We start from the raw sequence: 53905 nt of genomic DNA, 5'->3' as shown, positions 1-53905 counted from the left end.
CGGCGAGCAGGCCGGCCGCGTCGTGATCGAGACGACGGACCCGCGAACGGTCCGCGAGGCGTTCGACAGCGTCACGCCGGTGTACGAACTCGGCGACGCCGACGACTCCGGGACCCTCGACGTGGCGCTCGACGACGGGTCGCTCTCCTACGACGCAGCCGAGATCGCCGAGTTGCGCGACGTGATCGACCGGGAAATGGACTGAGGACCGCGCGTTTCGATCGTTCTGAGCGGTTCAGAGAACGGCCGGAACGACTGTCACCGCTCCCTCGCCAGCGCCGCCCGAGAGGACGTAGTAGGGAACGAGTTCTATCGCGGCGCCGTGAGCGGCGTAGACGACGGTCGGCGCCCACACCGACCGGGTGCGCTCGGTAGCGACTGCGGCGGCGCCGACGGCGACGGCGTAGCTGCCCATGACAGGACCCGCGCCGCCCCGGACGAACGCCGCTGTGGCGAGTGTGACGACGACGGCGACTGCGACGCCGGCGCCAGCGGCGACGACTGTCGGTCGGCCGTCGTCTGAGAGCGGGCTTCGCGCGTCCCAGAGCCGTCCGTACGCGACCGCAGCGGCCAGCACGACCACGACGGCGACGACGAGGACCGCGACGACCGCGACCCACCGGGCGGCGGCGGGAACCGGACCGAGAACCGGCGAGACCGCGATCGGAACGACGGCGAGGACCCAGTCCACACCGAACGTGAGCACCGCGACGGCGCCGGCCGCGGCGGCAGACGACCGGTGGCGACGGAGCGCCGTCTGGACGGCGCCGTTGAACAGCAGCGCCGCGCCGAGGCCGGAGAGCGTCACCGGGACCACGGTCGTCAGCACGAACGAGGAGGCGTCGGGCAGCGACCCGTACCCGAACATCACGGTGGGGCGGTCCACCCAGCCGACGGCCCTCGCGCCGGCGATCGCGAGCGCGGCGGCCGCGGCGACGACGGTCGCGGCGAGTCCAGTCACGACCCAGCCGTCGCGGGTCGGTGGACTCACCGGGAGGTCGAGGCCGGCGACGCGGGCGTACCCGACCGCGAGGAGTCCCGCAGCGACGGCGTAGCCGGCGGGGAGGAGCACCGTCGCAGCGGAGGCGTCGGAGGCCGTCGGTCCCAGTGAGACGTAGACGGCGACGAACACGAACGCGGCCACGGCCAGCCCCGCCTCGGCAACCTCGAATCTCTCGAGTCGTTCGTCGCGGCCGGCCGCGTAGACGGCGTAGACTGCGCCGAGACCGGCCAGCGCGACGAGGCTGTACGCGGCGATCACCACCAGCGGCACCGCGAAGAGACCCGTTTCCGCGCGGACCGCCGGAGCGCTCGCGTCGACGCCGAGCCTGACGAGGACGAGTCCCGCCAGCAGGGCGGCGATCGCGCTGTACTCGTGGAGGGCGGGGCCGTCGTCGGGCGACCGCCGGTGGAGGGAACCGCTCATGGCCGAAAGAAGTCAATTGGTAGTAATAAGCTTGGGGGCAGCCGATCGGAACCGCTCGTTGTCTCGCGATTCGAACCCGACCGCAGTGGATCGGTCACGCTCGGACGTTTCGGGGTGCGAGCGGCGCTGGCCGTGCAGCCGGGCGCCGAAACGGGAGGGGAGAGAAACCGAGCGGCGGCCGGTTACACCAGCACGAGCGGCAGGACGAACGCGATGGTGACGCCGACCAGCATGACGGCGAAGCCGACGCCGACGTCGCGGGTCGTGTATTCGCTCTGGGGCGCCGTCGAGCGCAGTGGCGGCTCTCCGGAGGGGAGTTCCTTGTGCGTCGGGTCGTAGTCCGGGCGGTCCGCGTGTCCGTGCGCCGCGTCCTCGTGTTCGTCGACCATGCGTCCGCGTTCGCCCGGGGGGCACCTTAGCGTGTCGGAACTGCGCGGATCCGTGCGGGCCCGTCGGTCGATGGGGACCGGTCGGGCAGTGGGGGCTGGCGGGCTGCTGCGGGACGACGATCCGAGCGCAGGCTGGTCGCGTTGCCGTCGACAGCGGCAGCGTCTCCGTCCGCGAGCGCGTCTACCCGGTCTTCGTACTCGTCGGGCGGTACGACCCGGAGCGTCGCGCGCATTTGCGAGTGGCCGACGCCGCAGAACTCCGCGCAGTAGAGCCGGTAGTCGCCGGGTTCGTACAGCCGGGTGTGGATCAGGTTCCACTGGGCCGGGAACGCGTCCTGTTTGAGGCCCAGGTCGGGAACGTGGACGGAGTGGAGGACGTCCTCGGCGGTGATCTCGAAGTAGACCGGCCGGTCGGTCGGCGCGTAGATCACGTCGGTGTCCTCGACGGACACGTTCGCCTCTGGATACCGCACGCCGTAATCGAACTGTTCGGCGACGATCTCGATCTCGACGGCGTTCGCGGAGCGATCGCGTTCGGGTTCCGGCGTGGCGGTGACGTACGGCGAGGCGAGCACGTGGTAGGAGACGACGGCGACGAACAGGAGCACGACCGCCGTGGCGACCGTCCAGCTGATCTCCAGCGGCGTGTTCTCGGGGGTCGGCAGGGGGCGGTCGGTGCCGTGGAAGCGCCAGACCGCGTAGACGAGGACGACCTCGACGAGCAGCGCCAGCGGGACCGCGACCAGTAGCAGTCGCCGGTTGAGCGTCCGTATCAGCGCCTCGGTCGCCGAGTCGAACCCCGAAAGCGGGAGGAACAGGCGGCCGGCGACGACGAGGAGAGCGATGCCGAGGGTCACCGCGGCGACGAGTCGGATCGGGCCGGTGCCGCCGATCTGCTCGTCGCGCGCCGACCGGTCGACGGCGGGACCGCGGTCGGGTTCGGTCGGCGGCTGACCGTCGGTCCCGGTCTGGCTCTCGTCGGCGTCCGGCGCCCCAGGGTCGACCCCGGGGGCCTTCCGGGTCGGGCGGCCAGAGGGGTGGTGCCACTCGCGGGCCGTCTGGCCGGTCTCGGCGAGGTTCCACACGTCGTCGTCGGTGACGGCGGGCCCGACGCGGTAGGACTGCACCATGTTGAACACCCAGAGGACGGCGGCGAGACCGATCAGGTACGCCCCGGCCGACGAGATCTGGTTGAGGAGTGTGAACACCTCGGGATAGGCGGCGTACCGCCGGGGGAGTCCTTCCATCCCGGTGACGAGCATCGGGAGGAAGGTGAGCGCCGAGCCGACGGACAGCACCACCGCCTGGGCGACGGCGACGGGTCGGTTGTACATCCGCCCCGTTATCAGCGGGAACCAGTAGTAGCACGCCGCGAACATGCTGAACGGGATGATCCCCATGATGATGAGGTGGAAGTGACCGACGACGTAGTAGGTGTCGTGGACGACGAGGTTGAAGGGGATGGCGGCGAGGAAGACGCCGGTGATGCCGCCGAGGACGAACAGGGCGAGCCCGCCGAGACAGAACAGCATCGGTGCCGTGAGCCTGACGCGTCCGTTCCAGATCGTCGCGATCCAGTTGAACGTCTTCACGGCGCTCGGGACGGCGATGGCGACCGAGACGACCATGAAACTGGCGCGAACTCGCGGGTCCATCCCCGTCGCGAACATATGGTGGGCCCAGACGCCGAAGCTCAGGACGCCGATGGCCAGCGTCGAGTAGACGACGAAGCGGAAGCCGAACAGCGCCCGTCCCGCGAACTTCGGGAGGATGTAGCTGACGAGGCCGAACGCCGGGAGCACGAGGATATACACTTCGGGGTGGCCGAAGAACCAGAAGAGGTGCTGCCACAGGATCGGGCCGCCGCCGGCAGCGGTGAAGAAGGTGGTCCCGACGGTCCGGTCGAGGAGCAACATGATCATGGCGCTTCCGAGCAGCGGGAACGCGAACAGGACGATCCCCGACTGGGTGAGGATGTTCCACGAGAACAGGTCGAGGTCGGCCCAGCTCACCCCGTCGCCGCGCTCGGTGACGATGGTCGCGATGAAGTTGATCGCACCGATGGTGGTCGCGACGCCGCTGAGATGCAACCCGAGCAACAGCAGGTTGACCTGCTGGTTGGGGCTCTGGATCGAAAGCGGCGTGTACATCGTCCACCCGATCCCCGGCGGTTCGAGCAGGAAGAGCGGTTCGAGGATACCTTCGAGGCCGCCGACCCGGGCGGTGATACCGGGTGGCACCAGCCCGAGAGCGCCTTCGAGGGTCTTGCCGATGAGTTCGGTGATGATCCCGGCGCGGGCCACGAACAGGGCGGGGGGCAACAGCCAGAACGCGAGCGCGTTGATCCGCGGGAACGCCATGTCGTCCGCGCCGATCAACAGCGGGATGACGTAGTTGGCGATGCCGGCGAACACCGGCGCCGCGAAGAAAAACAGCATCGTGATCCCGTGGGTGGTAAAGAGCGCGTTGTACGTCTCGGCGTCCCAGGTGGACACCGCGGGCGTCAGCAGCTCCGTCCGCATCATCATCGCGTCCATCCCGCCCCAGAGACCGGCGACGGTCCCGAAGGCCAGGTAGAGCAGCCCCACGTCTCGATGGTCGACGGTCGTCAGCCAGCGACGCGGACCGAGCGGTTTCGCGCGGACCGCGTCGTGACCGCCGTCGGTGACCGGCGCGCTGTCGGCCGAGGCGCCACCGGGACCGTCGCGTCCCGCTCGCCGATCGGCGAAGGGTCTCGTCCGGTGCCAGACGACCGCTGCGGGGGCACAGCACACGAGGACGATGGCGATGCTACCGAGGGGGACAGACATGGGACGGGTGGATGGGTATCGGGTGTTGCGAAAGCCGAGGGAAAAGTATACGTCGGGCATCGGACGGTCACGCGAGCCTACTCGCCGCCCCCGGTCGCCGTATCGTGACCTTACGCGTGTTCGTCGGCGAGACTCGCGTACACCGCGCCGAGGACGAACCCGTAGGCGAGGTGCGCAAGCAGCGTGAACCCGACGAAGAGGACGACGATCGCGCCGGTGACGTCGCCGCGACCGACGATGGCGAAGGCGATCCACAGCGGCACTGCGAACAGCATGCCGGCGACGGCGGGGTCGAGATCCAGCGGGACGTAGGGCTTCAGGCTCACGAACAGCAGCGGCCAGGCGACGATGCCGACGAGGGCGTAGACGACGAAGCCGAGGAAGAGGCTGTCCGGCATCCGGACGAACCGGGCGATGGCCCCGAAGATCCCGATGGCGTACCGCGTCTGGACCTCGAAGATCGCGAGCGCCGCGGACATGACCATCGTCCCGACGGCGCCGGCGACGAGCGCGCTGACTGCGCGGTTCATCGTCCGGGCTATCGCCGATCCGACCCAAAAGTATTCCCCCGATACTGCCGGCGGAACCGGCATCCCGTGGTCGGACGGCGCCGCGTCCCATCGACGGCACGGTCCGGAGCAGCGACCGGCCCGCCAGAGAGAGCGGATACCTTTTGCCACTCGCTCCCCGAGTCGTTGGTATCAATGGCTCTGACGAAGCGGATCATCCCCTGTATCGACGTCGACCTCGACGACGAGGGAAACGCGGCGGTCTACACCGGGGTGAACTTCGAGGATCTGGCGTACACGGGCGATCCGGTGGAGATGGCCAGGAAGTACAACGAGGCCGGCGCCGACGAGTTCGTCTTCCTCGACATCACGGCCTCCGCGGAGGGCCGCGAGACGATGCTCGACACGGTCTCGGCCGTCGCCGACGAGGTGTTCATCCCGCTGACGGTGGGCGGCGGGATCCGGACGCGCGAGGACGTCAAAGAGACGCTCCGGGCGGGTGCGGACAAGGTGTCGATCAACACCGGCGCACTGGAGCGCCCTGAACTCATCACCGAGGGCGCCCGCGCGTTCGGCAACCAGTGCATCGTCATCAGCGTCGACGCGAAGCGGCGCTTCGACGAGGGCGGCGAGCACTACGTCGATGTCGACGGGGAGTCCTGCTGGTTCGAGTGCACGGTCAAGGGCGGTCGCGAGGGGACGGGCGTCGACGTGGTCTCGTGGGCCGAAGAGGCCGAGGAACGCGGTGCGGGCGAACTGTTCGTCAACTCCATCGACGCCGACGGGACGAAAGACGGCTACGACATCCCGCTGACGAAGGCCGTCTGCGACGCCGTCTCGACGCCCGTCATCGCGTCGTCGGGCTGTGGCGGCCCGGAAGACGCCTACGAGGTGTTCACCGACGCCGGCGCCGACGCGGCGCTGGCCGCCTCGATCTTCCACTTCGACGAGCACTCGATCGACGAGGTCAAGCGGTACCTGGACGACCGCGACGTACCCGTCCGCCTCTGAGCGATGAGCGACGGCGAGGGTTCGGGCGGCGGGTCGGTCGGGGACGGTCCGGGTAGCGAGGGAGCCGGCTCCGGCGGCGCGTCGTCACGGTCGGCGAAGTGGCGGTGCGCGTGGTGTGACAAGCCCCACGACCGGAACGACCCCCCGTGCGACAACTGCGGCCACCACAAGTTCGAGAAGGCGGTGGTTCCGGTGGCGCCGGAGGACCCCGACCACGAGCGGGAACCGGTGTGGGTCTGCCCGGAGTGCGGTCGCGTCCACCAGAAGAACTCGCCGCCGTGTAGCCGCTGCGGCAACGCGCAACTGGAGCGGCGGATCCCGGACGAGAGCGACTACGACGACGAGCTGGGCGGCACGTCGTACGTCGACCTGCTGAGCGCCCGCTACGTCGCCGGCCTGGCGGTCGCCGTCGTCGCCGGGACGGTGCTGGTCCTCGGGTTGCTGGGGGTGATCACGCTCCCCGGGATGGACGGCGACGTTCCGGGGAGCGCCGAGCGCGTCGGCGACGTCGACCTCGGCGAGACGGAAACGGCGTTCGTCGCAGAGCTGAACGACCGGCGGGCGGCGGCGGGGCTCGACGCGTACGAACGGAACGAGAACCTGGACGACGCCGCGCGGCTCGCGAACCAGGGCCGGGTCGGCGAGTGGTACGACGGGGGGTCGCGCCCCAGCGACGAGCGGCTCCGCGAGGAATTCGACGGCGCATGCGGCGGTGAGCCCGCGGCACTCGTCGAATTCTCGCGGGCGGTCGGCGAGGGCGACCCGGCGCTCGACTCGGCGGACGCGCTCGCGCGGACGCTGGTCGACGGCTACGAGGCCGACGCGGAGAACTTCTACGAGACGACGAACGGACTCGTCGGCGTCGACGTCCACGCCGGTCCGGACGACCGGGTGTTCGCCACCGTCGTCGCCTGTTGATGGCCCGGGCGGTCGCCGCTCACCGCATCCGGCGCGCGACCCGGAGGGCGACCGAGGTAAGCGTCCCCAGTCCGGGGATCCGCGAGGACAGGGCTGCCGCGACGACGAGCAGGAGGCCGCTCTTGCGGCGCCCGCGGGCGAAGGCCACGGCAGCGTCCACGAGCGTCGAGACGATGCTGAGCTTGCCGAAGGTTCCCGCATTCCGTGTTGCCATTGCTATCGGGAAGAGGAGTGCTGGCGTAAAGTGGGTCGGCCTTGCCGTCGCAGGGCCGCGACAGCGTGATCCCGTCGGTAGGCGAACGAGAGCGGAGACGGTGAGGGTGACGGGAGACGGGTGTCAGTCCGAGAGGATAGAGACGTCGCTGGACTGCTCGATGGCGGTCGGTTCGCCGCGCCCCAGGCGGTCGAGGCGGTCCATGATGGTGTGCACCTCCTCGCCCTCGGTGCAAGGGGCGACGTGGCGGAGTTCCTCGCCGTCGTACTCGGCGAGGCCCATCACGGGGAGCACCATCGCCGAGTAGGGCTCGTCGGTGACGTCGTTCTCGACGGTCTGGCGCTGGTAGAACGACTCGAGCGAGACGTTGTTCGAGAGGGCCCACTGCTTGAACTCCGCGACGCGATTGAGGATGTACTCGCCCTCTTCGGTCCGTGCACCGGCGGACTCGCGGGCGATCTGCTTGCCCCAGACGATGACCGAGAAGTCCTCGATCTCGTCTTCGGCGTCCAGTTCCTGCAGGCGTTCGATGACCGCTTCCTGTCGGTTGTGCGCGCCGTCCGGCAGGAGCGACCGGACGTAGAGTTCGATCCGCGGCGTCTGTGTCCCCGTCATCGTACACGTAGACGCGCGCCCATGGATGAAAAAACTTCTGCTGATTTTCCCGTATTATTCATGTTTGTGTTTGTCACACCACTCAAACGGGGGTGTCGTTGAACGTTCGTTAATTTCTATTCCGATCCGGTTTCGACTTTCCCGCAAAACGATGGATTCGATTAAAGTCGTAGTATTATTCGACTACTGTCGAAATCCCCGGTGGGAACCTGGCAGATAGAGGGCCCGTCGGTCGAGATTCGCGTGACCGGAGGTCGGGCGGGGCGGTAGGGGGTTTGTACTGCGGGGAGACGGGGATGGCGTCGCCGTGCAGTCACGGCGATCGGCGCGACGACCCGGGTCGGAGTGAACTCGTCTGGGCCGGTTCGATAGGAGCGGGCGAAAGGCGTCGAACACGTCGCGCGCGGAGGGCGCAGTCTCGGTATGCGGGATTGTTCGCCAAGATTGATTAGCTTCGGCGTGGAATCTTCCGAAATGGGAGATCCAGATGGATATTGCTGATATCGCCACCAGCGAGTACGTGGCCGTCGACGTGGACGAGCGCCTGGGCAAGGTCCGGTCGCTGTTCGAACGCGAGAACCCCAAGGGGCTGATCGTCACCGACGACGACGAGTACGCTGGGCTCATCACGCAGAAGCAGCTGGTGCAGTCTCACATCGAAGACAACACGAAGGCGAGCGCGATGGTGCAGTCGGCACCCAGAGTCGAGCGCACCGACGACGTGCGCGAGGTCGCCCGCGTCCTCGTTGAGGGCGGAACCAAAGTGGCTCCCGTCTTCGAAGCCGGGGACCTCTGGGGGATCGTCACCGAGGACGCGATCCTCCGTGCGGTCCTCGAGAACCTCGACGCGCTCTCCGTCGGGGACATCTACACCGACGACGTGGTCACGGTCAGGGAGGACACCAACGTCGGGCAGGCCATCAACCTCCTCCGCGAGCACGGCATCTCCCGGCTCCCCGTGCTCGACGACCGTGGGCAACTCACGGGCATGGTCACCAGACACGACATCGTCGACATCGTCGTCCGCGACATGGACAAGGCCACGCGTGGCGAGCGCGCGGGCGACATCGAGCGCGTGCTCGACCTGCCGGTCTACGACGAGATGAACAGTCCCGTCGCGACCACGAGCCTCGACGAGTCCGTCCGCGACGCCGTCGAGCGCATGCTCGACAACGACTACGCGGGGCTCGTCGTCACGCCCGAGGATGACGACGACGCCGTCGCGGGCATCATCACCAAGACGGACGTGCTGCGCGCGCTGACGTTCACCGAGGAGGAGCACATGGACGTGCAGATCACCAACATCAAACTCCTCGACACGATCAGCCGGGAGGACATCCGCCAGCGCATCGAGCAGGTCGCGGACAAGTACCAGAAGATGCAGGTCCAGCACTGCCACGTCCGCTTCCACGAGCACAAGGAGAAGCTCCGCGGCACGCCCCTGATCCGCTGTCAGATCCGCCTCCGCACCAACAAGGGCCAGGCCGCCGGCTCCGGCGAGGGCTACGGTGCAGACTCCGCCTTCGGCGTCGCGCTCGACAAACTCGAACGTAACGTCCTCGAACTCAAAGACGTTCAGGCAGACGAGGAGTACCGCGGACAGCTCCTCCGCAAACTCGGCGAACTGTAGCGGACCGCACCGCTCGGTCGGGTCCCCCCGGTGGGACTCCGCCCGACCGCTGTCAGCCCTCTCCGGGGTCGTCGGGCCGCTCGTCCCGCGACGTTATTCCGAGTAGCCTTCCTGGAGGAACGCGCCCTCTGTCTCGTAGACGCTGACGAGTTCTTCGATGAACTCCGCCATCGATTCGTCCTCCTCGAGGTGGCCCTCGATGCGCTCGGCGAGTTCGTCGTCGATCTCGATAGTTGTGGGCATTTGTGATCGTGACATAAAATAGGACGCCGAACGGGAAGAACCTGTGGGCAAACCGACCGGCCGCCAAGTGGTCGGCGCTGTCGAGAGCCAGCCGCGTCTTACTCGGCGGTTTCGTCCTCGCTCGGCCCCGGAACCTCCGTCGGTTCTCGGTCCCGGAACGCGGGGAGACTCGGGTCCCTGTGCGGGTCCCTGCCGAAGACGGCGCCGCGGAGATCCTGGTCGTCGAGCTGGGTCTGGAGCGTCCGGTGCAGGCGGTTGACGCTGGTCACGTCGAGGCCGACCAGATCGAGCAGCGCCCGGTAGTTCGGATCCTCCTTGATCGAGTCGAACCGCTCGTGGAGATCGGCGAGCGACGTCGGCGGCTGCTCGGCGATCCACTCCCGGTCGTGGAGGCCCAGGATGCGCTGGCGCTCGTCGTCGACCACGTGCTGGATGACGACCAGCGCGACCTTCTGGATCGCCCGCTGGCTCCCGAAGACCGTCAGATCCAGGTCCGTCATGATGCCCAGCGCGCGGTCGCGCTCCCACGGCGTCAGCGAGAGCCGATTGCAGAAGGCGTGGGTGATGCGCGCCTTCTCGAGGCGGTGCATCCGTTCGCCGTGGCCCGCCATCGCCGGATGTTGCTCGTCGTGCAACCGCCGGAGGTTCTCGTCGACGTCCTCCCCCGGGTTCTCCGGTCGCCCGATGAGCGTCGCGCTCGGCGTCGTCACGTCCCACCGCCTGAACGCCTCGTCCTTGACCGCGTCGAGGCGCGCCAGTGACCCGTCACCGGGACGGCTACTCACCTCGGGCTCCGCCCGCGGGTCCACCGGTTCGCCGCTCGTCTGTAGTCCGTGGTCGGCCGCGTCGCGTCCCCCGTTCATCTCGTCGGGTTTCGCCCTCGTGACTATAGAAAGCTCCGGCTCGTCGGACGCGCGTCTGACGAAAAGCCCCGCGTCACCTCTCACTTCAAATTTTTGTGACGAGAAGCGTTTAAAGCGCGGCCCGGGGAACGCTTCTGCCGCGCCGACGCGACGCACGGCTGGTGAGTGTCGACCTCACGCAGAACTTCCTCACTACGAACCCTTGTGACGAGAAGCACTTAAAGGAGTGCTGGGGATTCGATCCCGGAGCGGCGCCATCAGTGAGGGGAGCGGTTCAGGGCGTCAGGTTCAGAACCAGCGGGAGACGAACGAGTCCACGGACGCGCGGTGAGCCGTCAGTATCGGCTTCGATTCGGCGTTCCGGGTGACTTCGTCCGTCGTCGACCCGAAGAGGAATCGTCTGAGTTTCCCCTTCTCCGGTGCGCCGAGGATCGTCAGGCTGTGGTATCCGGCGTGTTCGACGATCGCTTCGGCTGTGTCCGGCGCCCGCAGGACGTGGTAATCGACCTCGACGTCGTCGTCGAGTTGATAGCTGTACGCGTCGAGGAGTTTGTCGGCGTCACGTTCGGTCTCCTCGGGCGCGTCCTCCGGCAGGACGTGGAACAGCTCGATCCAGGCGCCATACGCCCGGGCGATCGATTCCGCGATCCTGGTGGCGAGCCCGGAGTGGGGCCCCTTCGCGACCGGCACGAGGATACTCGACGGCGAGTCGAACGCGTCCATGCCGGTCCCGACGACGGTGTGACAGTCCCGCAAGACCGTCTCTTCGGGCCGCCCAGTCGGGAAGAGGCTCGCTTCCTCGCGGTCGACGACGGTCGTCGTGATCGAGTGGGAACTGACGAACGAGTCCAGCATCGACCGCGAATAGTCGTCCGTCTGCTGTACTACGGGGACCCCGAACTCGTCCTGGATCTCGCGTTTCAGTTCCACGTGTTCGCGGATCTCGGCCGGCCTGGAGACGTCGTCCTCGACGGCGTGCAGAATGTAGAGGCTGCCGTCTGTTCCGAAGGTCACGCTCGCCCCGAGGAACCCGGTTTCGGTGACGTTCACTGCCTCGCGGAACGGCACCAGAACCCGCTGTTCCTCGGGCGGCCACTCCATGTCCTCGTGGTCGAGGGTCTGTGGCCACGGACGGTCCCCGGAATTGATACTCATCGGAGAAGGGTCTCTCACGAGCCACAATAAAGGACACCCATCGGTCGGGACCCCTCGCCCCATCGTGACAAATCGGCCCTGACGTCACAGGAAGCGAGCCGCTTGCTCGCCGGGAACTGTTGGGACGGCTCCGTAGAATCTCCTCACTACGAGCCCTTGTGACGAGAACGGCTTAAAGAACTCTCCGAACGTGACTCGCCGCGCCGTTTTCCACCAGCCGATCGGGAACGAAGCATCCGCTGGACGTTGTCGAGCCCCCGGAGAACTCCTCTTACTATAGACCGTTGTGACGAGAACCACTTAAAGGAACGTCGTCAGCGCTCCGGGCTCGTGAGGTGGTACAGCAGTTCGTGCTCGCCCACGTCGTGGCCGTCGACCAGCACCTCCGCCACGATCTGCTTGTGCTCCCGGTCGATGTCGTGGTCCGAGTTCTCGTACTGGTCCCAGACGCGGTCGATGTCCTCAGCTTCCATGTAGTAGACCAGATGTGGTCCGTCCTCAGTGCGTTCGAGGAAGGCCGACTCCGTTTGCATCCCTTCGTCGCGTAGTGTCGTCTCCGCCTCGTCTCGCCGGTCGCGAACCTCGGCCATCCACTCTCTCAGTCGGTCGACTTTGTCCTCCTGCACGCGCTGTTTGATCATCACGACATCCGTCATTCTGTCCGAACGATGTGTTTCACGGTGGCTTATCTGTTGAGAGACCGTGGGACACTGTCTCCCTCTGGAATACACTGTCGAGGCTCCGTGACCGTTCGATACGGATTGCGAACTGACCACTGGCATTCGCGCGAACGGAGCGAGCTCGATTCACTGTCAGAGCTCCGCTCTGACAAGCCCTCGTTCGCTGGCGCTCACGAGGACACCGAATCCGAGCGAAGCGAGGATTCAGCCTTTTTCACCCATGTTTTTCGAGGAGTGGTGCCCGCAGCGAGCGCGAGGCCGAGCGAAGCGAGGCCTCGAATGCGAGCGGGGAACGCAGTGACCCGCGAGCGGAGCGAGCGAGGACACTCGACGATGGAAAAGATGGCTGCACTGAATATACGCCGAGCGAAGCGAGCCGTTTCACCGTCAGAGCGGAGCTCTGACGAGCCTGCGGTCGTTCGCGGTGCTCACTCTCGCAGACACCGGACGCGAGCGACCGAAGGGAGCGAGTCGTCCGGCTTTTTCCCCAAGTTTTTGGCGGAGGGGTGCCCGCAGGGAGTGCGAGGCCGAGCGAAGCGAGGCCTCGAAGGCGAGCGGGGAACGCAGTGACCCGTGAGCGAGCACAGCGACCGAGGACACCCCTCCGCCAAAAAGTGGGTTACTATTGGAAGCCGATGCGGCCGCCGGAGCGGCGCTGCTGACCGCGGTTGCCGCCGCTCTTGAACTCCTCTTCCATCTGCTCGTAGTAGTCGCGGATGTCGTCGGTGATGGTTGGCCGGACGTTGTCCATGGCCTGGCGGAAGTGGCGCATGTCGACGACTTCGGCGTCGTCGTCCTCGCGGAGCGCCTCGATAGCGGCCTCGCGGCCGATCGACTCCAGGTCCGAGCCGACGAACCCCTCGGTGATCTCCGCGAGCTCGCGCAGGCTCACGTCGGGGCTGAGCGGCTGGTCCTCCGTGTGGATGCGGAGGATCTGCTCGCGGCCCTCGGTGTCGGGCTCGCCGATCATGACCAGTCGGTCGAACCGGCCCGAGCGGATGAGCGCGGGGTCGATCATGTCCGGTCGGTTGGTCGCGCCGATGACCATCACGTCCTCCATGTCCTCCAGCCCGTCGAGTTCGGTGAGGAGCTGGTTGACGACGCGCTCGGAGACGTTGCTACCGACGTCGCCGCCGCGGCCGGGCGCCAGCGAGTCCAGTTCGTCGAAGAAGATCACCGTCGGGGCGACCTGCTTCGCTTTCCTGAACGTCTGGCGGATGGCCTTCTCTGATTCACCGACCCACTTCGACAGCAGTTGCGGGCCGCGCACGCTGATGAAGTTGGCGTCGGTCTCGTTGGCGACGGCCTTGGCCATCAGCGTCTTCCCGGTGCCGGGCGGGCCGTAGAGCAGGACGCCCGACGGCGGGTCGATGCCCATGCGCTGGAACTTCTCGGGCTTGTTCAGCGGCCACTCGACGGACTCCTGGACCTTCCCCTTGGCCTCTTCGAGGCCGCCGACGTCGTCCCAGGAGACCTTCGGCAACTCGACGAGGACCTCGCGCATGGCCGACGGGCTCACCTCGTTCAGGGCCCCGCGGAAGTCCTCGCGCTTGATGATCATCCGGTCGATGAGGCTCGGCGGGATGTCCTCCTCGTCCAGGTCGATCTCGGGCAGGTACCGCCGCAGCGCCTTCATCGCGGCCTCCTTGGTGAGGCTCTCGATGTCGGCGCCGACGAAGCCGTGGGTCTCGTCGGCGAGACGGCCGAGGGCCACGTCGTCCGACAGCGGCATGCCGCGGGTGTGGATCTGGAGGATCTCCTCGCGGCCGATCTCGTCGGGGACACCGATCTCGATCTCGCGGTCGAACCGGCCCGGGCGCCGCAGGGCGGGGTCGACGCTGTCGACGCGGTTGGTCGCGGCGATGACGATGACCTGGCCGCGCGATTCGAGGCCGTCCATCATCGTCAGCAGTTGCGCGACGACGCGGCGCTCGACCTCGCCGGTCACGTCCTCGCGCTTGGGCGCGATGGAGTCCAGTTCGTCGATGAAGATGATAGAGGGAGCTTCCTCGCTCGCGTCCTCGAATATCTCTCTCAGTTGCTGCTCGGACTCACCGTAGTACTTCGAGATGATCTCAGGACCGGCGATAGAGAAGAAACTGGCCGACGTCTCGTTGGCCACGGCCTTGGCGAGGAGGGTCTTCCCGGTGCCGGGCGGGCCGTGGAGCAAGACCCCCTGGGGCGGCTCGATGCCCAGTTTCTTGAAGATCTGGGGGTGTTTCATCGGCAGTTCGACCATCTCGCGGACCCGCTGGATCTCGTTTTGCAGGCCGCCGATGTCCTCGTAGGTGATCCCGCCGCCAGTCTTCTCGAACCCGCTGATCGGTTCCTCGCGGAGTTCGACCTCGGTGTCCTCCGTGATGAGGCAGACGCCCTCAGGTTCGGTCTCGACGGCGATCAGGGGGATGGCCTGGCCGGGCGAGCGCATGAACGGGTGGTTCGTCGAGGACATCACCGGGACGATGTCGCGTTCGACGACCGGGCGCTTGAGGATCTGTCGTTTCACCATACCTGCGGCGTCGGAACCGAACTGGACGCTCGCTTCCTCGGGCGGCGCGAGGACGAGCTTGTCGGCCTTCTCGGCCTCCGCCTTGCGGATCTCGACGCGCTCGCCGATCCCCACGTCGGCGTTCTGGCGCGTGAATCCGTCGATACGGACGGTGTCGGTGTTCCAGTCCTGCCGGTCCGCGCGCCACACCTTCGCCGCCGTCACCTCGCTGCCCTCGATCTCGATGATGTCTCCGGGAGAGAGCTTGAGATGGAGCAGCGTGTCGGGGTCCAGCCGGGCGATACCGCGCCCCGAGTCGTTCGGGTACGCTTTCGCCACTTCTAGTTGCACTTCGTTCATAGTCGAGTGGGAGTGTGTCTCACTCGGGTACCACCGCGGATATGCTTTTTGCTCCCGGTGGTTTCGTCGTCGCACCGGCGACGATTCACTCGGTCCGAGTCGGACCCGACCGGAGCGCCTCCCGGCGGTTTTCGACCGGCGTCGGATCGCCCACCGTCGTTCTTCGGCGGCGCGGTCGGCTCGCAATGGTGATCGTGACCGGACAGTTTTTCCCGCCGCCGGGCGCGTGTTGTGATATGCGAACCCTCGCGTTCGACGGTCGAATGGGTGCCAGCGGCGACCTGCTCCTGGGCGCGCTCGTCGCGGCCGGCGCCGCCCCCGCGGCGCTGGACCCCGTCGAAGACGTCCTCCCCGTGCAGTACGACGTTCGCCCGGTCACGAAAAACGGCATCGCGGCCACCGCCGTCGACGTGCGCCACCGGGAGGCCGCCGGCGACAGTGGGACCGGACACGACCACGACGCCGATGACGACGAACACCAGCAGCACGAACACGACCACGAGGGCCACGGTCACGACGACCACGAACACGACCACGAAGACCACGGTCACGACGACCACGATGACCACGGTCACGACGATCACGAAGACCTCCGCCATGACCACCAACACGGCCACGATCACGACGATCACGACGACAGTCACGGCCACCAGCACGGCCACGCCGAGGGCGCCGGGCCGCACCGTACGTACGCGGAAGTCGTGGAACTCGTCGAATCCATGGGGCTGCCCGAGCGCGTCGAACGGGACGCGCTGGCGGTCTTCGAGTTGCTCGGGGAGAGCGAGGCCAGCGTCCACGGGACCGACCTGAGGGAGACGCACTTCCACGAGGTCGGCGCGGACGACGCCATCGCCGACGTGGTCGGCGTCTCACTCCTCCTCGACGACCTGGACGTCGAGCGCGTGGTGACGACCCCGCTGGCGACCGGCGGCGGTGAGGTGTCGATGAGCCACGGCACCTACCCCGTCCCCGCGCCCGCCGTCGTCGAACTCGCCGAGCGGGCCGACTGGTCGCTACGAGGCGGGCCAGTCGAGGCGGAACTGCTCACGCCGACCGGGGCGGCGCTGCTCGCGCACTTCGCCGAGGGCGTCGAAGAACTCCCCGCGCTGGACGTGACGGCCTCCGGCTACGGCGCGGGGGGCTACGACTTCGAGCGGTATCCGAACGTGCTCCGCGCCATCGTCGGCGAGGGGCGGGGCGGGCTCTCGCGGGACGCCATCACGGTCCTGGAGACGAACCTGGACGACGCGACGCCGGAGGTGCTCGGAGGATTGCAGGAGTCGCTCGCCGACGCGGGTGCGCGTGACGTATCGATCGTCCCGGCGACGATGAAGAAGTCGCGACCGGGCCACCTCGTGAAAGTCGTCGTCAAACCCGAGGACGCCCAGCGTGTAGCGCGGCGCCTCGCCGAGGAGACGGGGACGCTGGGGGTCCGCGAACACGGCGCCGGCCACCGCTGGATCGCCGACCGCGAAGTCCGGACAGTCGAAGTCGACGTCGAGGGCAGCACGTACCAGGTCGACGTCAAGATCGGCACGGACGGCGACGGAAGAGTGTTCGACGTGAGCGCCGAGTACGACGACGCGGCGGCAGTCGCCCGCGAGACGGGGGTGGCCGTCCGGGAGATCCTCCGGCGCGCCGAGGCGGCCGCGAACGAATGACCGAGACCGTCCTCGTCGTCGGTGCGAGCGGCTACCTCGGCCGGTCGGTGGCAGAGCGTCTTCACGAAGGGCGCTATCGCGTCGTCGGGACGTACTGTTCGTCGCCGGCGCCGACCGCGAGCGTGCAGTTCGACTTCTGGACCGACGACGTGGGGTCGCTCCTCGCGGAGCACGACGTCGACGCCGTCGTCTACGCCGCCGCGAACGAGTACGGCGGCGAGGTCGACACCGGGGACGCGGACGTAGACGATCCGTTCGACGAACGGGCAGAGCGGTTCGCGGCCGACTGTGCGGGGCGACGCGTCGTCTACGTCTCCAGCGCGGCGGTCTTCGACGGCGCCGGCCGGCAGTACGTCGAATCGGACCCCCGGTCGCCCCCGGACCGGTACGGCCACCGTCTGGCGACGTTCGAGGACGCCTTCGACGAGCACTGCGAGGACGTCGTCGCGCTCCGGTCGAGCTACCTGTTCGGGTTCTCACGCGGACGGCTCGACCATCGACTCGCGCGGACGCGCGAGCACCTCGAACGCGACGAATCGATCGCGTACTTCACGGACATGTACAAGAGCCCCGTGCTCGTGACCGAACTCGCCGAGGCCATTCAGGCCCTCGTCGCTTGCGACGCGACGGGGGTGGTCCACGCGCCCGCACCGCGGATCAGCGTCTACGAGTTCCACTGCGAGGCGATGCGCGCGCTCGGCTACGACCCCGACTCGATCGAGCGCGACGAGATTCCGCCGGAGATGGACGTGGCTCCGGACACTTCCCTCTCCTCCGAGCGCTTCGAGTCCCTCGTGGGGTTCGAACCGTCGGCCGTCGCGCCCGCGCTCCGCTCGCAGCGAGACGAGCGGCCCGACGAGTAAGCCGCCCGTCCGTCGTCGTTCTCACGGGTCGGTCGTCGTTGCCGACGCTCAGTCGTCGGTCCCGCGGTGTTCGGCCAGCGCCTCGGCGATGGTCAGCTCTCCCAGCGCCACGCGACGGGCGAGGGTCTCGTCGATGGCGCGGTTGGTGTCGCTCTGTTCGCGCGAGCGGTCCTTGATCCGCTGGAGCTCGCCCGCGGTCGGTTCGATGGTCCGGGACTCGATCCGTTCGCCGTCAAGCCGGGCGATGTTGACCGCGGCGAGCACGTCGGCCATCCCCCGGGCGCCGGTGCCGAGATACGGCGTCGTCCCCGTCTCGTCGACGAGTTCGATCGGGACCTCCTCGAGGTCGTCGATGATCTTCGCGCCCTGGAGGCGTGCGCCGTCGCCGATCCGGACGAGCGGGTCGACGGCGTCTGCGACCTCCTCGCGGACGACCTCGGCGGCGTCGACGAGCGGCACGTGGAACGTCGCGACGACCATCTCGCCCGAGAGGACGGCGATACCCGGTCGCTCGCCGGGGTCGACGCCGACGACCGTCCGGCCGCTCCCGCCGCGGAGGATGGCGACCACTTCGTCGACGGCCCGGCGCGGGTCGTCGGGGTCGGCGCGCACGACCGGCACGTCGTCGGGGGTCGGCGGCGACTCGTCGGATGCTGTGACGACCACCGTCGTTCGGGCAGGAAGGTCGTCGTCGAGTTCGATGGTCGTGAACGTCACGCCCCGGTCCCGCAGTTCGTTGACCACGCCGTGGTAGACTTCGAAGTCCGCCGTCGCGACGACTATCACAGGCGGAGTTGGCGGGCCACCCACCTAAGTCTTCGACGTGTTCACGGCTGCTCGGGCGATCGGTCGGCGAGGTCGCCCGACGTCGCCGGTCCGAACGGTTCAGGAGCGAGTCGTGGTCGTTTGCGAGCGTTTTTGTCCGGTGGCGCCGAACCCGGGGACGTGAGCGAGCGCATTTCGACCGGCTGCGGGGCCATCGACGACCTGCTCGGCGGCGGGTTCGAGCGCGGCGCGGTCACGCAGGTGTACGGCCCGCCGGCCGCCGGCAAGACGAACATCGTCCTCTCGGCGGCCGTCGAACTGGCCGCCGCCGGCGACTCCGCGCTGATCGTCGACACCGAGGGACTCTCGGTCGATCGGATGGAGCAACTCGCCGGCGGGCCGAACCGGGACGTCGACGACGTCGCCTCGCGGCTCATCATCACCGAGGCCTACACCTTCGAGGAGCAGGAGGAGGCCGTCCGCGACGTCGAGGAGTTCGTCGACGTCGTCGACTTCATCGCGGTCGACAGCGCGACCGGGTTCTATCGCCTCCAGCGCACCGAACAGGAGGAGGGCGAAGCGCTGCGCGCGGTCGGTCGCCAGCTCGCCCATCTGCTCTCGCTGGCCAGGAAACACGACATCGCCGTCGCCTTCACCAACCAGGTGTTCACCGACCTCGACTCCGACCAGGCGCGCGCCCTCGGCGGCCACACGCTCAACCACTGGTCGGCGACCATCGTTCGCGTCGACCGGTTCCGCGGCGGCAACCGCCGGGCGACCCTGGAGAAACACCGCGCGAAGCCCGCCGGCGAGACGGCGCAGTTCAAGATCACCGACACCGGACTGGAGAGCGGGGAACCGCGGTAGCCGGGCCACTCAGTCGTGCTGCCCGTCGAGCGCGTCTCCGACGACCCCCTCGACCTGTCTCAGCGAGACGTAGACGGCGAGGAAGATCGCGGCGAGCGTGACGGGGAGACCGACGATACCGCCGGAGAGGCTCAACACTGCGACGATGTAGAGGACGACCAGTTGAACGAACAGCACCGCTGCCCTGCGGGCGAGCCTTTCGTCGATATACTCCTTCGCCATCGTCATATAGTATGGTCTACATGTATGCCTATAGTTTCTATGTGTCTCGCGTCTCCCCCGACACCTGCACCGAGCATTCGCGCGAACGCAGTGAGCGCGATTCGCCGTCAGAGCTCTGCTCTGACGAGCCTGCGGTCGTTCGCGGTGCTCACTCCCGCAGACACCGAACTCGTGCGAAGCGCGAGTTCGGCCTTTTTCACCCATGTTTTTGGCTAGCGAGGGACCGAAGGTCCCTCGGACCATGCGAACGGGCGGCTTCGCCGCCCGTGAGCAGACGGGGGGTCGCGAGCAACGCGAGCAACCCCCCGGCGAAAAAGATGGCTGTTAGTAGATCAGCGCGTCGTCGTTCTCGACCATGTAGAGGGTGCGGGCGGCGATGTTGACGGCGTGGTCGCCGACGCGTTCGAGGTCGCGGACGGTGAGGAGGAGTCGGGAGACGTCGGCCATGAGCTGTTCGACCTCCTCTTCGCCGGTCTCGTCGTCGACCTCGCGTTCGATGAGGTCGCGGACGATGGTCTCTGAGGCGGCCTCGCAGCGCTCGTCGACGGCGTCGTCCTGGTCGGCGATGGCGACGCAGGCGTTGGGGTCCTCGGCGTCGTAGGCGTCCATCGAGGCCTCGACCATCTCGATGACGAGGGTGCCGATCTCCTGGATGTCGACGTCGGGGTAGAGGTCGCGTTCGGCCTCGTGGGTGTAGTCACCGAGGTTGGTGGCGAGGTCGGCGATGCGTTCGAGGTCGGTGATGATCTTGAACGAGGCGGCGATGAACCGGAGGTCGGAGGCGACGGGCTGCTGGAGGGCGAGCAGGTCGATGCAGTCCTGTTCGAGGTCGAGGTACAGTTGGTTGATCTCGTGGTCGCCGTCGATGACCTCCCAGGCGAGTTCGTCGTCTTTCGTTTCGAGGGCGTCGAGGCCCATTCGGAGCCGTTCGAGGACGACTTCGCTCATGTAGAGGACGTCCTCCCGCAGAGATTCGAGCTTCTCCTGATATCCTTCGCGTGGCATACCTTCAAGAACTGGCGGTAGTGCAATGTAAGTTGTGCCAGCCGCGGGTGTTGCCGGCCGGCGGATCGGTCGGCGTCGGCCGTGTCGGATCGGTCGGCGTCGGCCGTGTCGGATCGGTCGGCGTCGGCCGTGTCGGATCGGCCGGCGTCGACAGCGTCGGATCGGTCGGGTCGACTCCGAGCCGGGTCGGTTGTCGTCGTCGGGACGGCTCACTCGGCGAGCGCGTCGACGAGGGCCGTGAGGGTCTCGACTTCGTAGGTCGGTTCGCGGTCGAGCACGGTGTCGGCGCGGTGGTCGCGGCGGAGGAAGGCGCTGTCGACGCCGGCGCGGTGGGCGACCTCTACGTCTTTGGGGCTGTCGCCGACGTAGAGCGCATCGCGGGTCCCGAGTTCGTCGAGCGCGCGGTCGAGGTAGTGGGTCTCGGGCTTGCGCCGCCGGGCGCCCTCGACGGTGTGTTCGCGACCGACGACGTGCTCGAAGTGCTCGTCGAGGCCGTAGTGCTCGACGATGAACTCGACGGTGCCGTGCTGGTTGTTGCTGACGACGGCCATCTTCTGGGAGAGGTCGGCGAGCGCGGCCACGTCGTCGTAGAGAGGTTTGTCGCCGTTCTCGATGGCCTCACACTGGTGGCGGACCGCGCGCCCCTCTCTCGTGGCCCAGTAGTCCGCGAGTGTGAGACCGAGTTCGTCCTCGACGGCGGCGAGTCCGTCGAGGTCGCCGTCTGCGGCGCATTCGACGAGCGCCTCGGGCGGGTCGTCGATGCCGTGGTCTTCGAACGCTCGGCGAGCGATGCGGCGGAGCAGTTCGGTTTCGGTGAGTTCGACGAGGACGCCGTCGTTGTCGAAGACGACCGCTTCGTACGTCGTCACTGTGGTCGGGAGTCGGCGGCGGAGAATAGTATGCGTATCGGTGCGAAACGACGGAGAGAGGAGAGGCGACTATCCGAATTTGCCGGTGATGTAGTCCTCGACGCGCTGGCTCTCGGGGTTCTCGAAGATCTTGTCGGTGTCGTCGTACTCGACGAGTTCGCCGCCGGTGAGGAAGACGGCGGTCTGGTCGGAGATACGGGCGGCCTGTTGCATGCTGTGGGTGACGACGACGACGGTGTAGTCCTCCGCGAGGTCCTCGATGAGGTCCTCGATCTTCGAGGTGGCGACGGGGTCGAGCGCCGACGCGGGCTCGTCCATGAGGATGACCTCGGGGCCGACGGCGAGGCAGCGAGCGATGCAGAGCCGCTGTTGCTGGCCGCCGGAGAGGCCGAGCGCGTTGTCGTCGAGGCGGTCTTTCACCTCGTCCCACAGGGCCGCCTGCCTGAGCGACTGCTCGACGAGCGCTTCCTCTTCCTCGGTGTCGTCGCGGCCGAGCAGGCGGGCGACGAGACCGGTGTTCAACTCGCCGTGTTTGCGCGGGCCGTAGGCGATGTTGTCGCGGATGGATTTGGGGAACGGGTTGGGCGCCTGGAACACCATGCCGACGCGCTTGCGGAGTTCGACCAGATCGACGCCGTCCTGGTATATCTCCTGGCCGTCGAGTTCGACCGACCCTTCGATCCGCGCGGCGCTGATCCGGTCGTTCATCCGGTTCAGACTGCGCAGGAACGTGGACTTCCCACACCCGGACGGACCGATGAGCGCGGTGACGCTCTCACGGGGGATGTCCATCGAGACGCCCTTCAGCGCGTGGTCGTCGCCGTAGTACACGTTCAGGTCCTCGACGGCGAGCTTCGGCTCACCCTGGAAGGAGAACTGCGTCCACTCCTCGCGGGTCCGCTCGTCGGTCTCGCCCGCCGTGGTGTGGGTCTGGGTCTCTGTGGTGGTTCCCGCGGTCGGTTCGTCGGTTTCGGTCTGAGTCACGTCTGTTTCGCTCATTGGTCGAGTTTCCTCCTGAAGTAGATTCGCGATGCGATGCCGACGGCGTAGAAGCCCATCACCACGAGTAACAGCACCAGCGCCGTGCCCCACGCGAAGTCGAGGTTCTCCCCGAGCCCGGCGCCGATGACCGCGAACAGCTGGTAGGGCAACGCGCTCGACGACTGGACGAGGTTCACGTCGGGCACGGCGACGAAGGGGAACGCCGAGGTGAACCGGAAGCCGCCCTCGATGACGCCCGCTACCTCCGAGGGGAACGGGTCGCTCGTCATGACGAGCAGGATGGGGGCAGTCTCGCCGGCGATGCGGCCGACCCCGAGGATGATCCCGGTGATGACGCCCGGCAAGGAGGCCGGGAGGACGACGCTCTTGATCGTCTCCCACCGCGAGACGCCCAGCGCGGCGCTGGCGTCGCGGTACTCGTCGGGGACGCTCTTGAGCGACTCGCGGCTGGTGATCACGACCAGCGGCAGGAGCATGAACCCGAGTACGATCTGACCGGCGAGGATGGAGTTCGTGTTCCCGAGCCGCGGGACGAAGAAGGCCAGCCCGAACAGGCCGTAGACGATGCTGGGCGTGCTCCAGAGGCCGTTGGTCGAGATCTCGACGAGCGAGGTGAACCGGCCCTGTTCGGCGTATTCGGTCAGGAAGACCGCGGCGCCCACACCGAGCGGGACGGCCAGGAGGACCGCGCCGACGACGAGCCAGACCGTGCCGACGATGGCCGGGAGGATGCCGTTTATCGGCGTGGTCATGCTGTGGCCCTCCATGACGAACGGCCAGTAGAACCAGACGATCGGGCCCTCGACGATGACCCACGTGTCGACCAGCGGCGGGTTGAACCACGTCCAGGGACCCCAGAAGAGGCCGTACTTGATGCCCTCGGTCATCGGGGCGAACCCGCGGACGGCGATGAACCCGACGACCGAGGCCAGCAGGGCGAGCATGCCGGCGGCGTTCGTCCCGACGAGGACGTAGGCGCCGGTCTGTCGACCCTGTGGACCGAAGCCACCGTAGACGCGGGCGGCCGTCCACGCGCCGACGAGGCCGGCGAACAGCGCGATGACCGGGGCGCCGACCGCGCCGGTCACGACGATCGAGAAGTTCTCCGGGTTCCACCGCCAGCCCGGCCCGACCAGCCCCGTGACGACTACGAGACCGGCGAGGAGTACGAACAGCCCCGCAGAGAGGGTGACGCCGAGGTCCTCGCGCGCTGCAAGGGCGACGGCCGCACCGATACCGCCCGCCAGCAGGGCGACGAGTGGCCAGGCGGTCGAGAGTCCGAGCGTCTGCGCGCCGACGAGACCGCCGACCGCGAACCAGAGCGCGCCGACGAAGACCGCGGAGGCGAGCCCGCCCGTGTGACCTGGTTCCGTCTCGAAGAATCCTGCGTACGAGGCGGCACCGAGCGCGACGACGCCGGTCCCGACGACGGTCAGGGCGCCCCCGAGCAGCGTCGCGACGGAGGTACCGCCGACAGCGGTGTCGGCGGGCAGGTACTGGAAGAGGGCGAGCAGGCCGACGGCGAACGAGACGAACGACAGCGCGACCAGACCGCCGCTGACCAGTTCACGCGTCGAGGAATCGCCGGCGACGAGGGCGCCCGCCGCGTCCGAATCGGTGTCGAAACTCATTGCTCACCACCCAGGCGCCGTCGCATCCGCCGCTCGATGAGTTGCGACCCGATGCTGAATCCCATGACGGTGACGAACAGGACCACGCCGGCGGCGAACAGCGCGGAGAACTGGAGGCCGCTCGCGGCGCCGTACTGGCTCGCGATGAGGCTCGTCAGCGTGATCGTGTTGCCGAACACGTCGATGAGGGGGTCGGGCAGGTTCGTGACGTTCCCGAGGATGACAGTCGCGGCCATGGTCTCGCCGACGGCGCGGCCGACGCCGAGCAGGACGGCGGCCGAGATGCCGGAGAACGCCGCCGGGAGCGTCACGCTCGTGGTCGTCTGCCAGTCCGTGGCGCCGAGGGCGCCCGCGCCGTTTTTCATCGAGTCCGGGACGCTCGCGATGGCGTCCTCGGCGACGGAGACGACCGTCGGGAGCGCCATCACGCCGATGACGAGGCCGGTCACGAACAGGCTGCCGTAAGTGGGCAGGCTCAGTTCCTGCTGCATGAACTGGTTGAGCAACGTGTAACCGATGAACCCGTAGACGATCGAGGGGATGCCCGCCAGCATCTCCACGGCGGGTTTGACGATCTCGCGGGCCCAGCCGGGCGCGATCTCGCTGATGAACACGGCGCCGGCGACGCCCAGCGGCGCCGCGACGAGCGCCGCGATGACCGTCGTCAGGAGCGTCCCCCACATCATCGGGACGAGCGAGTAGACGTTGGCGCCGGTGTCCCAGAACGGATCGGAGCCGACGAGCAGGTACAGCCCCATTTCGCGGGCGACCGGGAACGCGTTGATAAGCAGGTAGATCGTGATGAACCCGAGGATGAGGACCGTCGAAGTGGTCGTCACGAAGAGGAGGAACCGGGCCGTGTTCTCCTCGTCGACGACGTAGCTGCCGGCGAGGAAGAGGGCGAACGCGGCCGCGAGATAGCCCGTCAACGCGGGCGTGACGAGAAAGGAGAAGATCGTCACGACGAGGAGGACGGTCCCGACGCCGCCGACCAGTTGCGCGTTCCCGTCCAGCCTCCCGAGTCGCGTCGCCACGCTCATGCTTCGGGCTCCGCCAGCTTCTCGATCTCTTTCCGCTGGCGCTCGTCGGTCAACTTCGAGTAACCCTCCGGTTCGACGAAGTTCTGCTGGCCGAAGTCGCTGAGTATCATCCGGAGGAAGGCGGCCTCCTTCTTCGAGGTCCCCTCCCAGGTGTAACAGTGTAGGTCGCGCGCGAGCGGGTAAGAGGGGTCAGCGAGGTTCTCGCCCGGCGTGTAGGTGGTCCCGTCGAACTCGAGTTCGATGGCGGGGATCGAGTCGTCGACGAACGCGAGCGCCATGTACGCGATGGCGTTGTTGGAGTTCGAGACGGTCGTCTTGACCTGCTGGTTCTGGCCCTTGCGGGCGTCGACGCCTTCCATCGGGGCGTCCGGGCTCCCGAGCATGTTCGACCGGAACGCGGTGTCGGTTCCCGAGCCTTCCGCCCGACCGACCGCCTGGATCTCCTTGTCGGGGCCGTCGTAGCTCTCGATCGCCGACCACTTCGTGATCTCGCCGGTGTAGATACCGCGGACCTGTTCGGCGGTGAGCTTCGTGACGCCAGCGTCGTAAATCTCCCTGCTGACGATGATCGGCTGGGCGTCGACGGCGACGACGTGTTCGGTAAACTTCGAGAGCTCCTCCTCTGAGGCGTCGGGGAACTCCGCGGCCGCGGACGCGCTCGCGTTCCCGATGTCGATCTGCTGGTTGCGGAGTTTCTCCAGGCCGGTCCCGGAGTGGCTGAGGCCGACGTTCACCTCGAACGGCGGCGCGACGTCCCCGTCGGCCTCGAACCCGTACTTGCTGCCCCAGTAGTCCGCCAGTCGCATGTCGGTCTCGATGTCGTACTGGCCCGGTCCCCAGTACTCCCGGTCGGTCGGCTCGTAGTTCGACGCCCAGTACGATGCCGCCCCCTGGACGATCGGGAACAGCGTCGACGACCCGCCCGCCTTGAGTAGTTCGAGTCCCGAGTCACCGCCGCCACCGGCCCCACCCGCGGCCTGTCCCGGCGGTTTCGGACTCGTACTGATGCAGCCACCCAGCGACGCGGCGATGCCCGTCGCGCCGACCAGCAGTTGTCGGCGGGTCACAGGTGATTCCCGCATTACCAGACGAGAGGTTCTAGATTAACTAAATACTCTACTATTATCGCTATATAGACGTACATACTCATGCCTATCCGAGAGCCGCGCGCCTTCTGCGGGTAGGCTGGGCTTACGGGCGATATCGCCTTCTCCTCCCGTATTTCCGCGCGCTATCGGGACGGGAGATCCGTGCTTACCCCGGCGACAGAAGCGTTCGAGAACCGACGACGACCCGGTTCGCGGTCCTCGGGACGCCGGCCGCGAATGCTCGTTGAACTCGCCGCCCGGATCGGGCCACTCAGCGGCACTCGTGGCCAGATCCAACCGTTCCCGGCGAATATATAGTTGCGACCGACCGACTCCGGTCGGTGAAACTGTCCGGCGAATCGTGAGCGAGCGGCCGTGCTCGGTGTCGATATATGCCGCAATATACTGGTATGTAGTCGTAAATATATAGAAAGGGGTTGATTTATTGCGTCGTATCCACACCACCCGGCTATGGAGACCCGCAAGGTCCAGGTGACGGGCGGTTCGACGTACACGGTCTCACTGCCGAAGGACTGGGCGACGGAGAACGACGTGAGCGCGGGTAGCGTGGTGGAGTTTCACTCCGAAGAGGACATCCTCCTGCTCTCGCCGAAGAGCGAGAACGAACGCGAGGAGGGATCGATCGAAATCGACGGGCTGGAGGGCGACCAGCTGACGCGGGCGGTGATGACGATGTACGTCAGCGGGTTCGACGTCATCACCTTCGAGGCTTCACGAGTGACCGCCGGCCAGCGGCGGACGATCCGGGAGGCGACCCAGGGACTCGTCGGCCTCGAGGTCATCGAGGAGACGGGCGAGCGCGTCGTCCTCCAGGACCTGCTCGACTCCTCGGAGCTGTCGGTTCACAACGCGATCACTCGGATGCGGCTGGTCTCGCTGACAATGCTCTCGGACGCGGTGACCGCGCTCCTGGAGAACGACGACGAACTGGCCCAGGACGTGATCGAGCGCGACGACGACGTGGACCGCCTGTGGTACATGGTCTCGCGGGTGTTCCGGACAGTGCTTCGTAACCCGGCGGCGGCGACGGAGATCGGTTTCCCTCGCGAGACCGTCTTCGATTACCAGTCGAGCGCCCGCCAGCTCGAACGCATCGCCGACCACGCGACGAAGATCGCGACGATCTCCCTGGAGATCGGTCCGGTCAACGACTCGGTCGCCTCGACGCTGAGCGAACTCCAGGACGCGGCGGTCACCGTCCCGGAGACGGCGATGGACGCGCTTCTCGAAGACGACTCGGACCGGGCCGTCGAACTCGCGACCGAGGCGCGGGCCGACCTCCCGGACATCGACGACCGCGCTCGGAACGTCGACGACGTCATCCGCGACCTCGCCGACCCCGAACTCGCCCAGTCGCTCGGCCTCGTCGTCGACTCGCTGTCCCGGACCGCGGACTACGGGGGGAACATCGCCGAGAGCGCGCTCCAGAAGGCGGCGCCCAGTCCGTAAAACGGGGTGATGGACCCCGGGGGCGAGGTGGCAGTTCGCAGGTGCGGCGTGCGGCGGGCGCGGCGGTGGGGGTGGGGCGCTCGGTGGCGCGCGCCGTCAGATGGTCTGGTGGCAGCAACACCGCACGCCACTGACGACTCCTGCGGGGTCGCACAAAACGCTCGCTAAGAGTGGTATTGACGACACCCGACGGCCACCGAGCCCACCGGAACGATATATAGACCGACTCGGTGAGCCGTCGGTGTCCGAGCGCGGACCCCGATCGCCGGACCCGAAGGCTGGACCGGTCGCGGACTCGAAGGCTGGACCGGTCGCGGACCCGAAGGCAGGACCGGTCGCGGGCCCAGACGCCGGATCGGCCGCAGACCGGAACGTAGGACCGGCCGCCGGCACTACCGCTCCTCGCGAGCGCAGTAGCGAGGCTCGTCGGCGCGGAGAACGGGAAGAAATCGGAGGATTCTGCGGCGTTACTCGACGAGGACGGCGTTGATCTGGCCGTCCTGACCGGGACGGGAGGTGACCCGGGCGCGCCCTTCGCTGGTCTGGATGATGGCGCCTTTCGTGACGATGTTCCGTCGGACGTAGTTGGGGTTCGAGGGGTTCTCCTCGACGTCCTCGATCTCGGCGGAAACGACGTCGCCGTCGGTGGCGACGCTCGCGGTGTCGGCGGTGATGGCGCGGACCTTCTCGGTGTTGCCGCGGGCGTCGACGGTCTTGATCCGCGACTCGCCGAGGCGGGTCTCTGTCGGCTGGTCGCCGAGTTCGTGCTTTTTCTTCTTGCGGAAGTTCCGGCGCCGGCCGCCGGTGCGCTTGCGAGTGGAGCGTCCCTGGAACTTCATACGTGTGCAGTGTCACAGCGTGTACTTGAACCTCTCGACTCCCGGTCGGCCCGGACGCCCTGCCGAAGGCCCTGCGGCGGAGTCGCGACCGAGCGGTCCTCGACCTGCCGGGGCCGAGCGGCCAGACGGCCCCGCCCGGACGGCAGTGAGCAGCCAGACGCCCTCCACCGGCCCAGCGCCGACCGGCAACGTTACGTGCCGGCGCACACCCATCGAGTGACGATGAGTCTGCGCCGCGCCGTGGCCGTCCCGTTCCGCGCCAAGGGCCGAGAGACCCTCTCGGAGAGCGAGTTCGTCGTCGCGCTCTCGCTCGACCGCGACTGGTTCTCCCCCGAACAGGCCAAGCGGCTGGTCGACGTGGCCGTCACGGAGGGGTTGCTCGACCGCGAGGACGACGACGTCGTCCCGACGTTCACCCCGCGCGAGGTGTCGGTCCCCGACGACTTCGTCCCCGACGACGACGTGTTGCGACAGCGGTCGAACTTCGAGCGAGCGCTCGACGCGCTCGTGGAGGCGGGCGTCGAAAAGCAGACGGCCGTGGCCGACGTCAACAGTCTGCAGGCGGACCTCGGCGTCACCGTGGAGGCCGCGGCGGTCGTCTACGCCCGCCGCGAAGGCGTCGAGATCGGCGATCTGGCCGACCGCGCCGCGACCGAGCTGGGGGGCGAGTGATGGTCGAAGACCGCGTCACCGACGGCAAGCGCATCGCCCAGTTGCTCTCCTCGGAACTGTCGGGTCGCGACCGCGGCACCCTCGGCGACGTGGGCGTCGTCGACGCCGACCCCGACGCCGAGCCGTCGCCCGACGGGACTGTCGCCTACGGCGTGGAATTTCGCGGCGAACGTGTCGGGACCGTCCGGATCTACCCTCACGCCGCGGCGATGACGATGGATCACCGTGCCGAGGCTGTCACGGACGCCGCTGCCGAGACAGTGACGGACGCCGCCCACGATACTGGGCTGTCGATCCCCGAGAGCGGCACCGTCCGCGTCGAGTCCGGCGCGGCCGTCAAGCGGGCGGTCGACGCGCTCGTCGCCGGGCTGTCGGAGAGCGACTGACGCCGCTCCCGGCACTCGCGTCGTCGGGGACGGCCGTCCGGTCGGCAGGGAAGCGACCCGCTTTTGCCGTCGCAGTGGCAACTCCCCGGTAATGACCGGTCCCGTGGAGGCGGTGCTGTTCGACCTGGACGACACCCTCTGTACGTACGAGCGGAGCGCCGACGACATCCTCGAGATCGCGTTCGAGCGAGTCGGCGTCGAGCGTTTCTTCGACGGCGCGGAGTACATCGAGCGACTGGGCGAGTTCTCCGACGCCGGCGACGACATCCGCGACACGCGGCGGGCGGCGTTCGGGACCTTCGCCGCCGAGGCGGGCCACGGCGAGGCCGTCGGCGAGGAGATCGCGGACATCTACACCGACGAGCGCGACCAGACTAACGTCGCCTTCCTCGACGGGGCCGAACGCGCCCTCGACGCGCTGGCCGAGCCGTACCGGATCGGCATGGTCACCAACGGCGATCCCTGGATGCAGTCCCAGAAGCTGGCGGGACTCGGCATCGAAGACCGCTTCGAGGTGATCGTCCACGGGGGCCACGACGCCCCGTACAAGCCCGACCCCGAGCCGTTCCACATCGCACTCGACGAACTCGGCGTCGAGGCCGGCCGAGCAGTCCACGTCGGCAACTCGCTGCCCTCCGACGTCACGGGCGCCCACGCGGCCGGGCTGCGCTCGGTCTGGCTCGCCGACGGCGACGAGACCGACCCCGACCCCGAACCCCATCACGTCGTCGAGTCGCTCCACGACCTGGTCGAAGAACCGTGGGTCTGACTCCAGCGCACCCGTCCCGCAGCCGCGACGAGTAGTGCGTCACCGAGGACGGAAAGCCCTGCAGTCCCCGCGAACAGTGCTCGCCCGGACTCGACGCTCGCGACGTGGTCCGGGCTGTGAACGACGAAGTGCGCGAGGACTTCGAAGACCAGCCCGCCGACGCCACCGACGAAGACGAGCAGCGCGCCCCTGCCGACGGCCCCGCGGGCGGCGAGGACGGCGCCGGCGACGGGGAGGCCCATCAGCACGAGCACGGCGTACGCGATCTGCCAGTCGGGGTTCGGGACCGGGATCGAGACGTGCGCGACGGCGTGGCTCCCCGTGAGAGCGAGGTGGGCACCGACGGCGCCCAGGACCGCGAGTCGCCGCCAGTCGCGTGTCTCGGACGCGTTCGCGGTCACGACGGCGCTCCCGAGGGCGGTGCCGCCGTGGGCTCGGAGTCGCCGCCGTACTCCGCCGCCAGCCACTCCTCCCACGTCGTCATCCCGACTGCACGGTCCGGACAGGTCGCCCGCCCCTCGCGGAACGCGCTCGCCGTCGAGCCCGGGATCGGGAGCCGGACGATCGGCCGTCGGAGGCCGCGAGCTTCCCGATACGCCGTCGCCAGCTCGCCCAGCGACCGCACCTCCGGCCCCCCGACCGGTGGAACGCGCCCCCGTGGCTCCCCAGTCGCGTATTCGACGAGCGCGTCGGCGACCTCGCGGTGGTCGACCGGCTGAACCCGGAACCGCGTCGGGAGCGGCCACACCGGCAGGCGCGAGACCGTCGCGAGGATCTCGTCGACGAACGAGTGGAACTGCGTCGCACGCACGATCGTCGCGGGCACGTCGCTCGATTCGACGGCTCGTTCGGCGGTCAGTTTGTGCTGGTAGTAGGAGTACTGGATCTCGTCGATGCCCACGATCGACACGTAGACGACGTGTTCGACGCCCGCGGAGGCCGCCGCGTCGAGGAGTCGCTCCGTCCCGCGCACGTCGACGGCTTCGGTGTCGCCGGTCGGTGCGCTCGCCGCGTGAACGACGGTATCCACGTCGGCGACCGCCGACTCGATCCCGGTTCCGTCGACCAGGTCCATCTCGACCCATTCGACACGGCCCTCCGTCTCTTCCGTTCGCGTCTGGGCGCCGGCCTCGGCGTCCCCGTCCGGCGGTGATCGACTCGCGGCACGGACGACCACCCCAGCGTCCACCAGTCTCGGGAGCAACGCCCCTCCGAGCGTCCCGGACGCACCAGTCACTAGCGTTTCGCTCATGTGCGTCGCTACGCTCCGGGACGTCGTGGCGTTGCTGCCGGATCAGTCCGGTAGGTTTATCAACAGATCCGGTCGGACTGGCTCGCATGAAGCGCGTTCGCGTGCGGATCACGGCGAACGGGCGGGAGGGGGAGATCCACCCGATGTACGGCGTGATGACGAACGCGCCGTTCGTGGAGCGAGGGACGGCGCTCCAGTGGAACTTCACCGGCGACGCGCTGGGGATCCTCCACTACGTCGAGGGGGACCCGGACGCTTTCGCCGCCGCCGCCGAGGAGTTCGACGTCGTTGTCGGCTACGATATCGAACCCGCCGGCGAGGGGTCGTTCTACGCCTACGTTCGCGACGCGACGACCGAGCCGCTCCGGGACATGTTCGAGCCGATCACCAGCGGCGGGCTGGTCGTCGTCCCACCGATCGTCTACGGCGCCGACGGCGGCGTGACACTCTCGATATTCGGTCCCGAGGCGGAGATACAGGCCGCGGTCGAGCAGGTCCCTGATCCCGTCGACGTGACTGTCGAGGCGGTCGGCGGGCTCGCGGCGAGCCGGGCCGCGCCGACGGTAGGGCTCACAGACCGCCAGCGCGAAGCCGTCGACGCCGCGCTCGACCTCGGGTACTACGACGTGCCCCGGACCGCGAGCCACGAGGCGGTCGCCGACGTCCTCGACTGTGCGCCCAGCACCGCGGCCGAACACCTCCGCAAGGCCGAGTCGACGCTCTTGCACGCGGTCATGCGTACCGGGTGAGCGGGCGGCGCGGGCGGACTCGCGGGCCTTTCCATTGCCGGCAAACGACTCTCGTCCGGCACGGCGAAACTGACGATGATGGCGAGCGCACCGTCGATTCAGGACGTCGAACAGACCGAGAACTACTACCACGTCACGTACCGCGACCCCGACGACTTCGACGAGATCCGCACGCCCGACTGGGCGGAGAACGTCGCTCGTTCCGTCGTCGACGGCGCCGAAGTCCGGACCGGCGACGAGCACGGCAACGAGGACTGGACGGCCCAGAGCGTGCTCGTCCCCGTCGACAGCGTCGCCGACGAGGCCGAGGCGCGCGACGCGGCCACCCAGATCATCCAGAAGATGGAATCCTGAAACGCCGCGACCGCGACGGGGCCCTACTCGGAGGTTGCTTTCGTTCTCCAGAAACCGCCCGCCAGCGGCGCGGCTATCCGGTCATTCGTCAGTGCGAAAAAGGGGTGAGAACGCGAATCAGCGGCGTGACCGCCCAACGGGACGGCCGCCTCGGTCGTCTCGCGTCTACTGCAAGTTCTGCTGCTGGGACCGCTGTCCCTGCTCTTCCTGCTGGCTCCGCTGGGCGTACATCTGTCCGCCGGACTGGCTCTGCAGACCGCCGGAACGCTGCTCGCTCTGGCCCTGCTGGCTCTGCTCGGGCAGGAACTGGCCGGTCTGCGGGTCACGCGGTCGTTGTTCCGCGAGTTCGTGCATGCGCTGGCGGAACTGCGGGGAGTGACGCCGGTCCTGGGGGCCCTGGTCGGCGCCACGACCCGGCTGACCCATCTGCTGGGCCGGCTGCTGGCCGAGCTGCTGTGTCGGCTGCTGGCCCAGCTGCTGAGTTTGGGGCTGTTGGCCCAGCTGCTCAGTCGGCTGCTGTCCTATCTGCTGAGGCTGGGGCTGCTGGCTCATCTGCTGAGGCTGGGGCTGCTGGCTCATCTGCTGAGGCTGGGGCTGCTGGGTGAAGGACGGCTGGCCGCCGGTCTGCTGCTGGGTCTGTGGCTGCTGCTGGAAGGACTGCTGACCCTGCTGGCTGGGCTGCTGCTGAGTTATCTGCTGAGGCTGCGGTTGGTACTGCTGGCTCTGTTGACCGGCCTGCGATCCCATCGGCAGGAACTGGCCGGTCTGCGGATCGCGTGGTCGCTGTTCCGCGAGTTCGTGCATGCGCTGGCGGAACTGCGGGGAGTGACGCCGGTCCTGGGGGCCCTGGTCCGCGCCGCGGCCCTGCTGTCCTCTCTGTTGTGTCGGCTGCTGGATCGGCTGCTGAGTTATCTGCTGGGGCTGTTGACCCGTCTGTTGTGTCGGCTGCTGGCCTGTCTGCTGGTACTGTCCCTGTCGTCCGCGCTTGTTTTGCTGGTTCATTGGTTTACTCGTTCGTTCACACGGGCTGCGCGTCGCGCTCGGTCACGCGCAGTGCGCGTGTGCAGGTCACGGCAGTACCCTCCAAAGTTACCGACCGGCTGTTCGCGCAGTAACGTCGGGGTAGAAACTCGGAGCGTCGTTTGGACGATATTTCCCGGGGTATCGCTTTGATACCGAAGCCGTAGTCGCCCCCTGCGGCGATTAGGCCTGATACTACACCGGCACGGGCGATCGGTCAGTCCTCGACGTCGACGTCGGTGACCTTCCCGACGCCCTTCGACTGACCCTCGCGGAAGACGAACCGCTGGCCCTCCTCTACCATGTAGGGGTGGAACTTGAACCGGACGCGCGTCGTCCCGGAGTCCCCCGGGAGCAGCCGCCCCTCGTCGGGGTAGAAGGCGGCGGCCTCGCTGACGGTTTCGAGGTGGACGACCGGTTCGTAGCCCTCACCGATGCGGGTCGGGTGGTTGAGCACCATCACCTCGGCCTCGAACTCCCGGACGGGCTCGGGGTCCGCATCGTGGGGAAGCAGGGCCATCCCACGCTCGACGTCCGCTTCGCGGACGCCTTTGAGCGCGATGCCGACGATGCGGCCCGCCCTGGCTTTGTCCACCCGGTGGTAGTGCATCTCGATGGATCGGACCTCCACCTCGCGGAAGCTCCCGTCCTGCATCGGCCCGAGGAGGAGTTCGTCGCCGGCTTCGACGCGACCCGAGCGGATAGTGCCCGAGGCCACGGCACCGACGCCGGTCACCTTGTACGAGCGGTCGACGTACATCGTGAACTCGTCGTCCTCGGGGCCGGCGGTCTTGGGGAGTCGCTCCAGGATCTCGTCGAGGTCGTCCATCCCGTCCATCGTGACGGCGCTGGTCGCGAGCACCGGGACGACGGTATCGTCGATCTCCTCGACGGCCGCGCCGACGCCGTGGCGGGCGACCGATAGCGGCGTCTTCCCCACCTCGCGGAGCAGTCGCTCGACCTCGCGTTCGACCTCGTCGAGGCGCTCGTCGCTCACGACGTCGGACTTCGTGACGACGACCATCGTCGGCAGATCCGTCGCCAGCAGGATGCCGAGGTGTTCGCGGGTCGTCTTGGTCGGGCCGTCGTCGGCGGCGACGGTCAGCAGGCCGTAGTCGAGTTTCTGGCCGACGAGGCCACGGATGGTCGTGCGCAGCCACGGCTCGTGGCCGACGGTGTCGACGAAGGAGACGAGCCGGTCGGCCTCCTCGACGACCCGCGCCCTGTCGGACTTGCGGTTGGGGTTGTCCATGCGGACCGGACCGTCGTCGTCGAAGCCGTAGACGCCGTACGAGAGGTCCGCGGAGAGGCCGCGCTCGACCTCGTGGGGCTGGACGTCGAGGTACGAGCGCGTGCCCCCCTCGCCGTCGTCGGGCTGGCCGGTCACGAGCGAGCCGACGAGCGTGGACTTGCCGTGGTCGACGTGGCCCGCCGTCCCGACGACGATGTGCTCGTCGTCTTCGAGGACGGCGCCCTCGCGGACGATAGCGACGCCGACGATCCCCTCGGCGGGCGCGTCGCGGTCGGTACGCTCCGGCGTCTCGGACGGGGCGCCGTTGTCCTTCCGCTTGGCGTGACCCTCGGCGTCGACGCCCCAGGTCTCGACGTTCTCGATGTGGGCGTCGGCTTCCTCGGCCAGCAGGCTCAGCACGTCCATCGACTCGGTGAACTCGTCGGGCGCGATGCCGGCGATACCGCCGTCGTCCGTGACGCCGACGACGTACGTCGCCTCGCCGTCGCCGGAGAGGACCCGGTGGCGCAGTTGCGCCGCCAGGCTCTCGCGACGGCCGTCGGTGAGGTGGAGGTCTTTGGTGAGCCGCTCTTTGAACTCGACGCTGCCGCCCTCGCGCTCACCGCGCTCGATGGCGCGTTCGAGGACGGCCCGGTCGGGGCTCATGGGGGTCGGTAACGGGGGACGGTACAAAAGCCTTCTCCGGGTACGGCGCCGATTCACGTCCGTAGCGCTCCCGAGCGCTCCGTATCTGTCCGGAGTGGTGGTGAGCGTGCCTCCGGCCACGGAGCTACCGAAGATCCGGCTCAGCCCGGTCCCTGGACTCCCGTCGCCGTCTTCGACTCACCCCCTGATGCGCTCGACCGCGTCGAGGAAGCCCTCGCCGTATTCGCCGTCGACCACGACGTCGGCGGTCTCGCGGGCCGGTTCGTCGGCGTTCGCGACCGCGTACGATCGCCCTGCGACTTCGAAGGTCGACACGTCGTTGATCGAGTCGCCGACGGCGACGAACTCATCGGGGTCGCGGCCGAGTCGCTCCGCCACGGCTTCGAGTGCCCGCCCCTTGCTCACCTCGGGCGATTTGACGTGGTAGGCGAAGCCAGTGTCGACGACTTCGAGGCCGTGGTCGGCGGCGATGCGCTGGAGCGGTTCCAGCGGCGCCTCGCGGCTGACAGCCACCTCGGTCTCTCGCCAGCGGTTGATCAGGTCGTGCGAGCCCCAGCCGAGTTCGTGGCCGGCGGCGACGTACTCGTCGACGACCCGCTGGGCGGCCTCGCGGTCGCCGACGAAGAGCAGGTCGTCGGTCGCGTGGACGAACGCGACGCCGCCGTTCTCGGCGACGACCGTCCGCTCGATGCCAGCGAACTCGCAGAGGGCGACCGGGTAGGGTAGCGCCTTCCCCGTGGCGACGACGACCGGCGCGTCCCACTCGCGTAACACGGTGAGGACTGGCGGGTAGACGGCGCGATGCTCGTCGGTGAGTGTCCCGTCGATGTCGACGGCGAGTGGCGGAGTCACTGGTCCGTGCTGGGTCGGGGAGGGCAAAACAGTATTCGGTCGCGGCAGGTGTGCGACAGTCTGTGACCGGCCGTCGGGCCGCGATCAGTCGTCGGTCAGCCGTTCGTACGCGGCGTTGACTTTCTTGAACCGCTCCTCGTCGCCGGACGCCGCGTCGGGGTGGACCTCCTTGACCTTCTCGCGGTAGGCCGCCTTCACCGCGTCGTCGTCGGCGCCGGGCTCCAGGTCGAGCGTGTCGTACGCTTCCGCCGCGGTCGGGCCGCCGCGCTGGGCGGCCGCCGCGGCGCGCTGGCGACGTTGCTGGCCCGGTCCGCGCCCGCGCCCTCGGCGACCGCCTCGCTGCTCCTGGCGGACTCGCCGTCCCTGTCCCCCAGCAGCACGGGCACGGCGTCGCGCACCCTCGTCGCGGGGAGGTTCCCAGTCCTCGCGGGGTCCCGCACCGAAACCACCGCGCTCGGTGCCGGGCTCGGCCCGCCGTTCGACGCTACGGTAGAGCCGCTGTGCGAATCGCCCGGACGCGTGGTACCACATGAAGTACGCGACCGCGCCGAACAGCGCCGCCACCGCGAAGAAGCCGAGGTTGTAGGCGAACCCGAAGATCGCGAACAGGACCGCCGTGGCCGCGAAGACGGCCGCGAGCGCGGAGACGAGACGAGGGCCGTACACGCTCCGGTCTTCGTGGCGGACCCCCCTAAACGTCTCGGCCGGGCACCCGGTCGAACGGTCGATATCGGGCTGTCGCGCCCGCCGGCCAAACCCCTAAACGCGTCGCGACCCAACGTCTCCCATGAGCGTTTCCGGGCTCTGTGAGATCTGCCAGCAGCCCGCGGTAGACCACACCTGTGACCGCTGCGGGAACCTGGTCTGTGACCGCCACTTCGACGCCGAACTCGGCGTCTGCAGCGAGTGCGTCGCGGAGATCCGCGGCGGCGACCCCTCCGACCCGACGGGCACGCCCGACGACATGCCCGACGGCGTCGACACCTACGAGTACTGAGCAGCGTCGAGGGAGCGTACGACCGGGCAGATTGCGTGACCCGATAATTGTGACGGGGAGCTGTGCAGCCCGACGCTATCGGTATCGATTCAGTCGTTTCTTCAGTCGCTTCGCTGCCTGTCCGGCGGCGTCGGCGAACGCTTCGCCCTGGTTTTCGCCGGCGAAGATGATCCCGCGCGAGGAGTTGACGAGGCCGACGCCGTTCGCGAGGCCGTGTTCGACGGCCGCCTCGGCGTCGCCGCCCTGTGCGCCGACGCCGGGGACGAGGAACGGGATGTCGGGGACGATCTCGCGCACTTCTTCGAGTTCGTCCGGCGCCGTCGCGCCGACGACGAGGCCGACGTTGTCGTTTCGATTCCACAGGTCCGCGAGCGCGGCCACGCGCTCGTAGAGCGGCTCGCCCGATTCGAGTTCGAGGTCCTGCAGGTCGGCGCCGCCCTGGTTAGAGGTCCGACAGAGGACGAACACCCCCTTGTCCTCCCGTGAGAGGAACGGCTCCAGCGAGTCCCGGCCGAGATACGGGTTGACGGTGATGGCGTCGACGTTCATGCCGTCGTCGTCGAGCAGCTCCGCGTACTGGCGTGCCGTGTTGCCGATGTCGGCGCGCTTGGCGTCCAGCAGGACGGGCACGTCCTTGCCGTGGGCGTAGGCGACCGTCTCGCGGAGCGCCTTCCAGCCGTCGGGGTCCTCGTAGAAGGCGGCGTTGGGCTTGAACGCGGCGGCGTGCTCGTGGGTCGCGTCGATGATGCGGCGGTTGAACGCCCAGCGGGGCAGGTCGTACTCCTCCAGGTGCTCGGGGATTCTGGCCGGATCGGGGTCGAGTCCGACCGAGACCACGCTGTCGACGGTCGCGATCCGGTCGGCCAGTCGGTCGTAGAAGTTCATATCCGTCTCTCGCCGAGTCCGGTAAACAACCTTGCGGAACCATCTTTTTCGCGGGTGGGTTTCCTCGCTCGCTTCGCTCGCTGCGGGAACCCACCCGCCAAAAACATGGGTGAAAAAGGCCGCCTTCGGGGGCTTCGCCCCCTCGGCGGTAAACCGCCTCGCTTCGCTCGGCGGATGCTATGGCGTTCAGTCGTCCACTTGTCTTGAGCGGCCACGATCCTGCAGTCGAACACCACTACCGACTACTGTTAACTGTCCGCACACCTAACCTCGGGCGTGACCTGCCCGTATCTCTCCTACCACGAGTCAGCGGACGGGGCGTCCTTTGACGAGGCACGCGCCTACTGCGAGGCCGCCGAGCGCTTCGTCCAGCCCATGCGCGCGGACATCTGTAACGACCGCTTCGAACTCGACCACGAGACCGACTGCGAGATCTACGCCGAACACGCCGACCCGGGGGACCACGAATCCGACGGCGACCACGGGGAGGACGACTCGTGACCTACGAGCGCTTTCTCGCCGACGAACCCGTGGTCGTCACGGCGGCGCTGACCGGCGGCATCCACGGGAAGGAGGCAAACCCGAACCTGCCGGAGACGCCCGAGGAGATCGGGAAGGCGGCCGCGGCCGCCGAGGACGCGGGCGCCGCTATCGTCCACGTTCACGCGCGGCAGGACAACGGGGAACGCGCCTTCTCCACCGAGCGATTCCAGGCGATCGACGACGCGATCCGCCGGTACGCCGACGACGTGGTCATCCAGCACACGACGGGCGCGACGCAGGCGCCGACGGAGGAACGTCACCGCTCACTGCGGACCGACCCCCCGCCGGAGATGGCGTCGCTCGACATGGGACCGCTGAACCGGTACGACCGCCTCACGAGCGAGAACACGATCGCGACTATCGACGCGCTCTACGACGAGATGGCCGACCGCGGGATCAAGCCCGAACTGGAGGTGTTCAACGACGGCCATCTCAACGAGGTCCACGGCCTGCTCGACCGCCGGGATCTCGCGGATCCGGTCTACGCGACGCTCATCTTCGGTCCGGGGACGCTGACGCGCCCTCGTCCGCGGAACTTCCTGAACGCCGTCGACAACCTGCCCGAGGGCGCGCTGTTCAACACGCTCGGGTTCGGGCGCCACCAGTTGCCCTTCGCGACGATGGGGATCCTCTTCGGCGGCAACGTCCGCGTCGGCCTGGAAGACAACGTCTACTACCGGAAGGGCGAACTCGCCGAGAGCAACGCGCAACTCGTCGAGCGGGTCGTCCGCGTCGCCGACGAACTCGGGCGCGAGGTGGCGACGCCCGACCAGGCCCGAGAGCGGCTCGGGCTGTAGAACGAGCCGCGGGCCGACGCTCCTCGGCGGGTGACACGGGCGTCACGGGGTGGCGTCGACGTCGGCGAGAGACTTTGACGGTCCGGGATCTATTGGGGAGCGTGACAGACATCGGTTCCGTGCTTCGAGAGGACCCACCGGGCGAGGAACGACGACTGGATACCGCCGTCGATCAGGGGGTGGCCTGAATGGACGGCCCGCACCAGGGACAACCGCTCGAAACGGCCGGGACGCCCCTCGACGAGGCCGAGGCCGCCCTGATCCTCGTCCACGGGCGGGGCGCGACGGCCGAGAGCATCCTCCAGATGGGTCGCCAACTCCACCGCGACGGACTGGCGTTGCTGGCCCCGCAGGCCGACCGTAACACCTGGTATCCAAACTCCTTCCTCCGGCCCGTCGAGTCGAACGAACCCGGCCGCTCGTCCGGGCTGCGGGCCATCGACGGCGCCGTCGAACGGGCGAACGAGCACGGGGTCCCGACCGAGCGGGTGATGGTTCTCGGGTTCTCGCAGGGCGCGTGTCTCGGCAGCGAGTACGTCGCGCGCAATCCCCGGCGCTACGGGGGGTGCGTCGCCTTCTCCGGCGGGCTCATCGGCGAGACGATCGACCCCGACGAGTTCGAGGGGTCGCTGGAGGGCACGCCCGCCTTCCTCGGCTGCAGCGACGTGGACCCACACATCCCCGAGGAGCGCGTGCACGTCACCGCCGAGGTGCTGGAGAAACTCGACGCCGACGTCGAGAAACGGCTCTACGAGGGGATGGGTCACGGCGTCAACGAAGACGAGATCGAGTACGTCGACGGGATGGTCGAGACGCTCCTCGACGACTGAAGACGATTCCGCGGTCGACCGACTCGGTTCCGGGGGTTCCGCGCGCTCGCGACGTGCCTCGCGGCCGACACCACGACGGCAGTGTCGTGAGTTTCATTACGGCGAGCGCTAACGTCGCTGATGGACATGTCGGACCCCGACGGGATCGGCGGCCGCCGGCGCTGGGCGCTGGTCGCAGTCGCCGCGCTGGCGATGGGACTGATCGGTACCTACCAGTTCGTCTGGTCGTCGATCCGGCTCCCACTCGGTGCGCGACTGGGGGCGCCCGAGCCGGCGCTCGGGACCGTCTTCACCCTCTTTCTCGTCTTCCAGGCCGTCTCGCAGTTCCCGGCGGGGTGGGTTCGGGACCGCTCCGGGCCGCGGATCCCGCTGCTCGTCGGCGCGCCGCTGGTGGTCGTCGGCTACGCCTGGACCGGTGTCGCCGGGTCGCTCCCGGAGGTGTACGTCGCCTACGCGCTCGGCGGGATCGGGACCGGATTCGTCTACACCGTCGCGGTCAACACGCCGGTCAAGTGGTTCACCGACCGTCGCGGGCTGGCGACCGGGGCAGTCACGATGTCTTACAGCGGCGTGAGCTTCCTGCTCATCCCAGGCGTCCGTCGCGGTGTCGACGACGCGTTCGAGACGACGCTCCTCGCGCTCGGCATCGCGGTCGGGGCCGCCGCACTCCTCGCAGCGGTCGTCCTCCGGGACCCACCGGGGATGACCGACGACTCCCGCGACGCCGAGACGAGCGACGACCGGTCGGACGCCGAGACGAGCGCCGTGGAGTACGGCTGGCGCGAAACGATCCGAACGTGGCAGTTCTGGGTGCTCTACGTGGTGTTCGTCGTCGTCAACGGCGTGGGGCTGATGCTCATCGGCAAGGTCATCTCCTACGCGAACGCCTTCGGTCTGCCTGCCGCGGTCGCGACCGCGGGCGCCTCCGTCGTCGCGGTCTCGGACGCGCTCGGGATCGCCCTCATCGGCGGCGTCTCGGACAGGCTCGGTCGCGAGCGGACCGTCGCGGCCTCCCTCGTCCTCGGCGGTCTCGCGCTGGCCGCGACCGTCCCCGTCGGCGGGGCGGACGCGGCGTGGGCGTTCGTCGCGCTCGCGGGCGCGGCGGCGCTCTTCCGCAGTCCGCCCTTCTCGGTGTTCCCGAGTCTGGTCGGCGACTACTACGGACAGGCCAACTCCTCGCAGAACTACGCGCTGCTCTACAGCGCGAAGATCTGGGGGAGCGTCTTCGGTGGAACGGTCGCCAGCGGCCTCGTCGTCTCGCTCGGGTGGACCGACTCGTTCCTGCTGGCCGGCGCCGCGCTCTCGCTCGCCGGCCTCGCGACGGCCACGCTCGGGCCCCCCGACGGCTGAGAGCGTCGAGACCGCTCAGAGCGTCTCCGCGGCGAACCGCGTCATGACTTTCTCCTCGGCGCGCTGGAGGCGGTACTGGACCGTCGAGTGGGGCGTGTCCAGTTCCTCCGCGAGGTCAGCGACGGTCGTCTCGCGCGGCGTCCCGTAGTAGCCCGCTTCGACCGCGCTCGCGACGGCCTCGCGCTCCTCGGTGGACAGCATGCCGTCGGTGTCGTAGCCACCGTTCCAGTTTTTCGGGTCCGAGACGTGGCTGAGTTCGAGTCCGATCCCCTCGCGAAGTCGCTCGTCGATCCGGTCGTAGAGTTCTCCTACGGCGCAGCCGTCGGGCACCAGCAGCCGCCAGACGTACTCCGGACCGTCCCGTTCGGCCTCGATCAGCAGTCCGTCGCCGACGTGGTCGACCGCGAGGTACGGGATGGAGTGGCAGTGCTGGATCTCCTCGCGCCGGGTGAAGTACACGCGGTGTTCGGGGTCCCGACTCAGCACCTGGTACTCGCGGGTGGACGCACACCCCTCGACGTCGAGACACTCGTTGCAGACCGACTCGTCGAGAAACCGCGTCTCGACCGCGTCGAGCGCCGGTTCGGGTCCGAGGACGTGGTCGACCCGCCACATCGACCGCTCGTTGGCGAAACACGCCGCCGTCCGCGCGCGCAGTTCCGACTCTCCCACGAACTCGTCCATCAACTCGTCTGCGCCCGCCTCGTAGGTGAGGACGAACTCGAACTCACGCATACCGCAAACGAGGCGTTGGACATAGCTAATGGATTTCGGTTCCGTTCGAGGACGGTCCCCTGGCGGACGAACGTCTGAGATGTGTCTTCAGCAGACGTTGTCTATATACAGGCCTGGTGTGCCAGGACTCCGGGAGCGATCCAAACCGTCTCAGACCGAACCGGCGGCCAGGTAGCGCCCGTTCTCGCGCTCCGCAAGTCCGAAGACGACGCTCCAGTCGAGCAGTCGCTCGGTCCGCTGGCGCCACTCGGCAACCCAGTCGGTATGCCGGTCGCGTTCCCAGCGGGGAACGGCTTCACGTAGCGCCTCGAACGCCTCGTCGGCGGTCAGCGGCCCGTCGATCCGGAGCGCGTCGAGGAGCTCGCTCGCGCCGAAGACGCGGCGCTCGAACGTGTCGGCCAGGTCGGCGTCGGCGACCTCCACCCGGCGCCGTCGAAACCCGCGCGGCGTCTCCTCGACCAGTTCCAGCGCCTGGAGGAAGGTGAGGAACTCGCGGGCGGCGTCCCGGGAGGGGGCGGAGGTCTCGTCGACCAGTCTGATACAACAGTCCTCCACCGTCCCCGGGACGAGCGGCACCGCGCGCTGTGCGGCTTCGAGGAACTCGCGGTCCCGGACCGGCGGGACGACCTTGTAGCGCATCTACAGGCCGAAGCTCTCGGCGAGGCGCTCCTCGTTCACGTCGCCGAGGACGTGCGTGTCGCCGCCGACCACGTCGACCGTGACCTGCGCGGGGGCGAACACCGACTCGGGCACCTCGTGGAAGTCCCAGTCAGCGTCGGCGAAGATGTCCGCGAACGGCCGGTCGTACTCGTCGGTCGCGATCGAGGGCACCTCGTCGAACCGGTCGAACGGTTCGTCGACGACGAGGTGGACCTGGCCACCGTAGGCCAGCGCGTCGTTCGTCCGGGCGATGGCCGTCTCCTCGTCGCCGGCGACCGGCGCGACGGGCGCTGACCCGGACGCCGACAGGATATCCAGCGGGTCGTAGCCCAGTTCCGAGAGCCGGAAGGTCGCCAGTTCCGCGGCGCGGGCCGCGGCGGTGACGCTCCCGGTGAGACTCGCCGTCGAGAACGCCTGCAGAAAGACGCCGCTCTCGGCGACGCCCGCGACCTCGGCGACGTGGTCGACTACGTCCTCGTCGGGGACCGTCTCGGTCTCGACGGCGAGGACGGCGAACTCGAAGTCGTCGCGGTAGCCGACCCGCTGGAACTCCTCTTCCTCGGCGACGAGCGCGCGGGCCGGGCCGCTCCCGAGTCCCTCGAACCCGTCGACGCTGAGTTCCCAGCCGCCCTTCTGCGAACAGAGCAGCGCCATCGCGGGGTGGTCGGTCGAGAGTTCGACGTGCGTCAGCGGTGCGCCCGCGACCTCGTCCATCCGGCTCTGAACGGTCGCCAGGCCGGCGGTCTGTATCTCGGCGAGCATCAGGCCCGCCTCGACGCCGCCCGGCACGTCGACGCCGAAGTCCAGCACGAGCGCCTCGTTGTCCAGCTGGTGGACGGCGACGTTCAACTCGTCGGCGAAGTCAATCGCTTCGTCGACCAGGTCGGTCGCGGTCCGGTTGAGACTCTCCATACACGGCTGTGCTCGCCCGCGGGACTTGCATCTTCGGTTCGACGCCGTCGCGGCGAGCCCCGGAGCCGGTCGAGCGGTGTCACGGTCAGGGGCCGAGCGGTGTCACGACCAGAGGCTGAGCGGTGTCACAGCGAGAAACCCAGCGCGAAGGCCACGCCGAGGACCGCCAGCAGCGCGCCGGAGATGCGGCCGATCAGCTGTTGCTGGTCCGTCTGTTCGTAGTCGTCGTCGGCGAGGCCGAAGTACAGCAGTCGGGTCTGGAGCCGGGACATCCGCGTCGGTGCCAGGACCCACCCGACGCCGAGCACGACCGCGACCCCGCCGACGACGAGCCGCCAGAACGCTACCATACGCTCCCTTCGCGTGCGCCTGCCTTGAAGAACCCCCGGTTGTGAGCCCGGGCTGGCGCGGCGACCAGTAGACGGCCACCGCGGCTACTTCGACCGGTCGCGCCTGGCCGCGCGACCGAGGTGTTCCTCGACGGCGTCGACCTTCTCGCTCGCGGCCTGGTCGACCGTCCGCTTGTCGTCGACTTTCAGGACCGTGCTGACGCGGTCGGCGTCGACGGCCTCGTGAGCCGCCTGCGCCGCGGCGAACAGCTCCGCGGAGTCGTCTGCCTCGATGATCGTCCCCATCGGCGTCGTCTCGTAGCCCACGTCGAACTCGTCGAGCGCAGCGACCGCCTTCGCGACCTCTTCGGACATGCTCCCCTCGATGACCGGTGCGACGCTCAGGAACCCGATGACTGTCATACCTGGAACTACGACCGCCGGGGCCTAAGTTCTCGCGCTCCGGCGGAAACGCGACGATTCGACCGCGTCTCAGACGAACGTCGGTCCCTCGACGGACTCGTCCTCGGCCTCGCGCCAGGAGTGCTCGGGCTCCCAGTCGAGGACCTCGCGGGCGTTCTTGTAATCGATCGCCGACTGGTCGCCCTCCAGGTCGACCTCTGGAGGAAGGTCGCCGTAGGTGGCCTCGACGGCGTCGGCGGTGTCGACGCCGAGCAGGTTCTCCTTCGCGACGGCCATGAACGGCTCGTGGCCGTCGAAGTCGACCTCCATCGCGCGCTCGACCAGCGAGACCACGTCGCGGATGTCGACGTACGAGAAGAAGTTGCCCGCGGCGTTGTGGAAGGTGACGCCGAAGTCGTCGTCGAGACTCGCCGTCTCCACGTCGAAGTTCTCGCGGATGGTCGTCGCGTCGTAGTTGCCGGGGTAGTTGATCCACGACGGGCGGATCGAGGCGGCCTTCACGTCGTACTTCCGGGTGACCATCTTCGCGATCTCCTCGCCGGCGACCTTGGAGGTCCCGTAGGGGTCCTCTGGCCGCATCGGGTGGTCGACGTCGATCGGGAAGTAGTCGGGGAGGAACGAGGGCTCGGCGAAGACCGTGCCGTAGACCGTCTCGCTGGAGGCCCAGACGATATCGGCGCCGGCGCTGCCCGCGCCCGAGAGGACGTTGTAGGTGCTGATCGAGTTGTTCTCGTAGACGTGCGCGCCGCCGTGGCCCAGCGGGTTCGGATAGGCGGCGAAGTGGATCACGTAGTCCGGATCGAACGACGAGATGAGCTCCCAGGTCTGGCCCTGGTCGGTCAGGTCCGCGGCCCGGAAGTCGACGTTCGCCGGGCCGGCGCCCGGGTCGCTCGGCCGCCGGAAGTCGATGCTCCGCACGTCCCAGCCCTGCTCCGCGAGCGAAGAAACGACCCAACTCGCCGCGCCGCCGAGACCGCCAGTAACGACTGCTCGTGACATTCGCTCGCCGATAGGGGATCACCCCGGATATAATTTCTGTTGATTAATCATCTGGTCCGCGGAAGTCCCGGAGAGACCCGCCGCTACTGCCGGATCCGGCCCCCGGTTCGCCCCGTCGGGGGACCGAACGGAACCGAGATTGCAGGGGACCGAACGGAACCGAGATTGCAGGGGACCGAACGGAACCGAGTCTGCAGGGGATCGAGCGAGACGGGGCCTGCGAGGGGCCGAGCGAGACGGTGGTCCGCCGAGGTCGCCTCGCCGGGTGGCGTTCGAACCCGTTCGTGTCGCCCAGACCGGGAAAACACGTACAATCACCGGTCGTGAGATCGGAGTATGGTTGAGAGACCCAGTCGGCGGACGGACCCGCTCGACGGACAGGCGGCGGTAGTGACCGGCGCGAGTTCCGGTATCGGCGCGGAGATCGCTCGCGTCCTGGCCGAGGACGGCGCCGACGTGGCGGTCGCCGCCCGCCGGACGGAGAAACTGGAATCGCTCGCCGAAGAGATCCGAACGGAGTACGACGCGGCCGTCGAGGTCGTCTCGACGGACGTGACGGACTCCGACGCCGTCGCGGCGCTGGTCGAGGCGACCGTCGAACGCTTCGGGCGCCTCGACGTCGCGGTGTGTAACGCCGGCCTCGCCGTCGACGAGCCGGTGGCGGAGCTGACCGACGAGGAGTACGGGCTGATGCGCGGCGTCAACGTCGACGGGATGTTCTACACGGCCCGCGAGGCCATCCCGCATCTCAAAGAGACCGCCGGCCACCTCGTGTTCATGGGGAGCATGTCCGGCAACCACCCGCGACCGGCCAACCCGGTGTACGCCGCGACGAAGTGGTGGACTCGCGGGTTCGCCATCAGCCTGCAGGCCAGCCTCGGCGAAGACGACGTGGCGGTCTCCTCGATCAACCCGACGGAGGTCCGCACGGAGTTCGGGTCCGAGAGCGGCACCCCGTCGAAGGAAGCGTTCGAGCCAGGCGAAGTCACCGAGGCCATCGAAGTCGCCGACGCCGTCGCCTACGTCGTCCGCCAGGAGTCACCCAACTCCATCACCTCGCTGGACCTCTATCGACGCGACAAGCTCTCGCACTTCTGAGCCGACGGCGGACCGCAGGCGGAATTTCGCCGTTTTCAGTCCAGTTCGACGGCCTCACCGCGCTCGCCGCTCTCGAGGACGGCGTCGATGACGCGGGCCTGATTGACGCTCTCGGCGCGGTCGATCCGCGGCGTCTCCCCGCTCTCGACGCACTCGGCGAAGTGCTCGACCTCCAGGCGGTAGTGGTCCGCCGGGTCGAACGTCTCGGTGACCTCGTCGCCGTCGACGCTGTACGTCAGCGAGGTCTCGCCCTCGACGTCGACGTCGAACGTCGGCTCCGCTTTCAGCCAGCCGTCGGTCGTCTCGACGCGGTAGTACTGCGTCAGCGGCGTCTCGAAGCCCGACTGGATGCGCGCGCTCGCACCGGAGTCGTACTCCAGCACGCCGGCCATCTCCGTCTCGACCCCGCTGTCGCGCCCGTCGTGAGTGTGCGCGTAGACGCGGTCCGGTTCGCCCAGGAACAGCCGCGCCGCGCTGATGGCGTAGGTGCCCACGTCGTAGACGGACCCGCCGTCCAGGTCGGGGTCGAGGCGGATGTCTTCGGCGCCGTCGGGCATCCGGAAGGTGAAGGCGGACGTGACCGCGCGCACGTCGCCGAGTTCCTCGTCGACGATCTCCGACGCGCGCTCGGTCAGCGGGTGGAACCGATACATGAACGCCTCCATGAGCGTGACGCCCGCGTCCTCGCAGTAGTCGAAGACCTCCTCGGTCTCGGCCGCGCTCCCGGTCAGCGGTTTCTCACAGAGGACGTGCAGGCCGTGGTCGGCGGCCTTCTTCGTCCACTCGCCGTGCAGCCCGTTCGGGAGCGGGTTGTACACCGCGTCGAGGCTCTTGTCTTCGAACATCGCTTCGTAGCCTTCGTAGGCCGATTCCACGTCGAAGCGGTCCGCCGCGGCCTCCGCTGCGGCGCCGTCGCGGGAGGCGATTGCCGCGACCTCGTGGTCGCTGGCGACGATTGCCGGGACGACCGATTCCAGCCCGATGTCCGCCGTGCTGATGATTCCGAATCGCATGGCTAGGTATCGGAGCCGGGAAATGTAAAGACCGGGGGCGAGCGCCCCGATACCGGCGGATCTCTCCGCTACGGCCGCCTGTCAGTTGACCGAGTTGACCACGTCTTCGCCGTCGAGCCAGCGGGCCAGGTCCTCGGAGACGATGCGCGGGCCGCCGAGCACGGCGTCGCGGGTCGATCCGGCGACGTGGGGGGTGAGGACGACGCCCTCGCAGTCGAACAGCGGGTGGTCGTCGGGAAGCGGTTCCTCGCGGAACACGTCGAGCGCGGCGCCGGCGATCTCGTCCGATTCGAGGGCCGCGACGAGCGCCTCCTCGTCGACCAGGCCGCCGCGAGCGGTGTTGACGAGGAAGGCAGACGAACGCATCCGCTCGAACTCGTCGGCGCCGATCAGCCCCTCCGTCGCTTCGGAGAGGCGGACGTGGAGCGTCACGGCGTCTGCGCGTTCGAGCAGTTCGTCGAGGGCGACCGGGTCGGCGCCGGTGTCCGCGATGTCGTCGTCGTCGACGTAGGGGTCGTGAGCGAGGATCGTCGGCTCGAACCCGGAAAGCCGACGGGCGACGCCGCGGCCGATGTTGCCGAAGCCGACGACGCCGATTTCGGTGGTCCGAATATCGGGGGGAAGCAGTTCGGGGTCGAACACCTGGTCCCACTCGCCGCCGGAGAGGGCGCCGTGGTTGAACGGGATCTCGCGGAAGCGCGCGAGGAGCATGGCCACGGCGTAGTCTGCGACGGCGTCGCGGTTGCGCCCCGGCGCGTGCAGGACCTCGATTCCGAGGTCCGCGCAGGCGGCGACGTCGACGTTCTCCGTGCCGCCGCGGGCGGCGGCGACGAGTTCGAGCGAGTCGGCCGACTCCACGAGGTCGCGGGAGACGGGCGCCTTGTGGACGACGAGGGCGTCGACGCCCTCGATCCGGGCGGCGATGTCGCTGTCGTCGAACGATCCCGGGCCCTCGGCCTCCATGCTCATCGTCTCGTCACGGAACTCGGTGGGGGTGGCGTCGCCCATCCAGTCCATCCGCTCGAACTCGACGCCGCGGTCTTCGAGGTGCCCGAGCGCCTCGTGCATGTACTCGCTCGGTTGCTGGGGGTCGCCACACAGCAGCACGGTGGTGCTCATTCCCCTGTTCCTTGCTCGGAGAGGGCCATTAGTGTTCCCCAGGCCGGTCCCATCGCGTCGCGGGCCTGCTCGAACGCCTCGGCGACGGCCCGGTACCGTTCGACACGTTCGGGGTCCGGGTCGTGGCTCCGCTCGACGCCGACGGCCGCGGCGACCGCGTCGTCGGCCGATTCGTAGACTCCCGCGGCGACGCCGGCACAGATCGCGCCACCGCGTGCGCCCATCTCTTCGCCGTCGGGCACGCGGACCGTCTCGTCGAACAGGTCCGCGAACGTCCGGGTCCACAGTGCGCTCCGCGCGCCGCCGCCCCCGACTCGCAGGTCCGCGACGGGGACCTCGAAGTCACGGACGCCGAGCGCGAGCGCCGTCGCGACGCCGTCGTACACCGCCCGGAGCATCGTCTCGCTCGTCGCGTCCAGGTCCAGTCCGTAGAAGCCGCCGCGCGCGTCGGGTCGGTCGGTCGTCCCGTTGAGATACGGGTGAAAGAGCACACCGTCGGCGCCCGCCGAAACGCTCGCCGCCCGTTCCTCGTACACCTCGTGGGGGTCGACGCCTCGCTCGCTCGCCTCGGCCCGCCACTCCGCCCCGAACTCGTCGACGAACCAGTCGAGGCAGGCTGCGCCCGCCCGCGTCCCCCGGTAGCGGAGCCAGCCGTCGAGGTATCGACGGGGGAGTCCGCCGGTCCCCTCGTCGGGTCCACCCGTCACGACGACGCTCTGGCCCCACGTGCCGAGGACGACGGTCGCTTCGCCGGGGGCGGTGACCCCCGCGCCGAGCGCGCAGGCGCCCACGTCGTGGAGCCCGGTCGCCACCGGCGTCCCGACCGGAAGCCCGGTCGCCTCGGCGGCGTCCGGTGTGACCGTCCCCGTCCGGGCCGTGCTGTCGACGCGCTCCGGGACGACGGACGGGTCGGTGTCGAGGCCGAGCGCGTCGAACACTGCACCCGCGTCGCCGTCGGGCGGGACGAGCGCCGACCCGTCCATCGGATCCGTCGCTCGTTCGCCCGTGAGTCGGTGGGCGACCACGTCCTTGCAGAACAGGATCGCGTCGATCCGCTCGGCGACTGCCGGTCGCTCCCGCTCGAACCAGCCCAGCAGGCTGTACGGATCCGCGCCGAAGGGGCGCCAGCCGAGCAGATCCGCCGCCGCGTCGAGCCGGCCGTCGGCGTCCCACGCCTCGACCACGTCGCTCCCGCGGTCGTCCGTCGATTTGACGCCACAGACCGGGTCGCCCGACTCGTCCACCGCGTAGAGACCGTGACCGTGGCCCGCGAGGCCGACTCCACGGACGGCCGCGGCGTCGACCGCCTCGTCGGCCAGCACGTCGCCGACCACGCCCGCGACTGCCGCCCACAGGTCGTCGTGGTCCTGTTCGTCCCGGCCCGGCGCCGGCGACCGGCCGGGCGTCTCCGTGGACGCGCTCGCGACGGCCGACCCCGACCGGTCGAACGCGACGGCTTTCACGTTCGTCAGCCCGGCGTCGATCCCCACCAGCAACGGGTCGCTCATCGGTCGGCGTACAGGCTCCGGCCCGCACAGCCGGTGAGCTCAGAGAGGTCGGCCATCACGTCGGCGAGTCGCTCGCGGATCTCGCCGGCGACGACCTGCGGGTGGAAGTACGTCTTGTCGGGCGACCAGTCGCTCCCCGCGAACATCGACCCGCGGTCGTCCGCGACGCCGTCGGGGGGACGGATCGCGTCGGCGTGTTCGTGGTAGAAATCCGCCGCCGTCCGGGCGTACTCGTACTGGTACCGGGTGTTCTTGTTGAACTTCGGGACCCCGGCGTCGAGGAAGGCGTCGATCTGGTCGTCCGAGAGACCGGAGGCGCCGTGGACGACCAGCGGGATATCGTGACCCGCCTCGCGCAGCGCCGCGTCGACCTCTCGCGCGACGGACGGCCGCACGTCGAGGTCACGGCCCGACGCCACGCCGTGCTGGGTGCCCACGGAGATGGCGAGCAGGTCGACGCCCGTCCGTTCGACGAACTCGACGGCCTGTTCCGGGTCCGTGTAGAAGGCGTCCGTCTCGGCGGTCTCGACGCCGCTCTCCGTGCCCGCGACGCGACCGAGTTCCGCCTCGACGAGCATCTCCTGCCCGCCCTCGCGGCTCGCGGGTCCGCTGTCCCCGCTCGCTCCATCCGAGGGCTCGCTCCGCTCGCCCTCGCGGACCTGCTCGACGGCCTCGCTCACGCGCTCGACGTTCTCCTCGAACGGCCGGTCGGAGGCGTCGACCATCACGGAGGAGGCGACGCCCGTCTCGACGACGGTGTCGAGGAAGTCGCGCTGGTCGGGCAGGTGGACGTGGTCGACATTGCAGAAGACGCCGACGTCAGTGAACTCGGCGAGCTGGTCGAGATAGGCGCCGAACGCCGAGAGGCCGACGGCGGGGTCGCCGCCGCCGTAGAACGCCGCGGAGTCCCGACTCACCTGGACGACTGCGTCGGCACCGACCCGGTCGGCGCCCTGGAGCACCCCGACCAGAATATCGAACTGGGTGACGTTGCTCGCGAAGAAGCCGTAGCCGCCCTCGCGAGCGGCGGAGTACACCGACGAGAGCGCCGCGCCGTCGTGGTATGGCATGACTGTTCGATACGGGTCCAGCTACCTATACGTGCCGCCCGTGGCGAGGTCGTCACCTCCGGCCGACGCCGCGGCCGACCGCGTTCACCACTCCGTGTCGGTCCGTTCGAGAAAGCCCGCCCAGAGCCGCTCGGCCCCCCCGAAGAAGGTGGCCCACGCGGTCACGACGAACCCGCCGACGGCCGCCAGGAACTCGACGGCCTGCGCGAGCGTCCCGTCCCCCAGCGGCAACAGGACGGCGATCTGGACCAGCACGACCGTCGCGACGACGAGCGAGAGCGTGAAGACGACGAACCGCAGGTACGGGTGCTTGGACTCCCAGTAGCGTCCGTACCGGTCGATGAGGACGTAGGTCGTCGGCCCGAACAGGAGGATGAATCCGAGGACGTGTCGCAACTCCTCGGCGGGCGTCGCCGCCGGGACGACGGTTCCGGCGATGGCGCCGCCGAGGACGCCCAGCCCCAGCGCCCACGACGCCGGGTGTCCGAAGTTCACGCTCATCGGCGTCTCCGTGAACGGTCGACCGCGGGCGTTCGGTCCGATTCCGGGCGGTTCGGCATTCGTCTCTCAGTATCGACGGACGCACGGGTAATGGTTTCGAGAAGCGAGAGGAGTCACCGCCGAGAGCCCGCGTCCGACGGCCGGTCAGTTGTCGGAGGCGAGGCCCTTGGCGAACTGCTCGGCGAACAGCACGTAGATGATGATCGTCGGCAGCGCGGCGAACAGCGCGCCGGCCATCCGCAGGCCGAAGTCGATCCCCGACAGGTCCGTCCCGAGTCCGGAGAGGACGAGCGTGACGGTCGCGGCGGGGCTCGATGAACTGCCGATCAGCGTGAGGCTGAACAGGAACTCGTTCCAGATCATCGTGAACTGGTAGATGAAGACGACGCCGATCATCGGCTTCGACAGCGGCAGGACGATCCGGCGGTAGATCGTGGTGATCGTCGCGCCGTCGATCTTCGCCGCCTCGACCAGTTCGTCCGAGAGCGTCATGTAGTACCCCCGGAACAGCAGCATGCAGATAGGGATCCCGTAGACCACGTGGGTGATCGTCAGCGAGAGCAACCGCGCGTGGTCGTACTCGAGGAACGAGAGCTCCCACACCGGTGCGAGAATTTCGGTGAGCGGGAAGATGTTGATCCAGAAGTCCGACAGCGGGACCAGCACCGCCTGGTAGGGGATGAAGATACCCACCAGGAAGAGGATGAGGACGCTGAACTGGGCGCGCTCGCCCCAGTCGACCAGCGTCAGGCCGTAGGCGGCCGTGCTGCCGAGGAACACGGTGGCGATGGTCGAGGGGACGGTCATGACGAGGCTGTTGACGAACCCCGTCGAGAGGTGGTCGATGGCGCGGCCCCACTTCTGCAGGGTGAATCCCTCGCCCAGCGGCGGTGCGAACGGCGTCGTGCCGGTCACGGCCGCGCTAGTCTTGAACGACGTGACCAGCCCGGTCCAGATCGGCGCCAGGAAGAACGCGAAGAAGAACGTGACCACGAGAGAGAGGCCGATCTTCCAGTAGTCCAGTTCGGGCAGGATGTCGGCGAAACTCTCGTCGGTGGTTGCGGTTTGTTTGCTCATCTTAGAGACTCCCCTGTTTGTGCTGGTAGTGGAGATACGGGGCGATGACGGCCAGCGCCATCAACAGGAGAATGGTGGCGATGGCGGCGGCGTAGGCCCAGTTCTGGAGTTTGAACGCCTCGCGGACCATCAGCGTCGCGAGGATGTCCGTCGCTTTCGGCACGCGGTACTGGCCGAACATCGAGAACAGGAACGTGAACGCCTTCAGCGCGAAGATCATCAGGATGACCGCCGCGCTCACTGACGAGGATTTGAGTTGGGGGATGATGACGCGCCAGTAGGTTTTGAAGATGCTGGCGCCGTCGACCTTGGCCGCCTCGAACTGGTCGTCCGGGATGGACTGTAACCCTGCCAGGAACACGACCATGGCGTAGCCGCTGAACTGCCAGATCAGCGCGAAGATCACCGCGCCGAGCACTAACTCGGGATTGCCGATCCAGTTGAACGGGCCTAACCCGACCGCTCCCAACAGGAT

General features: G+C 68.4%; 60 protein-coding genes (1 of these 60 cut by a window edge). 20 read left to right on the top strand and 40 right to left on the bottom strand.

Features of this window, described 5'->3' with window-relative positions; genetic code table 11:
• Positions 1 to 205, top strand: partial view of a phosphoribosylformylglycinamidine synthase subunit PurL gene (gene purL / locus ACMGFE_RS19995; protein ID WP_436927038.1) — the end only. Its footprint begins 1967 nt before the window's first position; the window shows 205 of its 2172 coding nt (coding positions 1968-2172); the start codon falls outside the window, past its left edge; it ends in the stop codon at positions 203 to 205.
• A 30-nt stretch (positions 206 to 235) separates the two neighbouring features.
• On the opposite strand, the gene ACMGFE_RS19990 is transcribed toward purL, so the two are convergent.
• The 4 genes from ACMGFE_RS19990 to ACMGFE_RS19975 form a co-directional block, all read right to left on the bottom strand.
• Complete coding sequence (locus ACMGFE_RS19990) at positions 236 to 1426, bottom strand: hypothetical protein (protein WP_436927037.1); 1191 nt, start codon at positions 1424 to 1426, stop codon at positions 236 to 238.
• Positions 1427 to 1608: 182 nt separating this feature from the next.
• Entirely contained in the window at positions 1609 to 1815 is a 207-nt protein-coding gene (locus tag ACMGFE_RS19985; protein ID WP_436927036.1) for a DUF7550 family protein, read from the bottom strand.
• Positions 1816 to 1841: 26 nt separating this feature from the next.
• Positions 1842 to 4625 carry a cytochrome c oxidase subunit II gene (gene coxB, locus ACMGFE_RS19980; protein WP_436927035.1) on the bottom strand — a complete coding sequence of 928 codons (2784 nt, stop codon included), beginning with the start codon at positions 4623 to 4625 and terminating at the stop codon, positions 1842 to 1844.
• Between the two features lie 110 nt (positions 4626 to 4735).
• On the bottom strand, positions 4736 to 5155 hold the full coding sequence (locus ACMGFE_RS19975; RefSeq protein WP_436927033.1) for a DUF6789 family protein: 420 nt from the start codon (positions 5153 to 5155) through the stop codon (positions 4736 to 4738).
• A gap of 174 nt (positions 5156 to 5329) precedes the next feature.
• On the opposite strand from ACMGFE_RS19975, the gene hisF reads away from it, so the two are divergent.
• Positions 5330 to 6145, top strand: a complete 816-nt coding sequence (gene hisF / locus ACMGFE_RS19970) for an imidazole glycerol phosphate synthase subunit HisF (protein ID WP_436927032.1) — start codon at positions 5330 to 5332, stop codon at positions 6143 to 6145.
• A 3-nt stretch (positions 6146 to 6148) separates the two neighbouring features.
• Positions 6149 to 7063, top strand: a complete 915-nt coding sequence (locus ACMGFE_RS19965; RefSeq protein ID WP_436927031.1) for a spore germination YkwD domain-containing protein — start codon at positions 6149 to 6151, stop codon at positions 7061 to 7063.
• Between the two features lie 19 nt (positions 7064 to 7082).
• Here the strand turns inward: ACMGFE_RS19965 and ACMGFE_RS19960 are convergent, their stop codons facing one another.
• Positions 7083 to 7277 carry a hypothetical protein gene (locus ACMGFE_RS19960; protein WP_436927030.1) on the bottom strand — a complete coding sequence of 65 codons (195 nt, stop codon included), beginning with the start codon at positions 7275 to 7277 and terminating at the stop codon, positions 7083 to 7085.
• Between the two features lie 123 nt (positions 7278 to 7400).
• A complete protein-coding gene (locus tag ACMGFE_RS19955) occupies positions 7401 to 7892 on the bottom strand; it encodes an HTH domain-containing protein (RefSeq protein WP_436927029.1) in 492 nt (163 codons plus the stop codon).
• Between the two features lie 487 nt (positions 7893 to 8379).
• On the opposite strand from ACMGFE_RS19955, the gene ACMGFE_RS19950 reads away from it, so the two are divergent.
• The gene (locus tag ACMGFE_RS19950) at positions 8380 to 9522 is read left to right on the top strand and encodes a CBS domain-containing protein (protein WP_436927028.1); all 1143 of its coding nucleotides are present in this window, start codon (positions 8380 to 8382) and stop codon (positions 9520 to 9522) included.
• 93 nt (positions 9523 to 9615) lie between these two features.
• On the opposite strand, the gene ACMGFE_RS19945 is transcribed toward ACMGFE_RS19950, so the two are convergent.
• The 5 genes from ACMGFE_RS19945 to ACMGFE_RS19925 all read right to left on the bottom strand — a co-directional run bounded on the left by ACMGFE_RS19945 (position 9616) and on the right by ACMGFE_RS19925 (position 15311).
• The gene (locus ACMGFE_RS19945; RefSeq protein WP_436927265.1) at positions 9616 to 9765 is read right to left on the bottom strand and encodes a DUF7557 family protein; all 150 of its coding nucleotides are present in this window, start codon (positions 9763 to 9765) and stop codon (positions 9616 to 9618) included.
• 98 nt (positions 9766 to 9863) lie between these two features.
• Entirely contained in the window at positions 9864 to 10628 is a 765-nt protein-coding gene (locus ACMGFE_RS19940) for a DNA-directed RNA polymerase subunit epsilon (RefSeq protein ID WP_436927027.1), read from the bottom strand.
• A 288-nt stretch (positions 10629 to 10916) separates the two neighbouring features.
• On the bottom strand, positions 10917 to 11783 hold the full coding sequence (locus tag ACMGFE_RS19935) for a universal stress protein (protein ID WP_436927026.1): 867 nt from the start codon (positions 11781 to 11783) through the stop codon (positions 10917 to 10919).
• Between the two features lie 314 nt (positions 11784 to 12097).
• Positions 12098 to 12439 carry a DUF6176 family protein gene (locus tag ACMGFE_RS19930; RefSeq protein WP_436927025.1) on the bottom strand — a complete coding sequence of 114 codons (342 nt, stop codon included), beginning with the start codon at positions 12437 to 12439 and terminating at the stop codon, positions 12098 to 12100.
• Between the two features lie 646 nt (positions 12440 to 13085).
• The gene (locus ACMGFE_RS19925; RefSeq protein WP_436927024.1) at positions 13086 to 15311 is read right to left on the bottom strand and encodes a CDC48 family AAA ATPase; all 2226 of its coding nucleotides are present in this window, start codon (positions 15309 to 15311) and stop codon (positions 13086 to 13088) included.
• 236 nt (positions 15312 to 15547) lie between these two features.
• On the opposite strand from ACMGFE_RS19925, the gene larC reads away from it, so the two are divergent.
• Together larC and ACMGFE_RS19915 are read left to right on the top strand one after the other, a co-directional pair.
• Positions 15548 to 16972: a nickel pincer cofactor biosynthesis protein LarC gene (larC, locus tag ACMGFE_RS19920; protein ID WP_436927023.1), complete on the top strand. Its 1425-nt coding sequence runs from the start codon at positions 15548 to 15550 to the stop codon at positions 16970 to 16972.
• A complete protein-coding gene (locus tag ACMGFE_RS19915) occupies positions 16969 to 17835 on the top strand; it encodes a sugar nucleotide-binding protein (protein WP_436927022.1) in 867 nt (288 codons plus the stop codon). Before larC ends, ACMGFE_RS19915 begins: the two co-directional genes overlap by 4 nt.
• 48 nt (positions 17836 to 17883) lie before the next feature.
• Here the strand turns inward: ACMGFE_RS19915 and ACMGFE_RS19910 are convergent, their stop codons facing one another.
• Positions 17884 to 18621: a hypothetical protein gene (locus ACMGFE_RS19910; RefSeq protein WP_436927021.1), complete on the bottom strand. Its 738-nt coding sequence runs from the start codon at positions 18619 to 18621 to the stop codon at positions 17884 to 17886.
• Between the two features lie 159 nt (positions 18622 to 18780).
• On the opposite strand from ACMGFE_RS19910, the gene radB reads away from it, so the two are divergent.
• Positions 18781 to 19467: a DNA repair and recombination protein RadB gene (radB, locus tag ACMGFE_RS19905; RefSeq protein ID WP_436927020.1), complete on the top strand. Its 687-nt coding sequence runs from the start codon at positions 18781 to 18783 to the stop codon at positions 19465 to 19467.
• A 9-nt stretch (positions 19468 to 19476) separates the two neighbouring features.
• Here radB and ACMGFE_RS19900 read toward each other — a convergent pair whose 3' ends face one another.
• From ACMGFE_RS19900 to ACMGFE_RS19870, 7 genes are all read right to left on the bottom strand, one after another.
• On the bottom strand, positions 19477 to 19689 hold the full coding sequence (locus ACMGFE_RS19900) for a hypothetical protein (protein WP_436927019.1): 213 nt from the start codon (positions 19687 to 19689) through the stop codon (positions 19477 to 19479).
• Positions 19690 to 20013: 324 nt separating this feature from the next.
• Positions 20014 to 20694, bottom strand: coding sequence for a phosphate signaling complex protein PhoU (gene phoU, locus ACMGFE_RS19895; protein WP_436927018.1), 681 nt, complete (start codon positions 20692 to 20694; stop codon positions 20014 to 20016).
• Positions 20695 to 20903: 209 nt separating this feature from the next.
• Positions 20904 to 21563: an HAD family hydrolase gene (locus ACMGFE_RS19890; protein ID WP_436927017.1), complete on the bottom strand. Its 660-nt coding sequence runs from the start codon at positions 21561 to 21563 to the stop codon at positions 20904 to 20906.
• A 69-nt stretch (positions 21564 to 21632) separates the two neighbouring features.
• Positions 21633 to 22562 (bottom strand): phosphate ABC transporter ATP-binding protein PstB, encoded by a 930-nt coding sequence (pstB, locus tag ACMGFE_RS19885; protein ID WP_436927016.1) that lies wholly within the window; start codon positions 22560 to 22562, stop codon positions 21633 to 21635.
• Positions 22559 to 24196, bottom strand: coding sequence for a phosphate ABC transporter permease PstA (gene pstA / locus ACMGFE_RS19880; protein ID WP_436927015.1), 1638 nt, complete (start codon positions 24194 to 24196; stop codon positions 22559 to 22561). The genes pstB and pstA overlap by 4 nt, the downstream gene beginning before the upstream one ends.
• Positions 24193 to 25236 (bottom strand): phosphate ABC transporter permease subunit PstC, encoded by a 1044-nt coding sequence (pstC, locus tag ACMGFE_RS19875; protein WP_436927014.1) that lies wholly within the window; start codon positions 25234 to 25236, stop codon positions 24193 to 24195. The genes pstA and pstC overlap by 4 nt, the downstream gene beginning before the upstream one ends.
• Entirely contained in the window at positions 25233 to 26318 is a 1086-nt protein-coding gene (locus ACMGFE_RS19870) for a PstS family phosphate ABC transporter substrate-binding protein (RefSeq protein WP_436927013.1), read from the bottom strand. The genes pstC and ACMGFE_RS19870 overlap by 4 nt, the downstream gene beginning before the upstream one ends.
• A gap of 477 nt (positions 26319 to 26795) precedes the next feature.
• Here ACMGFE_RS19870 and ACMGFE_RS19865 point away from each other — a divergent pair, with 477 nt between their 5' ends.
• Complete coding sequence (locus tag ACMGFE_RS19865; RefSeq protein WP_436927012.1) at positions 26796 to 27794, top strand: PhoU domain-containing protein; 999 nt, start codon at positions 26796 to 26798, stop codon at positions 27792 to 27794.
• Between the two features lie 467 nt (positions 27795 to 28261).
• Here the strand turns inward: ACMGFE_RS19865 and ACMGFE_RS19860 are convergent, their stop codons facing one another.
• Entirely contained in the window at positions 28262 to 28633 is a 372-nt protein-coding gene (locus ACMGFE_RS19860) for a 30S ribosomal protein S8e (RefSeq protein WP_436927011.1), read from the bottom strand.
• 222 nt (positions 28634 to 28855) lie between these two features.
• On the opposite strand from ACMGFE_RS19860, the gene ACMGFE_RS19855 reads away from it, so the two are divergent.
• The 3 genes from ACMGFE_RS19855 to ACMGFE_RS19845 all read left to right on the top strand — a co-directional run bounded on the left by ACMGFE_RS19855 (position 28856) and on the right by ACMGFE_RS19845 (position 30460).
• A complete protein-coding gene (locus tag ACMGFE_RS19855) occupies positions 28856 to 29305 on the top strand; it encodes a DUF2240 family protein (protein WP_436927010.1) in 450 nt (149 codons plus the stop codon).
• Positions 29305 to 29691 carry a DUF7993 family protein gene (locus tag ACMGFE_RS19850; protein ID WP_436927009.1) on the top strand — a complete coding sequence of 129 codons (387 nt, stop codon included), beginning with the start codon at positions 29305 to 29307 and terminating at the stop codon, positions 29689 to 29691. The genes ACMGFE_RS19855 and ACMGFE_RS19850 overlap by 1 nt, the downstream gene beginning before the upstream one ends.
• A gap of 91 nt (positions 29692 to 29782) precedes the next feature.
• Positions 29783 to 30460 carry an HAD family hydrolase gene (locus tag ACMGFE_RS19845; protein WP_436927008.1) on the top strand — a complete coding sequence of 226 codons (678 nt, stop codon included), beginning with the start codon at positions 29783 to 29785 and terminating at the stop codon, positions 30458 to 30460.
• On the opposite strand, the gene ACMGFE_RS19840 is transcribed toward ACMGFE_RS19845, so the two are convergent.
• Positions 30412 to 30861 (bottom strand): hypothetical protein, encoded by a 450-nt coding sequence (locus ACMGFE_RS19840; RefSeq protein ID WP_436927007.1) that lies wholly within the window; start codon positions 30859 to 30861, stop codon positions 30412 to 30414. The two genes, ACMGFE_RS19845 and ACMGFE_RS19840, sit on opposite strands and share 49 nt — an antisense overlap.
• Entirely contained in the window at positions 30858 to 31712 is an 855-nt protein-coding gene (locus tag ACMGFE_RS19835) for an SDR family oxidoreductase (protein ID WP_436927006.1), read from the bottom strand. The genes ACMGFE_RS19840 and ACMGFE_RS19835 overlap by 4 nt, the downstream gene beginning before the upstream one ends.
• Before the next feature lie 86 nt (positions 31713 to 31798).
• Between ACMGFE_RS19835 and ACMGFE_RS19830 the strand changes: the two genes are divergently transcribed.
• Together ACMGFE_RS19830 and ACMGFE_RS19825 are read left to right on the top strand one after the other, a co-directional pair.
• Positions 31799 to 32461, top strand: a complete 663-nt coding sequence (locus ACMGFE_RS19830; protein ID WP_436927005.1) for a helix-turn-helix domain-containing protein — start codon at positions 31799 to 31801, stop codon at positions 32459 to 32461.
• A gap of 78 nt (positions 32462 to 32539) precedes the next feature.
• On the top strand, positions 32540 to 32815 hold the full coding sequence (locus ACMGFE_RS19825; RefSeq protein ID WP_436927004.1) for a hypothetical protein: 276 nt from the start codon (positions 32540 to 32542) through the stop codon (positions 32813 to 32815).
• Positions 32816 to 32980: 165 nt separating this feature from the next.
• Here the strand turns inward: ACMGFE_RS19825 and ACMGFE_RS19820 are convergent, their stop codons facing one another.
• Positions 32981 to 33169, bottom strand: coding sequence for a hypothetical protein (locus ACMGFE_RS19820; RefSeq protein WP_436927003.1), 189 nt, complete (start codon positions 33167 to 33169; stop codon positions 32981 to 32983).
• Here ACMGFE_RS19820 and ACMGFE_RS19815 point away from each other — a divergent pair.
• Positions 33149 to 33988 (top strand): hypothetical protein, encoded by an 840-nt coding sequence (locus ACMGFE_RS19815; RefSeq protein ID WP_436927002.1) that lies wholly within the window; start codon positions 33149 to 33151, stop codon positions 33986 to 33988. The genes ACMGFE_RS19820 and ACMGFE_RS19815 overlap by 21 nt on opposite strands.
• Positions 33989 to 34052: 64 nt before the next feature.
• Here ACMGFE_RS19815 and ACMGFE_RS19810 read toward each other — a convergent pair whose 3' ends face one another.
• The 3 genes from ACMGFE_RS19810 to ACMGFE_RS19800 all read right to left on the bottom strand — a co-directional run bounded on the left by ACMGFE_RS19810 (position 34053) and on the right by ACMGFE_RS19800 (position 37250).
• Positions 34053 to 35732, bottom strand: coding sequence for a GTPBP1 family GTP-binding protein (locus ACMGFE_RS19810; RefSeq protein WP_436927001.1), 1680 nt, complete (start codon positions 35730 to 35732; stop codon positions 34053 to 34055).
• A gap of 177 nt (positions 35733 to 35909) precedes the next feature.
• Positions 35910 to 36584 (bottom strand): phosphoglycolate phosphatase, encoded by a 675-nt coding sequence (locus ACMGFE_RS19805; RefSeq protein WP_436927000.1) that lies wholly within the window; start codon positions 36582 to 36584, stop codon positions 35910 to 35912.
• Positions 36585 to 36668: 84 nt separating this feature from the next.
• The gene (locus tag ACMGFE_RS19800) at positions 36669 to 37250 is read right to left on the bottom strand and encodes a J domain-containing protein (RefSeq protein ID WP_436926999.1); all 582 of its coding nucleotides are present in this window, start codon (positions 37248 to 37250) and stop codon (positions 36669 to 36671) included.
• Between the two features lie 121 nt (positions 37251 to 37371).
• Here ACMGFE_RS19800 and ACMGFE_RS19795 point away from each other — a divergent pair, with 121 nt between their 5' ends.
• The gene (locus tag ACMGFE_RS19795) at positions 37372 to 37581 is read left to right on the top strand and encodes a hypothetical protein (protein ID WP_436926998.1); all 210 of its coding nucleotides are present in this window, start codon (positions 37372 to 37374) and stop codon (positions 37579 to 37581) included.
• A 75-nt stretch (positions 37582 to 37656) separates the two neighbouring features.
• Here the strand turns inward: ACMGFE_RS19795 and pyrF are convergent, their stop codons facing one another.
• A complete protein-coding gene (pyrF, locus tag ACMGFE_RS19790; RefSeq protein ID WP_436926997.1) occupies positions 37657 to 38466 on the bottom strand; it encodes an orotidine-5'-phosphate decarboxylase in 810 nt (269 codons plus the stop codon).
• A 276-nt stretch (positions 38467 to 38742) separates the two neighbouring features.
• Between pyrF and ACMGFE_RS19785 the strand changes: the two genes are divergently transcribed.
• The 4 genes from ACMGFE_RS19785 (at position 38743) to ACMGFE_RS19770 (ending at position 41986) form a co-directional block, all read left to right on the top strand.
• Positions 38743 to 38967, top strand: coding sequence for a hypothetical protein (locus ACMGFE_RS19785; RefSeq protein ID WP_436926996.1), 225 nt, complete (start codon positions 38743 to 38745; stop codon positions 38965 to 38967).
• Positions 38964 to 39806: a beta-keto acid cleavage family enzyme gene (locus ACMGFE_RS19780; RefSeq protein WP_436926995.1), complete on the top strand. Its 843-nt coding sequence runs from the start codon at positions 38964 to 38966 to the stop codon at positions 39804 to 39806. Before ACMGFE_RS19785 ends, ACMGFE_RS19780 begins: the two co-directional genes overlap by 4 nt.
• A 188-nt stretch (positions 39807 to 39994) precedes the next feature.
• Positions 39995 to 40636, top strand: a complete 642-nt coding sequence (locus ACMGFE_RS19775; RefSeq protein ID WP_436926994.1) for an alpha/beta hydrolase — start codon at positions 39995 to 39997, stop codon at positions 40634 to 40636.
• Positions 40637 to 40756: 120 nt separating this feature from the next.
• Complete coding sequence (locus tag ACMGFE_RS19770) at positions 40757 to 41986, top strand: MFS transporter (protein ID WP_436926993.1); 1230 nt, start codon at positions 40757 to 40759, stop codon at positions 41984 to 41986.
• Positions 41987 to 42001: 15 nt separating this feature from the next.
• Here the strand turns inward: ACMGFE_RS19770 and ACMGFE_RS19765 are convergent, their stop codons facing one another.
• The 6 genes from ACMGFE_RS19765 to ACMGFE_RS19740 form a co-directional block, all read right to left on the bottom strand.
• Positions 42002 to 42721 (bottom strand): helix-turn-helix domain-containing protein, encoded by a 720-nt coding sequence (locus ACMGFE_RS19765; protein WP_436926992.1) that lies wholly within the window; start codon positions 42719 to 42721, stop codon positions 42002 to 42004.
• A 150-nt stretch (positions 42722 to 42871) separates the two neighbouring features.
• The gene (locus ACMGFE_RS19760) at positions 42872 to 43360 is read right to left on the bottom strand and encodes a double winged helix-containing putative transcriptional regulator (RefSeq protein ID WP_436926991.1); all 489 of its coding nucleotides are present in this window, start codon (positions 43358 to 43360) and stop codon (positions 42872 to 42874) included.
• Positions 43361 to 44293, bottom strand: coding sequence for a methenyltetrahydromethanopterin cyclohydrolase (mch, locus tag ACMGFE_RS19755; protein WP_436926990.1), 933 nt, complete (start codon positions 44291 to 44293; stop codon positions 43361 to 43363).
• Between the two features lie 125 nt (positions 44294 to 44418).
• Positions 44419 to 44643 carry a DUF6199 family natural product biosynthesis protein gene (locus ACMGFE_RS19750; protein ID WP_436926989.1) on the bottom strand — a complete coding sequence of 75 codons (225 nt, stop codon included), beginning with the start codon at positions 44641 to 44643 and terminating at the stop codon, positions 44419 to 44421.
• An 84-nt stretch (positions 44644 to 44727) separates the two neighbouring features.
• Positions 44728 to 45045 carry an MTH1187 family thiamine-binding protein gene (locus ACMGFE_RS19745; RefSeq protein WP_436926988.1) on the bottom strand — a complete coding sequence of 106 codons (318 nt, stop codon included), beginning with the start codon at positions 45043 to 45045 and terminating at the stop codon, positions 44728 to 44730.
• A gap of 69 nt (positions 45046 to 45114) precedes the next feature.
• Entirely contained in the window at positions 45115 to 46044 is a 930-nt protein-coding gene (locus ACMGFE_RS19740; protein WP_436926987.1) for an NAD-dependent epimerase/dehydratase family protein, read from the bottom strand.
• Positions 46045 to 46380: 336 nt separating this feature from the next.
• On the opposite strand from ACMGFE_RS19740, the gene ACMGFE_RS19735 reads away from it, so the two are divergent.
• Positions 46381 to 47142 (top strand): SDR family oxidoreductase, encoded by a 762-nt coding sequence (locus ACMGFE_RS19735; protein WP_436926986.1) that lies wholly within the window; start codon positions 46381 to 46383, stop codon positions 47140 to 47142.
• A gap of 35 nt (positions 47143 to 47177) precedes the next feature.
• Here the strand turns inward: ACMGFE_RS19735 and ACMGFE_RS19730 are convergent, their stop codons facing one another.
• The 7 genes from ACMGFE_RS19730 to ACMGFE_RS19700 all read right to left on the bottom strand — a co-directional run.
• On the bottom strand, positions 47178 to 48155 hold the full coding sequence (locus ACMGFE_RS19730) for a Gfo/Idh/MocA family protein (protein WP_436926985.1): 978 nt from the start codon (positions 48153 to 48155) through the stop codon (positions 47178 to 47180).
• A gap of 81 nt (positions 48156 to 48236) precedes the next feature.
• On the bottom strand, positions 48237 to 49274 hold the full coding sequence (locus tag ACMGFE_RS19725; protein ID WP_436926984.1) for a 2-hydroxyacid dehydrogenase: 1038 nt from the start codon (positions 49272 to 49274) through the stop codon (positions 48237 to 48239).
• A complete protein-coding gene (locus ACMGFE_RS19720; protein ID WP_436926983.1) occupies positions 49271 to 50782 on the bottom strand; it encodes an FGGY-family carbohydrate kinase in 1512 nt (503 codons plus the stop codon). Before ACMGFE_RS19720 ends, ACMGFE_RS19725 begins: the two co-directional genes overlap by 4 nt.
• The gene (locus tag ACMGFE_RS19715; protein ID WP_436926982.1) at positions 50779 to 51852 is read right to left on the bottom strand and encodes a class II fructose-bisphosphate aldolase; all 1074 of its coding nucleotides are present in this window, start codon (positions 51850 to 51852) and stop codon (positions 50779 to 50781) included. The genes ACMGFE_RS19720 and ACMGFE_RS19715 overlap by 4 nt, the downstream gene beginning before the upstream one ends.
• Before the next feature lie 84 nt (positions 51853 to 51936).
• Positions 51937 to 52353, bottom strand: a complete 417-nt coding sequence (locus ACMGFE_RS19710; protein ID WP_436926981.1) for a hypothetical protein — start codon at positions 52351 to 52353, stop codon at positions 51937 to 51939.
• A 144-nt stretch (positions 52354 to 52497) separates the two neighbouring features.
• Entirely contained in the window at positions 52498 to 53430 is a 933-nt protein-coding gene (locus ACMGFE_RS19705; RefSeq protein WP_436926980.1) for a carbohydrate ABC transporter permease, read from the bottom strand.
• A 1-nt stretch (position 53431) separates the two neighbouring features.
• Positions 53432 to 53905: carbohydrate ABC transporter permease (locus tag ACMGFE_RS19700; protein ID WP_436926979.1), on the bottom strand; the 474-nt coding region annotated here is incomplete at its 5' end.

This window comes from Halosimplex amylolyticum, assembly GCF_051414035.1.
In the GTDB taxonomy this organism is placed as follows: domain Archaea; phylum Halobacteriota; class Halobacteria; order Halobacteriales; family Haloarculaceae; genus Halosimplex; species Halosimplex amylolyticum.
This window is presented reverse-complemented; position numbering and strand designations above follow the sequence as displayed.

Bases quoted from the DNA above. Each gene is read 5' to 3' on its own strand.
- ACMGFE_RS19990 (WP_436927037.1), bottom strand. From the start codon at position 1,426: ATGAGCGGTTCCCTCCACCGGCGGTCGCCCGACGACGGCCCCGCCCTC.
- ACMGFE_RS19985 (WP_436927036.1), bottom strand. From the start codon at position 1,815: ATGGTCGACGAACACGAGGACGCGGCGCACGGACACGCGGACCGCCCG.
- coxB (WP_436927035.1), bottom strand. From the start codon at position 4,625: ATGTCTGTCCCCCTCGGTAGCATCGCCATCGTCCTCGTGTGCTGTGCC.
- ACMGFE_RS19975 (WP_436927033.1), bottom strand. From the start codon at position 5,155: ATGAACCGCGCAGTCAGCGCGCTCGTCGCCGGCGCCGTCGGGACGATG.
- hisF (WP_436927032.1), top strand. From the start codon at position 5,330: ATGGCTCTGACGAAGCGGATCATCCCCTGTATCGACGTCGACCTCGAC.
- ACMGFE_RS19965 (WP_436927031.1), top strand. From the start codon at position 6,149: ATGAGCGACGGCGAGGGTTCGGGCGGCGGGTCGGTCGGGGACGGTCCG.
- ACMGFE_RS19960 (WP_436927030.1), bottom strand. From the start codon at position 7,277: ATGGCAACACGGAATGCGGGAACCTTCGGCAAGCTCAGCATCGTCTCG.
- ACMGFE_RS19955 (WP_436927029.1), bottom strand. From the start codon at position 7,892: ATGACGGGGACACAGACGCCGCGGATCGAACTCTACGTCCGGTCGCTC.
- ACMGFE_RS19950 (WP_436927028.1), top strand. From the start codon at position 8,380: ATGGATATTGCTGATATCGCCACCAGCGAGTACGTGGCCGTCGACGTG.
- ACMGFE_RS19945 (WP_436927265.1), bottom strand. From the start codon at position 9,765: ATGCCCACAACTATCGAGATCGACGACGAACTCGCCGAGCGCATCGAG.
- ACMGFE_RS19940 (WP_436927027.1), bottom strand. From the start codon at position 10,628: ATGAACGGGGGACGCGACGCGGCCGACCACGGACTACAGACGAGCGGC.
- ACMGFE_RS19935 (WP_436927026.1), bottom strand. From the start codon at position 11,783: ATGAGTATCAATTCCGGGGACCGTCCGTGGCCACAGACCCTCGACCAC.
- ACMGFE_RS19930 (WP_436927025.1), bottom strand. From the start codon at position 12,439: ATGACGGATGTCGTGATGATCAAACAGCGCGTGCAGGAGGACAAAGTC.
- ACMGFE_RS19925 (WP_436927024.1), bottom strand. From the start codon at position 15,311: ATGAACGAAGTGCAACTAGAAGTGGCGAAAGCGTACCCGAACGACTCG.
- larC (WP_436927023.1), top strand. From the start codon at position 15,548: ATGCGAACCCTCGCGTTCGACGGTCGAATGGGTGCCAGCGGCGACCTG.
- ACMGFE_RS19915 (WP_436927022.1), top strand. From the start codon at position 16,969: ATGACCGAGACCGTCCTCGTCGTCGGTGCGAGCGGCTACCTCGGCCGG.
- ACMGFE_RS19900 (WP_436927019.1), bottom strand. From the start codon at position 19,689: ATGGCGAAGGAGTATATCGACGAAAGGCTCGCCCGCAGGGCAGCGGTG.
- phoU (WP_436927018.1), bottom strand. From the start codon at position 20,694: ATGCCACGCGAAGGATATCAGGAGAAGCTCGAATCTCTGCGGGAGGAC.
- pstB (WP_436927016.1), bottom strand. From the start codon at position 22,562: ATGAGCGAAACAGACGTGACTCAGACCGAAACCGACGAACCGACCGCG.
- pstA (WP_436927015.1), bottom strand. From the start codon at position 24,196: ATGAGTTTCGACACCGATTCGGACGCGGCGGGCGCCCTCGTCGCCGGC.
- pstC (WP_436927014.1), bottom strand. From the start codon at position 25,236: ATGAGCGTGGCGACGCGACTCGGGAGGCTGGACGGGAACGCGCAACTG.
- ACMGFE_RS19870 (WP_436927013.1), bottom strand. From the start codon at position 26,318: ATGCGGGAATCACCTGTGACCCGCCGACAACTGCTGGTCGGCGCGACG.
- ACMGFE_RS19865 (WP_436927012.1), top strand. From the start codon at position 26,796: ATGGAGACCCGCAAGGTCCAGGTGACGGGCGGTTCGACGTACACGGTC.
- ACMGFE_RS19860 (WP_436927011.1), bottom strand. From the start codon at position 28,633: ATGAAGTTCCAGGGACGCTCCACTCGCAAGCGCACCGGCGGCCGGCGC.
- ACMGFE_RS19855 (WP_436927010.1), top strand. From the start codon at position 28,856: ATGAGTCTGCGCCGCGCCGTGGCCGTCCCGTTCCGCGCCAAGGGCCGA.
- ACMGFE_RS19850 (WP_436927009.1), top strand. From the start codon at position 29,305: ATGGTCGAAGACCGCGTCACCGACGGCAAGCGCATCGCCCAGTTGCTC.
- ACMGFE_RS19845 (WP_436927008.1), top strand. From the start codon at position 29,783: ATGACCGGTCCCGTGGAGGCGGTGCTGTTCGACCTGGACGACACCCTC.
- ACMGFE_RS19835 (WP_436927006.1), bottom strand. From the start codon at position 31,712: ATGAGCGAAACGCTAGTGACTGGTGCGTCCGGGACGCTCGGAGGGGCG.
- ACMGFE_RS19830 (WP_436927005.1), top strand. From the start codon at position 31,799: ATGAAGCGCGTTCGCGTGCGGATCACGGCGAACGGGCGGGAGGGGGAG.
- ACMGFE_RS19825 (WP_436927004.1), top strand. From the start codon at position 32,540: ATGGCGAGCGCACCGTCGATTCAGGACGTCGAACAGACCGAGAACTAC.
- ACMGFE_RS19820 (WP_436927003.1), bottom strand. From the start codon at position 33,169: ATGCACGAACTCGCGGAACAACGACCGCGTGACCCGCAGACCGGCCAG.
- ACMGFE_RS19810 (WP_436927001.1), bottom strand. From the start codon at position 35,732: ATGAGCCCCGACCGGGCCGTCCTCGAACGCGCCATCGAGCGCGGTGAG.
- ACMGFE_RS19795 (WP_436926998.1), top strand. From the start codon at position 37,372: ATGAGCGTTTCCGGGCTCTGTGAGATCTGCCAGCAGCCCGCGGTAGAC.
- pyrF (WP_436926997.1), bottom strand. From the start codon at position 38,466: ATGAACTTCTACGACCGACTGGCCGACCGGATCGCGACCGTCGACAGC.
- ACMGFE_RS19775 (WP_436926994.1), top strand. From the start codon at position 39,995: ATGGACGGCCCGCACCAGGGACAACCGCTCGAAACGGCCGGGACGCCC.
- ACMGFE_RS19770 (WP_436926993.1), top strand. From the start codon at position 40,757: ATGGACATGTCGGACCCCGACGGGATCGGCGGCCGCCGGCGCTGGGCG.
- ACMGFE_RS19765 (WP_436926992.1), bottom strand. From the start codon at position 42,721: ATGCGTGAGTTCGAGTTCGTCCTCACCTACGAGGCGGGCGCAGACGAG.
- ACMGFE_RS19760 (WP_436926991.1), bottom strand. From the start codon at position 43,360: ATGCGCTACAAGGTCGTCCCGCCGGTCCGGGACCGCGAGTTCCTCGAA.
- mch (WP_436926990.1), bottom strand. From the start codon at position 44,293: ATGGAGAGTCTCAACCGGACCGCGACCGACCTGGTCGACGAAGCGATT.
- ACMGFE_RS19750 (WP_436926989.1), bottom strand. From the start codon at position 44,643: ATGGTAGCGTTCTGGCGGCTCGTCGTCGGCGGGGTCGCGGTCGTGCTC.
- ACMGFE_RS19745 (WP_436926988.1), bottom strand. From the start codon at position 45,045: ATGACAGTCATCGGGTTCCTGAGCGTCGCACCGGTCATCGAGGGGAGC.
- ACMGFE_RS19740 (WP_436926987.1), bottom strand. From the start codon at position 46,044: ATGTCACGAGCAGTCGTTACTGGCGGTCTCGGCGGCGCGGCGAGTTGG.
- ACMGFE_RS19735 (WP_436926986.1), top strand. From the start codon at position 46,381: ATGGTTGAGAGACCCAGTCGGCGGACGGACCCGCTCGACGGACAGGCG.
- ACMGFE_RS19730 (WP_436926985.1), bottom strand. From the start codon at position 48,155: ATGCGATTCGGAATCATCAGCACGGCGGACATCGGGCTGGAATCGGTC.
- ACMGFE_RS19725 (WP_436926984.1), bottom strand. From the start codon at position 49,274: ATGAGCACCACCGTGCTGCTGTGTGGCGACCCCCAGCAACCGAGCGAG.
- ACMGFE_RS19720 (WP_436926983.1), bottom strand. From the start codon at position 50,782: ATGAGCGACCCGTTGCTGGTGGGGATCGACGCCGGGCTGACGAACGTG.
- ACMGFE_RS19715 (WP_436926982.1), bottom strand. From the start codon at position 51,852: ATGCCATACCACGACGGCGCGGCGCTCTCGTCGGTGTACTCCGCCGCT.
- ACMGFE_RS19710 (WP_436926981.1), bottom strand. From the start codon at position 52,353: ATGAGCGTGAACTTCGGACACCCGGCGTCGTGGGCGCTGGGGCTGGGC.
- ACMGFE_RS19705 (WP_436926980.1), bottom strand. From the start codon at position 53,430: ATGAGCAAACAAACCGCAACCACCGACGAGAGTTTCGCCGACATCCTG.